General features: G+C 50.6%; 45 protein-coding genes. 20 read left to right on the forward strand and 25 right to left on the reverse strand.

Going from position 1 to position 52,291, the window contains the following annotated elements:
- Both FD09_RS13625 and FD09_RS13630 read left to right on the forward strand, forming a co-directional pair.
- Positions 1 to 2,691: transglycosylase domain-containing protein (locus FD09_RS13625; protein WP_338054236.1), on the forward strand; the 2,691-nt coding region annotated here is incomplete at its 5' end.
- A 142-nt stretch (positions 2,692 to 2,833) separates the two neighbouring features.
- Positions 2,834 to 3,706, forward strand: a complete 873-nt coding sequence (locus FD09_RS13630; protein WP_057822247.1) for a hypothetical protein — start codon at positions 2,834 to 2,836, stop codon at positions 3,704 to 3,706.
- A 97-nt stretch (positions 3,707 to 3,803) separates the two neighbouring features.
- Here FD09_RS13630 and pbp4 read toward each other — a convergent pair whose 3' ends face one another.
- Positions 3,804 to 5,798 (reverse strand): penicillin-binding protein PBP4(5), encoded by a 1,995-nt coding sequence (gene pbp4 / locus FD09_RS13635; RefSeq protein WP_057822248.1) that lies wholly within the window; start codon positions 5,796 to 5,798, stop codon positions 3,804 to 3,806.
- A gap of 85 nt (positions 5,799 to 5,883) precedes the next feature.
- Positions 5,884 to 6,129: a hypothetical protein gene (locus FD09_RS13640; RefSeq protein ID WP_057822249.1), complete on the reverse strand. Its 246-nt coding sequence runs from the start codon at positions 6,127 to 6,129 to the stop codon at positions 5,884 to 5,886.
- Between the two features lie 37 nt (positions 6,130 to 6,166).
- On the opposite strand from FD09_RS13640, the gene FD09_RS13645 reads away from it, so the two are divergent.
- Positions 6,167 to 6,529, forward strand: coding sequence for an MFS transporter (locus FD09_RS13645; RefSeq protein WP_235812300.1), 363 nt, complete (start codon positions 6,167 to 6,169; stop codon positions 6,527 to 6,529).
- A gap of 84 nt (positions 6,530 to 6,613) precedes the next feature.
- Positions 6,614 to 7,720: an SLC13 family permease gene (locus FD09_RS13650; protein ID WP_057822251.1), complete on the forward strand. Its 1,107-nt coding sequence runs from the start codon at positions 6,614 to 6,616 to the stop codon at positions 7,718 to 7,720.
- An 8-nt stretch (positions 7,721 to 7,728) separates the two neighbouring features.
- On the opposite strand, the gene FD09_RS13655 is transcribed toward FD09_RS13650, so the two are convergent.
- The 3 genes from FD09_RS13655 to FD09_RS13665 are packed head-to-tail and all read right to left on the reverse strand — an operon-like array spanning position 7,729 to position 10,239.
- A complete protein-coding gene (locus FD09_RS13655) occupies positions 7,729 to 9,006 on the reverse strand; it encodes a ferric reductase-like transmembrane domain-containing protein (RefSeq protein WP_057822252.1) in 1,278 nt (425 codons plus the stop codon).
- Positions 8,990 to 9,775 (reverse strand): FAD:protein FMN transferase, encoded by a 786-nt coding sequence (locus tag FD09_RS13660; protein WP_057822253.1) that lies wholly within the window; start codon positions 9,773 to 9,775, stop codon positions 8,990 to 8,992. Before FD09_RS13660 ends, FD09_RS13655 begins: the two co-directional genes overlap by 17 nt.
- Positions 9,772 to 10,239 (reverse strand): FMN-binding protein, encoded by a 468-nt coding sequence (locus tag FD09_RS13665; protein WP_057822254.1) that lies wholly within the window; start codon positions 10,237 to 10,239, stop codon positions 9,772 to 9,774. The genes FD09_RS13660 and FD09_RS13665 overlap by 4 nt, the downstream gene beginning before the upstream one ends.
- Positions 10,240 to 10,414: 175 nt before the next feature.
- Between FD09_RS13665 and FD09_RS13670 the strand changes: the two genes are divergently transcribed.
- Positions 10,415 to 10,783, forward strand: a complete 369-nt coding sequence (locus FD09_RS13670) for a type II toxin-antitoxin system RelE/ParE family toxin (protein ID WP_083487956.1) — start codon at positions 10,415 to 10,417, stop codon at positions 10,781 to 10,783.
- An 11-nt stretch (positions 10,784 to 10,794) separates the two neighbouring features.
- Positions 10,795 to 11,106, forward strand: a complete 312-nt coding sequence (locus FD09_RS13675) for a helix-turn-helix domain-containing protein (protein ID WP_057822255.1) — start codon at positions 10,795 to 10,797, stop codon at positions 11,104 to 11,106.
- A 6-nt stretch (positions 11,107 to 11,112) separates the two neighbouring features.
- Here FD09_RS13675 and FD09_RS13680 read toward each other — a convergent pair whose 3' ends face one another.
- On the reverse strand, positions 11,113 to 11,370 hold the full coding sequence (locus tag FD09_RS13680; protein WP_057822256.1) for a hypothetical protein: 258 nt from the start codon (positions 11,368 to 11,370) through the stop codon (positions 11,113 to 11,115).
- A 219-nt stretch (positions 11,371 to 11,589) separates the two neighbouring features.
- Here FD09_RS13680 and FD09_RS13685 point away from each other — a divergent pair, with 219 nt between their 5' ends.
- Both FD09_RS13685 and FD09_RS13690 read left to right on the forward strand, forming a co-directional pair.
- Entirely contained in the window at positions 11,590 to 11,937 is a 348-nt protein-coding gene (locus tag FD09_RS13685) for a hypothetical protein (protein ID WP_057822257.1), read from the forward strand.
- A gap of 74 nt (positions 11,938 to 12,011) precedes the next feature.
- Entirely contained in the window at positions 12,012 to 12,941 is a 930-nt protein-coding gene (locus tag FD09_RS13690; protein WP_057822258.1) for an MDR/zinc-dependent alcohol dehydrogenase-like family protein, read from the forward strand.
- 59 nt (positions 12,942 to 13,000) lie between these two features.
- Here the strand turns inward: FD09_RS13690 and FD09_RS13695 are convergent, their stop codons facing one another.
- From FD09_RS13695 to gnd, 3 genes are all read right to left on the reverse strand, one after another.
- On the reverse strand, positions 13,001 to 14,353 hold the full coding sequence (locus FD09_RS13695; protein ID WP_057822259.1) for a gluconate:H+ symporter: 1,353 nt from the start codon (positions 14,351 to 14,353) through the stop codon (positions 13,001 to 13,003).
- 232 nt (positions 14,354 to 14,585) lie between these two features.
- A complete protein-coding gene (gene gntK, locus FD09_RS16400) occupies positions 14,586 to 16,157 on the reverse strand; it encodes a gluconokinase (RefSeq protein ID WP_420806865.1) in 1,572 nt (523 codons plus the stop codon).
- Between the two features lie 3 nt (positions 16,158 to 16,160).
- Positions 16,161 to 17,063 carry a phosphogluconate dehydrogenase (NAD(+)-dependent, decarboxylating) gene (gene gnd, locus FD09_RS16405; protein WP_057822261.1) on the reverse strand — a complete coding sequence of 301 codons (903 nt, stop codon included), beginning with the start codon at positions 17,061 to 17,063 and terminating at the stop codon, positions 16,161 to 16,163.
- 176 nt (positions 17,064 to 17,239) lie between these two features.
- On the opposite strand from gnd, the gene FD09_RS13710 reads away from it, so the two are divergent.
- Positions 17,240 to 18,082 (forward strand): MurR/RpiR family transcriptional regulator, encoded by an 843-nt coding sequence (locus tag FD09_RS13710; protein ID WP_057822262.1) that lies wholly within the window; start codon positions 17,240 to 17,242, stop codon positions 18,080 to 18,082.
- A 745-nt stretch (positions 18,083 to 18,827) separates the two neighbouring features.
- Here FD09_RS13710 and FD09_RS13720 read toward each other — a convergent pair.
- From FD09_RS13720 to FD09_RS13740, 5 genes are all read right to left on the reverse strand, one after another.
- Positions 18,828 to 20,264, reverse strand: coding sequence for a TPM domain-containing protein (locus FD09_RS13720; protein ID WP_057822264.1), 1,437 nt, complete (start codon positions 20,262 to 20,264; stop codon positions 18,828 to 18,830).
- A gap of 168 nt (positions 20,265 to 20,432) precedes the next feature.
- Positions 20,433 to 21,950: a TPM domain-containing protein gene (locus tag FD09_RS13725; protein ID WP_057822265.1), complete on the reverse strand. Its 1,518-nt coding sequence runs from the start codon at positions 21,948 to 21,950 to the stop codon at positions 20,433 to 20,435.
- Between the two features lie 46 nt (positions 21,951 to 21,996).
- Complete coding sequence (locus tag FD09_RS13730; protein ID WP_057822266.1) at positions 21,997 to 22,320, reverse strand: hypothetical protein; 324 nt, start codon at positions 22,318 to 22,320, stop codon at positions 21,997 to 21,999.
- Between the two features lie 138 nt (positions 22,321 to 22,458).
- Complete coding sequence (locus FD09_RS13735) at positions 22,459 to 23,697, reverse strand: glycosyltransferase (protein WP_057822267.1); 1,239 nt, start codon at positions 23,695 to 23,697, stop codon at positions 22,459 to 22,461.
- Positions 23,694 to 25,670 (reverse strand): coiled-coil domain-containing protein, encoded by a 1,977-nt coding sequence (locus FD09_RS13740; protein WP_057822268.1) that lies wholly within the window; start codon positions 25,668 to 25,670, stop codon positions 23,694 to 23,696. The genes FD09_RS13735 and FD09_RS13740 overlap by 4 nt, the downstream gene beginning before the upstream one ends.
- A 649-nt stretch (positions 25,671 to 26,319) precedes the next feature.
- Between FD09_RS13740 and nagB the strand changes: the two genes are divergently transcribed.
- Positions 26,320 to 27,030 (forward strand): glucosamine-6-phosphate deaminase, encoded by a 711-nt coding sequence (gene nagB / locus FD09_RS13745; protein ID WP_057822269.1) that lies wholly within the window; start codon positions 26,320 to 26,322, stop codon positions 27,028 to 27,030.
- 127 nt (positions 27,031 to 27,157) lie between these two features.
- On the forward strand, positions 27,158 to 28,105 hold the full coding sequence (locus FD09_RS13750; RefSeq protein ID WP_057822270.1) for an aldo/keto reductase: 948 nt from the start codon (positions 27,158 to 27,160) through the stop codon (positions 28,103 to 28,105).
- Between the two features lie 72 nt (positions 28,106 to 28,177).
- On the opposite strand, the gene FD09_RS13755 is transcribed toward FD09_RS13750, so the two are convergent.
- From FD09_RS13755 to FD09_RS13785, 7 genes are all read right to left on the reverse strand, one after another.
- Positions 28,178 to 28,378 (reverse strand): hypothetical protein, encoded by a 201-nt coding sequence (locus tag FD09_RS13755; RefSeq protein ID WP_057822271.1) that lies wholly within the window; start codon positions 28,376 to 28,378, stop codon positions 28,178 to 28,180.
- Positions 28,379 to 28,486: 108 nt separating this feature from the next.
- Entirely contained in the window at positions 28,487 to 29,485 is a 999-nt protein-coding gene (locus FD09_RS13760) for an ABC transporter ATP-binding protein (RefSeq protein ID WP_057822272.1), read from the reverse strand.
- Positions 29,486 to 29,487: 2 nt separating this feature from the next.
- Complete coding sequence (locus tag FD09_RS13765) at positions 29,488 to 30,537, reverse strand: ABC transporter ATP-binding protein (protein WP_057822273.1); 1,050 nt, start codon at positions 30,535 to 30,537, stop codon at positions 29,488 to 29,490.
- A gap of 12 nt (positions 30,538 to 30,549) precedes the next feature.
- On the reverse strand, positions 30,550 to 31,560 hold the full coding sequence (locus FD09_RS13770) for an ABC transporter permease (RefSeq protein WP_057822274.1): 1,011 nt from the start codon (positions 31,558 to 31,560) through the stop codon (positions 30,550 to 30,552).
- A complete protein-coding gene (gene opp3b, locus FD09_RS13775; protein WP_057822275.1) occupies positions 31,560 to 32,486 on the reverse strand; it encodes an oligopeptide ABC transporter permease in 927 nt (308 codons plus the stop codon). The genes FD09_RS13770 and opp3b overlap by 1 nt, the downstream gene beginning before the upstream one ends.
- Before the next feature lie 172 nt (positions 32,487 to 32,658).
- Positions 32,659 to 34,308, reverse strand: a complete 1,650-nt coding sequence (locus tag FD09_RS13780) for a peptide ABC transporter substrate-binding protein (RefSeq protein ID WP_057822276.1) — start codon at positions 34,306 to 34,308, stop codon at positions 32,659 to 32,661.
- A 301-nt stretch (positions 34,309 to 34,609) separates the two neighbouring features.
- A complete protein-coding gene (locus FD09_RS13785) occupies positions 34,610 to 36,250 on the reverse strand; it encodes a peptide ABC transporter substrate-binding protein (protein ID WP_235812301.1) in 1,641 nt (546 codons plus the stop codon).
- Positions 36,251 to 36,465: 215 nt separating this feature from the next.
- Here FD09_RS13785 and FD09_RS13790 point away from each other — a divergent pair, with 215 nt between their 5' ends.
- From FD09_RS13790 to FD09_RS13805, 4 genes are all read left to right on the forward strand, one after another.
- Positions 36,466 to 37,590, forward strand: a complete 1,125-nt coding sequence (locus FD09_RS13790; protein WP_057822277.1) for an exonuclease SbcCD subunit D — start codon at positions 36,466 to 36,468, stop codon at positions 37,588 to 37,590.
- On the forward strand, positions 37,587 to 40,766 hold the full coding sequence (locus FD09_RS13795) for an AAA family ATPase (protein WP_057822278.1): 3,180 nt from the start codon (positions 37,587 to 37,589) through the stop codon (positions 40,764 to 40,766). Before FD09_RS13790 ends, FD09_RS13795 begins: the two co-directional genes overlap by 4 nt.
- Positions 40,763 to 41,665: an HNH endonuclease gene (locus tag FD09_RS13800; RefSeq protein ID WP_057822279.1), complete on the forward strand. Its 903-nt coding sequence runs from the start codon at positions 40,763 to 40,765 to the stop codon at positions 41,663 to 41,665. The genes FD09_RS13795 and FD09_RS13800 overlap by 4 nt, the downstream gene beginning before the upstream one ends.
- A 161-nt stretch (positions 41,666 to 41,826) precedes the next feature.
- A complete protein-coding gene (locus FD09_RS13805; protein WP_162261527.1) occupies positions 41,827 to 42,711 on the forward strand; it encodes a CPBP family intramembrane glutamic endopeptidase in 885 nt (294 codons plus the stop codon).
- Positions 42,712 to 42,762: 51 nt separating this feature from the next.
- Here the strand turns inward: FD09_RS13805 and FD09_RS13810 are convergent, their stop codons facing one another.
- Positions 42,763 to 43,041, reverse strand: coding sequence for a hypothetical protein (locus tag FD09_RS13810; protein WP_057822281.1), 279 nt, complete (start codon positions 43,039 to 43,041; stop codon positions 42,763 to 42,765).
- 332 nt (positions 43,042 to 43,373) lie between these two features.
- On the opposite strand from FD09_RS13810, the gene lepB reads away from it, so the two are divergent.
- Positions 43,374 to 43,955 carry a signal peptidase I gene (lepB, locus tag FD09_RS13815; protein WP_057822282.1) on the forward strand — a complete coding sequence of 194 codons (582 nt, stop codon included), beginning with the start codon at positions 43,374 to 43,376 and terminating at the stop codon, positions 43,953 to 43,955.
- Between the two features lie 262 nt (positions 43,956 to 44,217).
- On the opposite strand, the gene FD09_RS13820 is transcribed toward lepB, so the two are convergent.
- Both FD09_RS13820 and FD09_RS13825 read right to left on the reverse strand, forming a co-directional pair.
- Complete coding sequence (locus tag FD09_RS13820; protein ID WP_057822283.1) at positions 44,218 to 44,613, reverse strand: hypothetical protein; 396 nt, start codon at positions 44,611 to 44,613, stop codon at positions 44,218 to 44,220.
- Positions 44,614 to 44,624: 11 nt separating this feature from the next.
- The gene (locus FD09_RS13825; RefSeq protein ID WP_057822284.1) at positions 44,625 to 46,790 is read right to left on the reverse strand and encodes an ABC transporter ATP-binding protein/permease; all 2,166 of its coding nucleotides are present in this window, start codon (positions 46,788 to 46,790) and stop codon (positions 44,625 to 44,627) included.
- A gap of 293 nt (positions 46,791 to 47,083) precedes the next feature.
- On the opposite strand from FD09_RS13825, the gene FD09_RS13830 reads away from it, so the two are divergent.
- Positions 47,084 to 47,959, forward strand: a complete 876-nt coding sequence (locus FD09_RS13830) for an Rgg family transcriptional regulator (protein ID WP_057822285.1) — start codon at positions 47,084 to 47,086, stop codon at positions 47,957 to 47,959.
- Between the two features lie 59 nt (positions 47,960 to 48,018).
- On the opposite strand, the gene FD09_RS13835 is transcribed toward FD09_RS13830, so the two are convergent.
- Entirely contained in the window at positions 48,019 to 48,951 is a 933-nt protein-coding gene (locus FD09_RS13835) for a magnesium transporter CorA family protein (RefSeq protein ID WP_057822286.1), read from the reverse strand.
- Positions 48,952 to 49,427: 476 nt separating this feature from the next.
- Between FD09_RS13835 and FD09_RS13840 the strand changes: the two genes are divergently transcribed.
- From FD09_RS13840 to FD09_RS13850, 3 genes are all read left to right on the forward strand, one after another.
- A complete protein-coding gene (locus tag FD09_RS13840; RefSeq protein WP_057822287.1) occupies positions 49,428 to 50,396 on the forward strand; it encodes an ABC transporter substrate-binding protein in 969 nt (322 codons plus the stop codon).
- Between the two features lie 45 nt (positions 50,397 to 50,441).
- The gene (locus FD09_RS13845; RefSeq protein WP_057822291.1) at positions 50,442 to 51,416 is read left to right on the forward strand and encodes an ABC transporter substrate-binding protein; all 975 of its coding nucleotides are present in this window, start codon (positions 50,442 to 50,444) and stop codon (positions 51,414 to 51,416) included.
- 187 nt (positions 51,417 to 51,603) lie between these two features.
- Positions 51,604 to 52,291 (forward strand): RNA-guided endonuclease InsQ/TnpB family protein (locus FD09_RS13850; RefSeq protein WP_157053840.1); only part of this gene is annotated, 688 nt, incomplete at its 3' end.

Raw genomic sequence — 52,291 nt, forward strand, 5'->3', positions numbered from 1 at the left:
TCTAACAATTATGGGGCACTTCATTGGAAGATCTTTTTTGGTGTGCTTTTGGCACTGCTGATCATCGTGGTGACTGTGGTTGGCGTGGCTTGGGCCAAGTATGGCGGTCAGGTGAAGCAGGCGGTGACGGATGGATATACGATTGCGGCCACCGTGAAGAAGGAGGACTTTGCCCCGAAGCAGCCGACGGTGGTGAAGGATCGAAATGGTCAGGTGATTCGGACGCTGTCGCCCAATCAGCCGATTTATTTGGCGTATAAGGATATCAATCCGGGGATCGTCAAAGGGTTGGTGGCTGTGGAGGATCGCCGCTTTTATCAGCATCATGGGGTCGATCCCTATGCCGTGCTGCGTTCTGTATTCAGCTACGCCCGGGGTCGCCAGATTCAGGGCGGGTCCACTTTGACCCAGCAGTTGGTAAAGAACGATGTACTCCAGGACCAGAGCCAGTCACCGATGCGGAAGATTCGGGAAATGGTGATTGCCCAGGAGATCGAGAAGCGATTTACCAAGCAGAATATTCTGGAGTTCTATCTTAACGATACTTACTTTGGTCATGGTCAATTTGGAATCGGCAGTGCAGCCAAGTTTTATTTTAATAAGGATCAAAAACAACTGACACCAGCGGAAATCGCTCTGTTAGTGGGAATTCCTAATAATCCCACATTGTATGATCCGTTAGCCAATGCCACCGGTGCCCGTAATCGGCGCAATACGGTCCTGTATGTGTGGGAGCAGCAGGGACTGATTGGTAAAAAAGTATTCGATCAAGAATCGACCAAACCATTGGGCCTGAATATTACCAACACCAATCAAAACGCCAATATTACAGATAATTATGCCGTGTCTTATGCGTTGACCAATGCCACGGAGGCGTTGATGTCGGCCAGTGGGTTTACTTTTCAGTATGGTTTCAAGGATGCCAAGGCGCAACAAAATTACAATGCGCAATATAATAATCTGTATCAGCAAGACTATGCTCAGATTTTGAATGGCGGCTACGTGATCAATACCACCATTGACATGGGGATTCAGCAAAAGGTGGAGCAATTGGCCAACCAGTTGTATGCACCATACACTGCTAAAGATAGTCAGGGCCGGCTGCAGCCGCAATTGGCCAGTACCGTGGTGGATAATCAGACCGGTGACGTGATCGCCATTCTGGGGGGCCGCTCGACCCAAAACGACCAAGTCAATCGGGCCTTGTCTGCCCGGCCGTTTGGGTCCACAGCCAAGCCGATCGTGGCCTATGCCGAAGCGTTCAGTCGCGGTTATACGCCCATGAGCAACGTGGTGGACCGGGCGGTCACTAACGTCAACGGCCAGCCTTTGCAAAACTACTATGCCGGCTACCGGGGCAATATGACTGTTCGCCATGCCCTGGAGGATTCCGTGAATACGGTGGCCTATCAATTGGCCGCTCAGGATACTCAGAAGTCGTATTATGAGAAACTGGGGCAAATGCAGTTTTCCGCCATCACCCCGGCGGATCTGGCCAATGGTCCGGCAATGGCCTTGGGCAGTTTCCGGACCAATACCACTGAAATGGCAGGGGCTTATGCCACCTTTGCCCGCGGCGGCGAGTTCATTGCGCCCAGTAACTTGACGACCCTTTATGACAGCTACAATCGCCGGACTGTTTTCCAGAATGGACATGAAAAGAAGAGTGTCTTTTCGGCCAATGCCAGTTATATGATGATCAATACCATGCAAGGCGTCTTGAAGAATGGCCTGGGCAAGGCCGCCGCCTTGAACAATTATCCGTATACAGCGGGTAAAACGGGGACGACAGATAATTATCACGACATCAGTTTTGTCGGTCAAACACCGCGTTTCACCATCGCCAACTGGACGGGTTATGATACGAACAATAGCGGCAACAACGGTGAATTGACTGAATCGATGCAGATGCTGCCGATGCAGCTGTTTAAGTCTGAGGGCGAGTACTTGGTGGGGGCATTGAAGGAAGCCAAGACGGACTTCCCAATGCCCATTACGATCAAGAAAGTGGCCAATAACAACTTGGCAGCCTTACCGGAAAAGAAGAAGAAAACGGCCAATGACCGGATTGATGAAACACTGACGGCCTTAGCCAACCAGCGCAAACAGGCCAATGCAGCCCGGTTAGCCGACTTGGACTATCGGTTGATCTATCACCTTTCTAAAGCGGAAGAAATGCGGCGCGAGAAGGCCGTGACGAGCGCTGTCAACAGTTTTGCCAACCAGGGCGACCTGCCTAGCTTGAAGAAATACGATACCTATTTGCGCCAAATTCAGGATATTCGGTATAAGAATCAAAAAGTCCGCCGGCAATCCATCAAACGGGATTTTGACAACCAAATCAACCGGCTCGTGCAGAATTTGAACTTCCAGCAGGCCATGTTGCAAGAAGCGGATCAGGATGCCCAATTGGCCAAGTTTAATCAGCAAAAGGCCGCCATTGAGCAGCAGCGGGAAGCGGAGCGGCAATCGAAACTGGCCGATTTGCAGAACCAATATGATAGCCAACTGGCGGCGGTGCGCCAGGCCTATGCAACGAATGCCAGTGACAAGGAAACCCAGCGGCAGAAGCTGATATCGATTATGAATGAGATTCGAGCCTATGGTGGTAGTGCGCCGGATGTTAATTTGAATATTCCGGCTAGCAGTAGTAGTTCGTCGAGTAGTAGTGCCAGCAGCAGTAGTCATTAATATTGTGTCACGTGAAACACGCCCGATCCAGCCAGTCCTGATCAAGCGTGCTTTTTGGTTACTTTTGCCGGACTGATTGTTTTCCGAACGAAATATGATATGGTGATGGTGTGAGCAATCCGTCAATGGGAGGGAGATTCACGTGAAAAAATCAGTCGTATTATGGAGCATGGTCGCACTCAGCTTTATTGGTCTGGCAAGTGGCTGTCAGCCTCAGAATGATGCGTCCTCTGCGTCGAAGCAGAGCAGCTCATCAGTGGCGAAAAAGAAAAAAGAAGCGGTCCAACCGGCTTATCAAGAATTGGCCGATAAGAATCGGACCGCTTTAGCCGACAAGTATAAACAAGCGCCTCAAGTGACCTATGTGACTAATGAAGATGTTGTCTACTGGTTAGCGCCGACCATTAAAGAAATTATGAAGGACAGCACTGCCGATGATAATAAATCTTTCATCCAAGGCTATGTGACGGATTGGGAACAAGTCAATGACGCACAATTTAGTCCCACGACCAACCTTAAAGTGCGCGTGCAGAAAGTGCTTGCGGGTGACACCCAACTGACGGACAAAACGATTACGGTAAACTATACGGGTGGTTATGTACCATACAGCACCTATGACGCGATTACTGGCAAAGTCAATAAATTTGAATCCATCACGGATAAAAAAGGCGAGAACATTTCTCCGGAAACAACAGTATTGGCACAGTACAATGATTTGCCGACACCGAGCATTGGGACGACTGTGGTGATGCCGATTCACAATTACCAGTATAAGAAAGCATCGGCAGAATACCAGGATATGGTTAAAAAGGCCGGTCTTGATCAGACTTACTCAGTTATTTCAGAAATTTACACCACTTGGATGCTCAATCCGAAAACTGGGAAGCTGACAAACAATAATGCTGTCGTGACTGATAAGAAAGAAAACAGCGCTGATGTGGCAAAGGCCAACGCAATCAAGGTCCAAGCGGAATTGGAAAAGAAACTGGCCGAGGATAAATCATCGGATTCGTAGGTTTCGATTTTCTCTGCGGTTGAAGATGTGTGCACTGTTCCACGTGAAACGCCCCGTCGAGTGGTTATTCGGCGGGGCGTTTTTTCAATTCTTGAAATTAATACAACGAAGCCACATAAGGTTTCATGGCATTCACGACAGTATCGCTACCCGCGTCTTCCATCATCGCGACCATCAAATACGAATTGTTATCCGCATCCAAAGCCATGAGAAAACCGTTCGTCGGACCGTTGGTGTCCTGGGTGGCTTTCAATTCCGCCGTGCCTGTTTTGGCTGCAATGGTGTGGCCGCTGATTTGCAGGCTGTGCGCAGTACCGGCGGGATCGGAGACGACTTGCGTCAAGGCTGTTTTCACAGCGGCAGCGCTGTTTTCTTTCAGGACGGTTGTTTGCCCAGCTGTTTTGCTGAGCAGCAGGGTGGGCAACTGCATCTTCCCGCCATCGGCGATGGCGGAGTAGGCGACGGCTTGTTGCACCGGTGATAGCAGCAGTTGTCCCTGCCCGTAAGCTGTATCGGCCAGCAAGACTTCCCGGGATAACTTGCCGTCATTGGAGATTTGCGCTTTGGTCATGGTCAGTGGCAGATCGTCCTTTTGATTGACAAAAGGGGTCACGCCCTTCAAGAAGGCGGCACTGCCCATCTGCAGGGCGGTTTGGGCAAACCAGATGTTGTCGGAGTGAACCAGGGCCTGGGTCATATTTTCGGTGGCCACATTTTCCACTCGGGTGACTTGATAACTGCCCCAGGAGGAATCTTTTCGCCACTTGAGGCCAGCGATGGTGCGAGTGGTGTTCGGCGTGATCGTGCCATTATCTAGGGCGATACCGGCGGTGATCATTTTGAAGGTGGAACCGGGCGCGTAACCTTGGGCGAAGCGACTGACAAAGGGGTGATCGGCATTATTGGCATATTGGTTGTAGTCACTTTGACTAATACCGGCGACAAACTTGTTCGGATCGTAGCTGGGAGAACTCACCAGGGTGAGAATTTGACCGTTTTTCGGGTCCATCGTGACGACAGAACCTTTTTTGCCGTTCAGTTGCTGGTAGGCCTTGACCTGCTTGGCGCGGTCGATGGTCAGTTTGACGTTATGACCATCGGTGGCATCCCGCTGAATCAAGGAGTGCGCTTCAATGCCGTTATTATTGATGGTCAAATCACCGCCGGCCTGGCCTTGTAATTCTTTGTTGTAGTAACGCTCCAGACCGGTCTTGCCGATTTCATCGCCGACTGCCAACTCAGGGTGTTTCTTGAGATCTTCTGCAGTGACTGCGCCGACATAGCCAATTAACTGAGCACTGGCCTCACCGATGGGATAACTGCGCCGGGTAACGGCTTGATAGGCCACACCGGTGAGAGCGGTTTGGTTAGTGACCGTTTTGATGGGGACGAAATTATCGTCCGTGACCCAGGATTGATTCAGTAGCTTCTCTAAATCGGCCACACTGACGCCAAATGTGGTGCTGATCTTGTTCAAGTTATCTGTCCGGGTCTGACCAGTACCTAATTTACCCCGTACCATACCAGCTTCATTGGCCCCGCCGTTTTCAGCTAAAGGGTCACCGTTTCGATCGAGAATTTCCCCGCGCTTTGGGGTAATGCGGGAGAGTTGAACGGTGGATTTGCCAGTCATCTGAGGAAACAGCATGGCCGGTGACCAAACCACGCGCCAGTGGTTATTGACCAACCGGATCGCAGTTTCGTAGTTGGGCATATTAAGTTCACCGAGTGCGGTCTGCATGACGACGTTGAAGTGCAGCCGATAATTGGTATCCGACTTTTTGGTCACAGTCACACCGTTGATTTTGATCTGACTGGCCCCGACGCGGGTGAACACTGCTTCGTTACGGGCAATGACTTGGTTAGGCGTGTACTTGTAATCTTTGCCCGTCAAATGGGTGGTGTCGATGCTTTTTATCATTTGGGTATAGTTTCGTTTTTGGAAGGCACTGGTGTAGGCTTTGGCGGTGGTTTTCACAGCCGCCAGTTCGGCCTGTTGCTGGTGCCAGCGATAATAGAAGAAGCCCCCGCCAGCGATGCCAATCACAGCGATCAGGCCGATGAGACTCATGATGATGGTCTTTTTCTTCATTTGATTTCCCTCTTTTCGTGCATGTGCATAGTGTACCTGACTGAGTGGTGACGTCAAAGAGCGGGAAATGTATCATTCCACTAAATTACGAATCAGCATTTTCGCGACCATACTGGTGACCGCGGTCTTGCAGGCCTATTTGTCGATTGAATTGCGCAATTGTCTCGGGATCATCGTTCCAGATGTCAGGATATTTGATTTCGTGTGGTGTGAATTGAATGGTGCCATCAGATAATTGTTCGGGGTCAAAGACTGAATTTGGTTTCACGCCGAATTCTGACGGAATCGGAATAATGATGGACTTACCTTGTCGCCGTGATCGTACTGTCATCGGGGCACCTTCTTTCAATAGTTAAGCCAATTATGTGATGCATACAAGGCATCGTCAATGGAAAGGGATATATACTTACATCGGGTTCAGTATCATGACCATGCTAAACTCGTTTCCCTTAGTAGCTACTGGGTATGCCCTGGTTTCCTTTGGCAGTGTGTGGTCGCAGGCTAACTTTTTCACGATTATTCAGGCCCAAACACCAGACCAATACAAGGGCATGGTGACGACGGCATCGACGACTTTGACCCGGATCGCCGGGCCGGTGTTGGCGCTGTTGAGCGGTTTTTTGACGAAAATTGATGTGCATATTATTTTCTGGGCGGCGATTGGTTGCATGGTCGGGTCGATTTTGGTCATGGTCAAGAGCGGCTTGTTCAAAATGGTTAAACCGGCCTAACGGGCAAGAACGGTTGTACACTGGCTAAAATAAGTGCAAAATAGTAAAGTTCGGTTTATTTTTCTTTGGTGAAGGGAAATATTAATGGGAGTTTTAAAACGTATCGCTAGCGACCGGGTGCTGCAAATCACCGCTGTGATCGCTTGTTTTAGTCTGTTCCTGGCACGCCCGCGGTTGGCCGATATTCATTTTTCGACACTGTGGTCTGTGCTGGGCATGTTGACGTTGATCCAAGTTTTCGAGTATTTGCATGTGTTGGACATGGCGGCTTATCATTTGACCAGTCATGCCAAGGATAGCCGGCAGTTGACCTGGCTATTCATGGCTTTGGCGTTTTTCAGCGGCATGTTTTTAACCAATGATATTACGGTGCTGACTTTGGTGCCCTTGTATCTGCGGATTGCCCGGAAGCACACCTTGCCCCAGGTGCTGCCAGTGTCTTTGATCGGCATGACTGCGAATTTGGGCAGTGCGGCGACGCCCTTTGGTAATCCGCACAACATCTTTTTAGTATCCCATTTTGTGGTGGCACCGTTAACGTTTTTCCGCTGGTCGATTCCGTTAGCATTGGTGAGCATTCTATTTCTGTTTGCACTGTCGATGTTTGTTCGACCTCATCCAGTGCCCACAATTCCCGTGATGGATATCCGCATTGCACCGCGGCCCTTTATCTTTGCACTAAGTGTGGCATTACTGATCTTTTTGGGCGTATTCAAAATTGTCCCGCCTTATGTGGGAACTATTGCGGCGATCCTGTTGGCGTTGGGTGTTGAACCCCACATCATGGGACATGTTGACTACGCTTTGGTGCTGACGTTTGTCCTATTCTTCATCGTTGTCAGCAATATTTCCCAAGTCAACCTGATTTCCACAGTCTTGAGCAACTTAGAGGGCGACCATTTGTCAGTCTATCTCAGTGCGCTGGGGGTGAGCCAATTCATTAGCAATGTGCCCACGACGATTCTCTTAGCCCGTTTCACGGGCCATGCGCAGGCCCTGATTTATGGGTCGAATCTAGGTGGGTTGGGCACACTGGTGGCGTCTATGGCCAATTTGTTAACCTTCAAACAGTATTGTGCAGAGAGCAACGGCAATCCCCGACGTTTCCTAGTGGGCTTTTTATCAGTGAATAGTTTTGCCCTGGTGGTTATGGGTTCGATCGGTTGGGTGCTACTTAATTTGGTGGTTTAGATCCATGCTTACCAGGTGAAAGCCTCGTAATAAATTTGACCCCGGGGTACGCCATTGGCGGTTAATACTTTAATCCAATGACGGGCCATGCCGGCCGGACCGCCGATCACGACGGCGAGACCGCGGCGTTCAGCGGGTAGTTGATGCAAAATATCATCGTCTGAAAAACGACCGACTTGCCGATATGCGGTAAAGGACGGTCGTTTTTGCCAGGCCGCAAACAATTCGGGATACAGCAGATTGGCCGCAGTGTGCCCGTTGTAGAAAAAAGTGGTTGCTTGGGTCGTTTGTTGCGCAATCAGGGATAGTAACGGAACGACTCCTGTCCCACCGGCAATCACCACTAGCTGTTGGGGCTGCTGCTCGGTGACAAAATTTAAGTAACGACCAAATCCGCCGACCACAGCAACCCGTTGGGGCGGGACAATTTCTGCCAGGCGGCGAGTGAAGTCACCATCACCGCGGATGGCAAAGCGCAGCTGGTGGTGGTCTTGGCGAGGATCATTCACAATGGAAAAAGGGTGGCCCTCACGCATGCCGGGAATATCTGGAAAGGTCAAGAAGACAAAATCGCCGGCTTGCAAGGTGAGACGGTTTCTGGCAGGCAACTGGATCGTGAGTTCCTGCAAATTTGGCGCCAAAGTACGGTTCGCTACCAACTGAGCGGCCGTTTTTGGCTGGATTTTGAACCATAAATAACTGGCCGCCACAAAAATTGAGGCAGTCATGAAAACAATCATAAACGGCGTAATAGCGTGGATGTAAGAAATGAGGAGCACATGGATAAAAATAAATCCAGTGGCCACCAAATTTAGGCGATGCACCCAAATAGTCAGTTCTTGATGAAAGACCTTTTCTAGCCATGTCTTAATCTGCGCCAACACCGGCAGGCGACTGGTCAGCCAGCCGGCTAAAAAGATCAATGAATACAGCATGACAGCCAGAAAAAGATTGAAGGCCCAGTCGCCTAGCCGCTCGGTCCAACCATTCGAAGTTGTCCCAGTTTTATGCAAATAGGCCAATCCAATGGCGGCGATACTGAGAATGCCGTGGAGCATATACATTTCAGGCAGCCCAATTAAGCGATCCAGCCAGCGCGGACGCGTACTCAGGTAGATCGCCGCAAGCATCCAGCTATAGGCGATAGTGCCATACAGGATCGCCAAGCGTTCATCATTATAGATGGCCGGCAAACCGGTGGCGATAGTTTGGATGAAGGGCAGCGGGATGAGAAAAAAGATGCCCAACCAAGCCAGTCCTAAAGCGTAATTATGTCGTTTGAGCATCTCGAATCACTCCGTTCGCAAAGACGTGCAGGCGGTGGTCAGCAGTGACATAGAGGCCGTTCAAGGTATTGTCTTTGATTTGCTGATTGAATTTTTCTTCCCCCGCCGCCAGACCGGCAGTGGCCCAGACATCAGCATCGCTCAAATGGTGGGTCAGAATAGTGACTTGAATCAGGTCACTGGGGCCTTGGTGGACAATGTGCTCACCGCGCTTGCTGGTACCCGAAGTGGCCACGGCGCCGTTGGCAATATCGTAACTGGCAATGAGGGATAGATGGTCACGGGGGTCTTCAATTCCCACCGGCCACTTGAAGTCACCGTCCTCCTGAGCCAGCAATTGCATATCGCCGCCGCCGTTCAAAGAGGCCGCGACAACCCGGTCATCATGGAGCAGCGGGGCTAAGTAATGGCGGGCGGCCCGCTCGATGGCCCAACCCTTGATGTAGCCAGTGGGATCGAAAGGACCGTTGAAGAAAGGATCAAAGGCCCCCGCGGTGTAATGCGCGGCACTCATTGTCGCCGCATAGATCTGTTGAAATTCGGCATCTTGAATCAAAATGCGCTGATTGCCCCGCTGAAATTGGCGGAGTTGGGAATAGGACTTAAATGGGGAGTATTTGTCATCGACCTGCACTAACTCTTGATCAATGGCACTGGCCGCTTTCTTCAACAGCTGCCAGCCCGCCGTGGCATCAGTCACGGCTAAAGTAATCGTAAAGGGAATGTTCATCTGGTGTAGTACCTGATGGACCATAATCGGTTCCGTCATGAACTCGTCTCACTTTCCTGGGCTTGGTTAATCGCGTTTTGGAGAGAATCTTTGAAGCCGTCGCTGGTTTCCGTGGCGCCAGACACCTGTTGAATTTTGGCACTCTGGGCCGCCAGGGCTTCCTTTTGCAAAATGGGCAGTGCCTGCGCGTTAATTCGTTCAGATCGTTGCTCTCCATTGGGAAAGACTACCACATTAATCTTAGAAATCTTGCCACCGGCGACAGTCATTTGTAATTGCACCGGTCCGTGTTCGGTTTCTACCGACTTGCCGGTGTAAGTACCGTCTTTGAACTTGCTGCTGGTGGATGTGCTGCTGCTGGCGCTGTTGGTCGTATGACTACTTGCTGCCGTGGAGTTGGTCGTTGGACTCGTTTGTTTTTTAAAAAAGAGTAAATATGCGTCGATCACCATCGCTAGAGCAATGGCGAGACTCAGTAGAAGGGTGACAATACGCCGATACATGGAAGCCACCTCCGTTTTCTTGATGGCTGTATTATATCGGTTAAATGCGAATTTTTTGTTATTTTTGAGTTAATTGAGAAAGAACGTCCCGCGGACCTGTGGTCGGTTGTGAATGATTGACGGATACTACTCGATAGTATACTATTGAGTAGTATCCAGGAAGGCGGAAAGAAGATTGGCGACACGCTACCAGTTCATTCGATCTCGAAAGTTTCAAGAACACTGGTCAAATCTTGGTTTATCTGATGATGAGTATAAAGATTTAACGACCACATTAACTGATTATTTTCGTAACCCCCCTGCCAACAATTTTGGCCGACCATTTCCGGGGAATGTGATTGAAGGAACAGGTGGTGCAGTCAAGTACCGGTATGCTATCGAAGCGAGTAACGAAGGGAAAAGCAGTAGTTATCGTGTGATTTATCTGATCATTGCGAAGGATGCAGTATACTTTATCGATGTGTATGGTAAGCACACGCAAGAAACACTCAGCCGACGCGATAAGAATGCGATTCGAAAACTTTCTCGGGAGTTACGACAATAGGAGGAAGCAATATGGTCGAAAATACTAAAAAAACAGATATTGAACAGAGTGTAGACCAAATCATTGCGTACCTGCATGGTGACGCGAGTCAGGTTAAAGTGGATACAGTAGTACTCGAGGATCCGCCACAATACACGCCGGATGAGATCAAAAAAATACGGCATAAAGCAGGCGCAACACAACGGGTACTGGCTGAAATGCTGGCGGTTTCTCCCCGTACTGTGGAGGCTTGGGAAGTTGGCCGCACGAATCCGACAGGCAGTGCGCGGCGGTTATTACAACTTGTCGACAAGGATCCTAAGTTGTTACAACCATTGGGTTAATTGCAATCAGTCCAAAGGGTCGTCAATGTTAAGTTCAATCCGAAGATGATGACTGTCCACAAAGACAAACCGGGAGCCATATTGTGGGAAAACACCAATTTCACCATTGTCGTAAACACGGATATAAGCATTGACTTCGTCCCGCAGCTTTGTGGTAAAGAGCAATTCATTGTTATTATCTGCCTGAATGTAGGGAATCGAGCGTGTATCGTAATCGACAGTCACACCTTTGATCGAGAGCGTCTTGTATTGGGGTTTGGCCATTGTTCCAACCGCCTTTCAAATTCTTTTTTCTTGTACGTTGAGTATCAGAACGGAACAGGGGATTCCGCAGGATTGAACACATTATAAGGGACTTTCGCTTAGCAACTCAACACCTGGGAATCAATTGAAAAGTGTTGCCAATTTTGAGTACCTATTGCGCTCGCCGAGCCAAATCACTAACATGAATGGTAAACATTGTTCTCAGAAAGGATTATGACCATGCCGATTACGACCACGACTATTGCCGCTACGAAAGATTCGCTACAGGAAAAACTGGCTGACTACTTACAGGAAAACTACGCCGATAAAAAATTTGCCCGGGTGACCGATCGGGTGGAACAAGTGATTGAACTGCTCAGTGCTAATGGTGTGAAAGCCGAAATTGCAGAGATCATGGGCTATTATCCCGAAGAGAGTGAGATGCAGCTGAACGCCATTCACATCAGCACCACCAACCGCCTCACGTTGGTATTGACCGTGGTGTACCCGGTTTCCACCGGTGATGCGGATGAAACCATCACGTTGCCGCTTACGGTGACGGCACCAGTGGCTGAAACCGAAGCATAACTGAAAATATCAGTATTCTGATTATGACCGCACCGCCATCCCTGATAAGTTTTAGGGCATGGAGGTGCGTTTTTATGACAAGCGAAGCAATTATCCAAACTGATTTTTCGGGGATTGACGGACTGCAGATTGCTGCTAATCCGGTGAATCAAGTCCATGGATTGAGCACACTCATTCAAGCGGCTTATGTGCCTGTCTTGCCTTGGGACGTGTTAAGTGAAAACGGCGACTTGCCTGCGGGAGAACAACGGTCGCTTCCCCAAGTGATTGGGTTAGGCGGCAGTGGCTGGGTGCACCGGGCCAGTATGTTGGCACCGCAAGTGCATGCCGGTCAGAGAGTCTTGGCGCTGACTATCACTGGGAGTGCGGCCACGCAATTCAGTGCACCGGTGCCGTTCTACATTTTTCCCGTACCAGATCAAGTGAGTTTAGCCGCGGCGGCGACATTGGTCGGTGGCGGCGATGAGGCATGGCAATTACTGCATCAAATCCCCGAAGATCCGGCTGTCCGAGTGTTGGTGGCAGGTGCGTCCGGCGGTGTAGGCCTTTATCTTTTACAGCTATTGATGCAACGGCGACAATTTCCAGATGTCATTAGCAGTCCCCGCAGCCAGCAGTGGCTGCAAAGCAGGTTTCCGGAACTGCAAGTGTATACCAGTGACGGTTTGCCGGCGGACGCGCAGTATGATGTCGTCGTTGACTTAGCCAGTCGGACGCAGTTGTTGCAGCAGTTAGAGCCCCATTATTCCCACGGTCAGTTGATCGTTGCCGGACTGCCGGGGTATCAGCCTTTGGATAGTACGATCACTGCCCATTTTGAGAACGGGTTGGTATCGCCAGGTGTCTATCGCCGGTTGTTGGGGATGCTGGCAGAGGGTGTTATCCAGGCGGATATTGATTCGATTTATCCGTATCCGCAAGTCCAGATCGCGCAGAAGCAACTGCATGCCGCACCTTCCCGGGGCAGGATATTGCTGCAGTTTGAAAATGATTTTGATAAATGACAAAAATGACTCTGCCCAATTTTTTGAAGGCAGGGTCATTATTATTTCAAGAAATTGATTCAGACGACCAAGTTGAGTAATAGCACACCGCCCAACCCAACGACTGAAATGATTGATTCCAACAGTGTCCACGTCAACAACGTTTGCTTAATCGTTAAGTCGAAATACTCCCGGAACATCCAGAAACCGGCATCGTTCACGTGGCTGGCGGCTAATGAACCAGCCCCAATGGCCAGGACCATGAGGGCGGGATTAACCCCCGCACTTTGCATCAACGGCAACACTAGCCCGGAAGCGGTCATGGCGGCCACGGTGGCGGAGCCCAGGGCGATTCGCAACACCACCGCAATCAGCCAGCCAAGAATCAGCGGTGAAATATTGCTGCCCATGAAGAGATTCTTCACGGAATCACCCACCCCGCCATCAATCAGGACTTGTTTGAAGGCACCGCCCCCACCGATGACGAGGAGCAGCATGGCGATGGATTTCACGGCTTCTTCCAGTGTGTTCATGATTTGCTTGGACGCAATCCGGCGGTGCCAGCCCATTGCCCACATGGCAAACAGGAGAGAAATGAGCATTGCAATGCTGGGTGCGCCGATAAAGGCAATCACATTATCCATCAGCCCGGGCACTTTGGGGACTTTGCCGCCGTGGACCACGAGTTGATACACCGTGGCGATGGCCATCAGGATGACTGGGAAAAGTGAAGTTAACACAGATAGGCCGAAACTGGGTGTTTCATCCAATTTGAATTTTTTTGGTGTGCCTAAGGCGGAAAGATTACCGCGTCGCTTGAACGCGTCTGGTGCGAGTTTTTTAGCCAGCCGGGTAAACAATGGGCCTGCAATATAAACCGCCGGAATGGCAATGATAATCCCATAGGCCAGGACCATTCCAGCTTGTGCGCCCAAGGCGGTGGCAATTGCGGTCGGCGCTGGATGAGGCGGCAGGAAACCGTGGGTGACGGACAAAGCGGCCGCCATTGGAATTCCCAAGGTCAAAATCGGTACGCCGGCTTCCGCGGCAATGGCGAAGATAATCGGTACCAACAAGACGATTCCAACTTCAAAGAAGAGGGCAATCCCGATGATGAAGGATGCCAGTACCACTGCGATTTGGATACGTTTCTTACCGAATGCATTGATTAAGGTGTGGGCGATGCGGTAGGCACCGCCGGCATCGGCGACTAACCGACCGAGCATCGCACCGAAACCAAAGACCAGCGCCAGTTCCCCTAACTGGCCGCCGATCCCGTTTTGGATACTGGTCGCAATTTTTGCCGGCGGCATGCCTAACCCCAAGGCAACGGCGACGGCGGTGATGATTAATGCGACGTAGGTGTTCATTTTGAATTTGATGATTAACAGGAGCAACAGAGCGATCCCGATCACCAGTACCAATAACTCCATTTATACTCACTCCTCTGGCCGTGCCAATGCTGCGCAAGCTGCGGCTGAATGGCGCTGGAACGTGGTGACGGCGCTTTGAGCCCGCTGAGAAGCGCGGTCTCAAAGTCGCCTAACAGCATATAAACTTGGCCAGGACCGGGCCAAGTTTATTGCTGTTTCCACCACTGAGCGCCATTCAGCCTCCGCTTGCTCCGCATTGGCACTAGTTTTGCGTTCTAACCTCATTGCTTTTCTAATCCTCAGCCGCAATATGCGCGTTCGGGTCCGGGTGGGCGCGTTGGAAGTCGGCGATGGCGGCGTATTCGGTGCCCAGTTCCCGAGTTAGGCGGATCCAGATGGGCAGCAGTTCCCGGTATACCCGGAAGTTATCTGGATTCGGATGATGGGTGCGGGTGACGCCGACCATGTCTTTGACCGCACTCAGGTCATCGATTAAGCCTAAGCTGTCCATACCCAGGACGGCAGCACCCAGGGCAGAACTTTCAAAACTTTCCGGAATGTTGACATCTTGCTCAAAAATGTCGGCCAACATCTGCCGCCACAGCGCACTGCGGGCAAAACCGCCAGTCGCTTGGATGGCCTGTGGTTTGCCGGTGATCCCCTCGATCATCAGCATCACCATGTACAGGTTATAAACGATTCCCTCCAAAGCGGCCCGGACCATGTGGGCGCGGGTATGCTGGCGGGTCAAGCCGAAGAAGCTGCCCCGAGCGTTGGCGTCCCAGATCGGCGCCCGTTCCCCGCCCAGATAGGGATGAAATAATAATCCGTCGGCCCCGGCCGGAATTTTCGCTGCGATATCGGTGAGCAATTCATAGGAATCGATCTGGAGCTGCTCAGCGGTCAGCTTTTCTGGTGCAAAAAGCTGATCCCGGACCCAGCGGAAGACGATCCCGCCGTTATTCACCGGCCCGCCGACTACCCAGCGGTCCTTGGCCAGATAATAGGTAAACAGCCGCCCTTGCGGATCGACTACGGGTTTGTCCGTGACGACCCGCACGGCGCCAGAAGTCCCAATGGTGACGGCCAGTACCCCGGGGTCGATGGCGTTAACGCCCAGATTACTCAGGGTCCCGTCACTAGCACCGATAATGAACGGCGTGTTTGGATCAATCCCGATTACATCGGCGTAAGCGGATTTCATTCCCCTTAGTTGATAGGTGGTATCGACTAATTCTGGTAACTGTGCGCGCTGCACATGGGTCAAGCTGAGTGCCTGCTCGTCCCAGTCCATCGTGTGGATGTTAAACAAGCCAGTGGCATTGGCCAGGGAGTCGTCTTCGACATACCGGCCAAATAGGCGGAACAAGATATAGTCTTTAATACCGACAAAGTGCGTGGTTTGGGCCACCAGATCCGAGTGTTCCGCATTGAGCCAGAGTAATTTCACCATGGGCGACATGGGATGGGTGGGCACGCCAGTGTTTTTAAAAAGGGCCATGCCGAGATCGTTGTCTTTCAACTGTTCGGCATACTTGGCGGCGCGGTTATCGGCCCAGGTAATCACCCGAGTCAGCGGCGCATTATCCTTATCCATCAGAATTAAGCTGTGCATGGCGGCGGAGAAAGAAACTCCCTGCAGTTCACTGGGCCGCACATGGCCCCGCCGTAAGACCTCGGTCAGTCCTGTGATGGTGGCATCAAAAATTTCCGCTGGATCTTCCTCAGCCATATCAGGCGTATCTTGATATAGCGGATACGGATTATTGGCGCTGGCCACTGCCTGTCCGTGAAGATCAAATAAGACGACCTTGGTACTGGTGGTGCCCAGATCGACGCCAATCATATATTGAGTCATATTCATTCCTCATTTCTGTTGACTATCCACGGCATGACCGCCAAACTGATTGCGCAGGGCAGCGACGACCTTCCCCGTCATGGCATCCGGTTTTTCTGAGCGATAGCGGGCCAACAGAGCGCTGCTGATGACGGGGGTGGGGACATGGAGCCGGATAGCCTCTTCGACCGTCCAGGCCCCTTCACCGGAGCTGTGCATGACGCCCTTAATTGCGGCTAGGCCTGGATCGGCGGCAAAAGCGTTTTGGGCCAATTCCATCAACCAGCCGCGAATCACGGAGCCGTGATTCCACATCTTTGCCACTGCCGCATTATCATAGTCAAACGGACCAGCATCTAGAACTTCGAAGCCTTCGCCAATGGCCTGCATCATGCCGTATTCAATACCGTTATGGACCATCTTCAGATAATGGCCGCTGCCGGCGGGACCGGTATAGAGGTAGCCGTCTGGTGCGGCAATGGCTTGGAAGAGCGGCTCAATCCGGCTGAACAACGCTTGTTCCCCGCCGATCATGAAGTTGCCGTTGCGGCGAGCACCGGCCATCCCGCCGGAAGTGCCGACATCGAAGAAATGGATGCCCTGTTCACTCAGTTGTTCACCATGGCGGATCGAATCCTTGTAAAAAGAATTGCCGCCATCGATCACGATGTCGTCAACGGTTAATAAATTTGTCAGTTGATCAATGGTGCTTTGGGTGGGCTTCCCAGCAGGCACCATCACCCAGACTAACCGCGGTAAGCTGAGCGCATTCACGAGTCCAGCCACACTGGTCACCGTTTTAGCGCCGCTGGCTGTTGCTTCCGTCAGGGCCGCTTCGTTTAAGTCGAAGGCCACCACCTCGATATCGTGGTCGCGCATATTGCGGACCAGATTTTGTCCCATTTTCCCTAATCCAATCATTCCGACTTGCATATTTTTACATTCTCCTTTGCTTTTCTGAACCGCTTACCTTTATGCCCGTATTGTATGAAAATAATTTTCCAAAATCAAGTGTTGAGATTGTAAATAATTTCAGTGGGTCTTTATTTGTGCTAAACTGTGGGAAAGAAAGGCAGAATGGATACACACCGTGTTTGGAGGCGCTGAGGATGCACAATTTTGCGTTACAGTTGCAGAGTTATAAACCGCATTTGAGCGGGCAAGAACAAAAACTGGCCGATTACCTGATGGCGAATCAGGAAACCGCCAGTCAATTGTCGATTCTCGAATTAAGTGAACGGACCGGGGTCTCCACGGCGACGATCTCGCGGTTTGCTAAAACGTTAGGGTACGATAACTTTCAAGCACTGCGGTTGGCTCTCGTGCCTCGCCACCCGGCGCAGGATCAGTCGCTATTCGCAGAATTAAGTCCCGCCGATGATACGGTGACGCTGGCAAAAAAAATCTTTAACGCCAACAACGAGGCACTGCAGGCAACGGCGGCAAATTTGAGTGAAGCGACTCTGGACGCCGCTGTGGGTTTAATCATGCGGGCCCGTTACTTAGGTTTCTACGGTCTAGGCGCCAGCAACATTGTCGCTTTGGACGGATATCATAAATTCTTGCGCACCGCCATTCCGGTGGTGTACGCCATGGATTATCACATGCAACTGATGAGTATTACCCATTTGAAAAAAGAGGACGCCGCCATCCTGGTGTCCCATTCCGGTGAAGACCGTAATGCGTTGGCCTTGGCAGCAATTGCCCAGAAGAACCAAGTGCCGTTGATCGTGATCACTGGAGCGCCGGGTTCGCGGCTAGCTAAGCAGGCAGACGTGACACTAGTGGCGGTGGCGGCTGAATCTGCCTATCGGCCTGAAGCATTGCACGCCTTGATTGCAGAGATGTCTTTGATGGATACATTGTTCATGATTACGGCGTTACGGACGGACAGCCGAACAAAATCCACCTTTCAAAAAGTGCGGAAAGTGATCGATGAGACTCGCAAGTAGTTGACGGTAAACGGCTGTTGTCAATTTCAATAACTGCTGTTATTGAAACGTCAAAATGACAGTCATTTTTGGGTAAAAAAACAGCGTCGTCATCCAAAAAGGATCACGGCGCTGTCTTTGCGCGGAAAGCTGCTGCCTAGCGAGTTCGTTTCGATACCACGGCTTTCCCGAGAAGGGGGGTCATCTCTCCAGTCGAAGGAACATAAGAGCAGGTACTGCTAGGTAGGGCGGCCACCGCTTCTCTGTGGAGAGTGTGGTCTTAAACTACGGTGGCCGCGTGGGGGTAAGGCGAAGGTTTTGCTGCTAAGTGGGACAATTGAAACGTTGTTCCGTGGGATTTTTCCGGTAAGTATCCTCTTGTGGGGAAATGTCGGGAGAGGGCGGTTTTGTGTATACGGGTTGCATACGGTTTGGGCTTGGAAGCCTAAGAAATACAGGTTGGTTCGATCACCCGACGTAAACGGGCTCCGCGCCCCAGGCCCCTCGCGCTAAGCCCATCCTGGTCAAAATCCCCAAGACCAGGGGATTTATGCCCAGGCTGTTCTTAGCGGTCGGGGCCTGAGCGGGGCGCTCCGCCCTCTCGACAAAAGCGCCTCGTAGTAGTGGGGCTACTACGAGGCTAGGGGTTTGGGAGGATTTGGGATAAATTGCTCCTCGGAACAATGTTATTGTATCAAATAAAGTGGGCTTTTGAATTCCATAATTCCACTTGCAATTTGCAAAATTTGGTGGGAAGGTGGGAATTTTACCAGCCACCCGAGAATCCGCCGCCCCCGGAGGAGCCGCCGCCGAAGCCGCCGCCAAAACTCCCGCCGCCACCGGAACCGCCGGTGCCGCCAGACGAACCGCCGCCCCAAAATCCGCCAAAGGGACCAGAATCGTCGTGGTGGTGATCATTATTTGACATTAACATCGCCAAAATGGCGTAGAACTCCAAATCGCTAGCCCGATCCAGGCGGTTTAAATTACCGGCAGACAATCCGCCCAGGCGCGACAGAAACATATCGCGATCCGGTACTTTTTCGGGATGCTCATAGGCTAATCGTTGGAATCGTTTCTCCACATTCAGGCGGGTCGCACTTTCTTTGATCACATTTGTCAGGCGACGGGCAACCACATCGCTGGGTTTATCCAAGTCGACCGCATCAGCCACGGCCTTAGTGATCTCGCTCGCAGAGACTTGCAAGTCTGGATTGGCCTGCATATATTGATCCACTGCTTGCGCGATCATATGCTGGTTGTTCGCCCGCTGCTGTTCAAGTTGAGCCAAGTGCTCCTGAATGGCCGTTAATAAATTGGCCATTGTAAAGTGGGGAATAAGCGGAGCCAAGTCCATGTCAGTGATGATGTTGTCATAGTCGATGGCTTGGCGATCCCCGGGTCGCCGCCCAGGGGCCGCGATATTCAGATAATTCAAGACCACGTTTTGATCGGCGTACTCCAGAATCTCGTCGTCATCAGCCCGGGAACTCAACCCGCTGTTCCGAATGGCCCGCCAGGTATCAGCACCATGGAAGTAAGGCGCCAAGACATTGTTGTAACGATTGGCAGTGAGGGCCAAGAAATGCCGCTTGCGGCGCCATTGTTTGAATAGGTAGTAAAGAATCCCCAACACGATCGGCACGATGACCAGAGCGATGGCGCCGATCATGACCGCCCGCCAGAATCGACTCTTAGCGGCATCTTCTTTGCGCCGGGCTGCAATTTGGGCGGGGGTGTCTAACGTCGATGTTTGCAGCTTCTTTGTGATCCGGTCAGAGATTTTGGTAATGGCCGCATCAAAGTCACCGGCCTTCAGATCCCGGGTGACGTCACTGGTGATGAGCTCATCCTTGATACTGTCGGTGATTACCGGCTCCAGACCGTAACCGACTTCCAGATGATATTTGTGGTCATCCGTGGCGATTAGGAAGAGCAGCCCATTATCCCAGCCCTTGGTCCCAATCCCCCATTTCTGGAAGAGGTCCGCGGCCTGGTCCTCAATGTCAGTATCCTCTGGAATATGTTTTTCGGTGATTACCGCAAACTGGGGTTTACCGTTGAGTTTGGCTAATTTATTGTTTGAAATGTCATTAATATGGTCCTTCGTCGTCGTACTCAATACACCGGCGTTATCCTGCACGTAAATTTGATCGGCCGCGTGGACCGGTTGGGTCAAAGCAATGCCGGTGATTAAGCACAATAAGAAAGTTATCAGTAACCAAGGGCCAAATCTGCGCCTGCGGTGCGTCCTGATCATCATATCTATCACTCTCGCGTTCTCCTTGTCATTATTAATTCCACCGTACCACGGAAAAAGCATTGCGGCGTCGGGCGCGGGACTGACTCTGGGCGCCATTGACGGAGATATTTACCAACCGCCGGAGAAACCACCCCCGCCGGAAGCACCGCCGCCAAAGCCACCACCAAAACCGCCGCCAAAGCCGCCGTTGTCGTCATTACTGTCATCACCAAATCCGCCAAATCCGCCAGCGTACGATGGACGCACACCGCCGCCAGACCGTCGTCCCCGGTGACTCTTAGCCACTTTCACCAACATGGTGAGCAGTTCCCAGAAATGGGCCTCATCGCGTTCGTTGAGTTTGCGTAAATCGCCTTTGGTGGCGTTATCGATTACTGCCAAAAAATCGGTGGTCGTATAAGGCTTTAGCTTCTTAGAATCTGCTTTGACCAGCTGATCAAAACGGTTATGCGCACCGGCCCAAAGTACCGCTTTTTCAATATGACGACCCACTTTCCGTTTCATCCGACTAGAGGGTATGCGCCAATCGATCTCCGCATCAACTTTTTGCTCGATCATTGCCAAATCCGCATGTGCTTTTGGATGATCACGCAAATATTGGGCGGCAGCTTGATCCACGATTTCTTTGTTGCGCTGCCACTGGGGCACAAGCTGGTCGAGCTGGTGCTGAACAGCTGTCAAGACATCCTGTTTGCGGAATTTTGGCATAAACGGAGATAAGTCCATTTCGGCGACAATCGATTTGAAGATTTTTAAGTAATTTTGCGTGGGTCCTAGTGTTTTAGTGACCATTCTTTTGCGTAAGGCAGAAGACGCTCTGAGACGCAAAAAGTAAGTGGCCACCTCATGATCGACATACCAGTAGACTGCCGCGTCGGATACCCATGGGCGAATTTTGGCGTGATGCCAAACCTTGGTCAGAAGGGGTGTTTGAAAGGTAGGTTGCAACGTATAACTGTAGCGATTTTTGGTCAAGCGCATGAAGCGCCGGTAGAGCCAGTAATTGCGGGCAAAGTAATACCCAATCGCAAGCAGGATTACACCAATGATGGTTAACCAGCGTTTGATGCGCGCATATTTTTGTTCCTGGCGACGCTGGATCACGATGGCGGGAGTATCTAGTTTTGCATGCGCCAGTATCGTCGCCACGTGATCAGAAATATCCCGAATAGCCCCGTCGTAATCACCAGCGCGCATTTTGGTCACGATCTCTGGCGTGACAATTTCGTCCTGGGTACTATCCGTGATCACAGATTCCAGGCCATACCCCACTTCCAACCGATATTCTCGATTTCCCACGGCCACCAACAGCAGAATTCCGTTATCCCACCCGGCGTGGCCGATGCCCCATTTGTTAAACAGACTAGCTGCCTGCGAATTAATTGTCGACATGGATGGAATATGGCTTTCAGTAATCACCGCATATTGCGGCTGACCGTTCACTTTCGCCAGTTGATTATTCGTGATGTCATTAATGTAGTCAATGGTGTCGTCGTCCAGTACCCCCGCGTTATCCTGGACATAAATGGCGGCGTCCGCCTGGGCGGGGTGCATGAACGCCAGCCCGATGGTGATGAAAAAGAATAACCCCAGTAATGGCCGCCAACAGCCGCTTTTCTTCCCCATGTGTATTTCCCCTTACCCCTGGGCTGACTAAGTCAGTACCAGCGGGTCAGACAAATTCGTCGTAGATAATTTCTACCAATTGTTTCCGGCGGGCAATATTGAGTCCGCTGACGGGTTGATCTAGAATCTTGTGGTATTCATCCAAGACGTCATCGCGCAGCGGCGTCGAGTTGTGTAAGTCCTCAATCACAGCTTCCGCATCAGGCGAGTCAGCCAAGTTCACAAACAGCTCCATTTTGTTTAACACATCATGGAGTAAATCAGTCAGGACGGCATTGGGTTTCCCCGTCACGTCGGTCATGACCACGACCGGGGCCGTAAGTGGCTGGTGATCAATTTGAATCATTTTTAACATATCAAAGACTGTCATCGAATTCTCTTCTTTCTGGTCAGCAGGAACAAGTTTAACAGGACCAATCCATTATTCTGATCCTTGTATCATTTGCCTTCATTCTATCAAAAAACGCCGCCAATTGGTTAGAATTAGCGACGGAGAAATGAGAAAGCGTCACAAAACGCCATGGGTGGTCTTGGCCCAGTGGTTGTCGTGGCGTAAATACTGCCAGATGGCGCCCAGGGAAATAGGCAATATCAGCAAGGCGGTGACGGGCAAGGACCAGAATAAGCCCCACGCCGTTCGCCAGCTGCCTTGGCTCATACGGGTATAGAGGATGATGTAAAAGAGATACTCTAGCAGCAATAAGAAAAAGATGAAGATCACTGCACTGTTGGGCGTGCCCGTCGCGGCCCAGTTGGCAACTTGCCAGGCGATAGCGCCTAGACTGAGCAGGACCATCAACGGCCCGGTGAGGGGCAGCCAAGTAAACAAGGTCATTTCTAACCGGGCGATCAGGGACAAGCGGTCGGCATGGCGGATATCTTGACCAAAACGGTGAGCGACCTGTAAGCCGCCAGTGGCCCAGCGGATCCGTTGGCGCAAATACGTTTGGATGGCTAACGTCGGTTCTTGTTTGACCCGCGCGGTCATCAGATAAGCAGTACGGAATCCAGCCAGCAACAAGCGGGTGGAGATTTCGAAGTCTTCCAGCAAGGTATTGCCCCATTGGATCTGATGCAGAGCAGACAGCCGGAAGAACTGGCCATTGCCGCTGCCAGCCACATTGCCCAGATGACTGCGGAGGTTTTGGACTAACGCATTCAGGACGGCAAACTCAAAGTCCTGGACCCGGGCCAGCCAGTGATCAGTACCCAGCACGCGGACGCCGGTTTGAACCATGGCGAGAGTGGGATCATTGGCAAAATAGTCAGCTACGGTGCGCAGGTCGTGGCGGCTTATTTGCCCATCGGCATCCAGTACGCCCACCACTGTGTCGGCTGGGCCATGCTTGGCCCAGCGGCGGACTGCAATCAGTGCGGTGTTCAAAGCCGCGCCCTTGCCATGGCCGCCGACATCTTGCCGCCGATAAAGCACATGGATGGTGGGATAGCGTTTGGCAGCCTGAGTCAACAGATCATTGGTATGGTCTTGACTGCCGTCCTCGATCACCACCAAATGCAGCTGACCATACGCCAAAGGCCATTGCAGGCGGGTGAAGCGGTCCACCGCGGCCTGGACAATGGCCTCTTCATCATGCATGGGCATGAGTAAAAAGATCTCTTTGGGTAACCGCGGCCGGGGCGTCACCGGGGGTGCGGGCACTTTGACCAGTAATAAGACCACATTCATGATCATGCCCCACATTGCGATGACCCAGAAGAGAACGACGAAAATCAGTAATGCAGTCATTGGGCCTCTTGATCCGTGGCAGTCAGCGTCAAAGCCTGGGGCAAGGTGTCCGCATCAGCCGTGGCCACATAATCGACGGCCAAGTCACGATCAGCAATTTTACTCAAGGCCTGTTGATCGGTCGGAGTGGCCACTAACATTTGGTTCCAGCGGTGCTGCTTCAATTGCTTTTGCACAGCATCTGGCGCGCTAGTCACATGGGGGAAATAGGGCAATTGCTGGGAGGCAAAATCAGGAGCCAGTTGTTGGAAAATGGTGTCTTCCGGCCGGCCAATCACCATCAATTCCGGATGCTGCTTCCAGAAGGCATTCAACCACCAATAAGCCAAGTCATCCAGATCGTTGAAGACGGTGTAAAGCAGGCCGTTGGTATCCAACATCTGAATGTTGTCGACCTGTTTATCCACATAATGGAAGCTCAATACTAAGGTGCCTTCGATCCGGTAATAGTCAATTTGTTGAACATTACCGTCTTCACTGTAGGTCAGGGTGCGACTGAGCTGGCCGTGTTCATTGAACTCAGAACGCTTGGACAACTTGTTTTCTGAGTAATAATCGATCCGAGCAATGTGATCGGCATCCTGATAAACCACATGCATCAGGCGTTTGTTGCCATCGTAAATATCCCGCGCGGAACGGTCCTTATTCCACTCACTGCGCCAGTGATCGTTGTCGGGAATGGTCATTTGTTGGGCCGTGTTGGGTGCACTCTTCTGTAATTCCGTGAAGAGGTTAAAGACGGTCGGTGTATGCAGTTGATTCTTCACCGCCCAGTCCTGGACATGGTTAGCCAGGTGCGGATCGTAGGCATAACTAATAAAGATGGCTGGCTGCTGAGCGTGGTCTTCTAAATACCGGAAGATCGCTACCATGTCACTGGATTCATCCCGGGAAAAGTCGGGGGTTAAAACGCCATACTGATGATCTTTTTGTAATTGAAACAGCCGAATTAGGTGATCGGTATTAAACACGTGTTGAATATCATCTTGAATCGCGGCTAGGGCCTTTTGCTGCGCGGCATACTGGGTCTGGATATCCTGTTGCTGCTGGGTGGCTTCTTTTTGCCGAGTCTTTAAGGCATTCAACTGGGCGTGGCGTTCCCGCTTGGCTTGTTCCAGGCGCTGTACGACTTGGCGGCTGTCTTTGGTGTTAGCGTCCATCTTGTGATTGGTTTCGTTCAACGAATCTTGCGTGTTGGTCAACTCGTCATTGAGACGCGCCCCCTTTTCTTGGAACGCGGTGGCCTCTTTGATCAGTTGATCATGTTGCTGACGCAGAGAAAAGACTTGGTCCTTGTTCTTCTCAATGAGTTGAACGACAGCGACTAGGTCGGCTTCATCCTTGATTTCTTTGGCTAATTCGGCGTTTTTGGCTTCGTTTTGTTCTTGCGCCTGCTTGTTTTGAGCAATGGCGTCGTCGTTTTCACTGATGCTCTTCTTGATGTTGGCCACTTGTTGTTCCAAGTTGGCGATTTGTTTTTGCAAGGTATCTTTTTCGTGGCTCAACTGGTCTTGTTGGGCCGTTAAATCGGCATCGTTGGTGCCGGTGAGTTGTTTTTGTTCAGCTTCAATGGCGGCCAGTTGTTTGTTGATCCGTTTTTCATTGGCACTGATTTCCCGCAACTGCTGCTTGATGGCATCCCGGCGGGCAAACATCTTCGTCTGCAATTGTTCCCGCAGGCTCTGATATTGTTTTGCCAAATCCTTCATTTGCTGCTTCAACGGCGCGATGCCAGTGGTGTCTGCCGAATCGTCAGTGACGGGCGCAGCGACCGGTGTTGCGGGGGCCGCCGGTGCCGTGTTCACAGGCAAATCAGCCGCTTGCGGCGCCTCGGTGGGTGCAGGCGCAACAGCAGTTGCTGTCGATGTATCGGTCGAATGGGTATCTGAATCGTCGGATTCTTGTTGGTTACTGGATAACAGTGTGGTCAAAGCAGAATGCTCAGACTTATCCTTACTTTTGAATAATCTCATGGTTAGCCCCCCGTGGCAGAAGATGGTTTCTCTTATATTGTACTAGAAATAGTTAAGATTTGGGAAAAGAATTGAGAGGGCGCAGCCGACCGTTTAGGGGAGGCTGAGTCCACCCCCGCCGTGCCAATGCTGCGCAATCTCCGGTGGCAGGGGGCTGGAACGCTGTGACGGCGCTTGAAGCCCGCAAAGTGCGCGGTCTTCAAGACGCCTAACCACATCCGTGCGCAAAAACCGCGCGCGGTGTGGTTTCCACAGCTGAGCCCCCCTGCCACCTCCGATTGCTCCGCATTGGCACTACCTATAGCGTCCATCAAATGCTTCGGTATCAGCTGAATACTCATTTATTTCTGCATCGCCGCCCACTCCGGTTGCCACAGCGTATACATATTCCCATTCCGAAACGCCCCACGAATAAACTGGGCCGCCCGCACTGGTTCGCCAAAATAGGAAAACACCCAATCCCTCCCCGTGAAAAATATTTTTGTTGTCAGCGTATCACGAATGGTCATCTGTGACGTTGGAATGACTGGATTAGTCGCAAAAAAACGCTGCAAACACGATAAGTGGCGTGCTTGACAGCACACAGTGAGGTGTTAAAATTGGACTAGACCAGTAAGAATGGATACGAACGATGAAAAGGGGATTGATCATGAATATTATCACTGTTAAGGATGCCCAAGAGGGTGGCCACAAGGCGTTTGAAATTTTTAAGGATGAACTCGCAAATAATGCGCAAGTTTTCGGCTTAGCCACAGGCAGCACACCGATCACGCTTTACGAAGACTTAGTGGCTTCTGATTTGGACTTCTCCCACAAGATTTCGATCAACTTGGATGAATATGTTGGCCTGGCACCGGATAATCCGCAATCCTACCACTACTTTATGCAACAACACTTGTTTAATAAAAAGCCGTTTGCGGTCAGCTATTTACCAGACGGCTTAGCCAAAGATGCCGATGCAGAAACAGCTCGTTATGATGAAGTCATTGCCGGCAATCCAATCGATTTGCAAATCTTGGGTATCGGCCGTAATGGTCACATCGGTTTCAACGAACCTGGTTCACCATTAGCTGGTAAGACCCACAAAGTACCGTTGACCCAATCGACGATTGATGCCAATGCTCGCTTCTTCGAAAACGGAGAAGACGTACCACGCTTTGCATACTCCATGGGGATCGGCTCCATCTTGACCGCTAAGCACATTCTGCTAATGGCATACGGCGAAAACAAAGCCGACGCCATCAAGGCCATGATCGAAGGCCCAGTCACTACCCATGTGCCCGCTAGCGCCTTACAAAACCACAACAACGTTACCGTCATCGTCGACGAAGCTGCTGCCAGCAAACTGAGCAACAAGTAACTAATTTCACGTAGAAGACGAAAAGAGCTGGGGCAAATTTTGCCTCAGCTCTTTTCGTCTTCTTGACAGTCCGCGGATAATAAGAGACGTAAACAAGTCTCGATCTAAGTCAATTGGAGGAATACATATGGCAGAGCAAGTTAAAATTGGTAAAAGCGATGTCGTTTCGACACCGTTGGGTCTCGGCACAAACAAAGTCGGCGGACACAACCTGTTCCCTGACTTAGTCGACGCTCAAGGCGCAGAAGTTGTGCGGACCGCCCTGGATCACGGCATTGAAATGCTCGATACTGCGTACATGTATGGATTGGGCCGCTCTGAAGAGATCATTGGTCAAGTGATCAAAGACTATGACCGGCACAAAATTGTGTTGGCCACTAAAGCCGCCCACGATCCAGCGCAAAAATTGGCCCCGAATAACCGTCCAGAGTTCTTAAAAAAGTCCGTGGATGATGCTTTAAAGCGTCTGCAAACTGACTATATTGACGTCTTTTACATTCATTTTCCAGACAAGGACACCCTCAAGTATGAAGCTGTCGGAGCACTGGAAGAGGAAAAGAAAGCCGGCAAGATTCGGGCCATTGGCGTTTCTAACTTCTCGCTCGATCAGGTCAAGGAGGCTAACCAAGACGGGTATGTCGATATCGTCGAGGGCAAGTACAGCCTTGTTCAGCGCGAGGCAGAACAGGGATTATGGCCGTATCTGCAGGATAATCACATCTCTTTTGTCCCTTATGAGCCACTGGCATTGGGCTTGCTGACGGGTAAGTACAAGGACGCTAAGGGATTTGGCGACGGTGATTGGCAGTTTGATCACGATCCGATCAACTTCGGCACCCGCTTCCAGGCCAATCAAGCCTCTGTCGAAAAGATCCGGCCGATCGCGGAGAAACATCATACACAATTAGCGGATGTTTTCTTGGCGTGGTATCTGGCCAATCCCAATATCAGCGTGGTGATTCCTGGTGCCCGCAAACCAGAACAGGTTGTTCAAAATGTGCAGGCGTTGGATCTGCAATTGAGTCAAGACGAATACCAGCTGATCGATCAAACATTTCAAAATTTAGACAAGTAAGCTGAATAAAAAAGCTAACGGATATTCCTGAATTCAGGAGTATCCGTTAGCTTTTTTGACAGTGGAACAATATTAACGTCGTTTGGCCTCAGCCCGCTGATGCCGTACATTCAGTACCATACTAATTGCCAGAAGCACCGCACCCACCGCGAACAATCCTTGGGCCAGCAGACTCAAGAAAGACCGTTGGCCGGTAAGATTCAACACAATGACACCACTGCAAGTGATTAACAACCAGACCAGATTGCCAATTTGAGTATTCTTCTTCGCCATAATACAAGGCTCTCCTTAGTCCGTTTCAGACAGGACAAAAACTCGGCATCACAAGTTATCTATAGTATATTCCCGGTTGAAGGAACGCAGCAATTATTTTTGATAGAATTACTGCACCCCGATCGGTTCGGATTGTTCTTTCAAGTGGCTCTTCACCGCGGCCGCCTTGTACTGCGAAATCTCGTCTTCTGCCGCAAAAACGAAGTGGTCTGGATAGACCTCCGTCATCTTCCGCGGCCGTTCATCTTCCGCGCGACTGGCGTCGTAAGGAATCGGTACCCGTTTTCGTTCAATATCTGGATCCGGAATGGGGATCGCGGACAGTAAACTCTGGGTGTACGGATGCAGTGGATGGTTGTACACTTCGTCCGCGCTGGCCAGTTCCACCAGACGGCCATAATGCATGACGGCAATCCGGTCAGAAATGTATTTCACCATGGACAAATCATGGGCGATGAACAAGAAGGTCAAGTCTTGTTTCTCCTGAATGTCCTTCAATAGATTGACCACTTGGGCCTGAATCGACACATCCAGTGCGGAAATTGGCTCGTCCGCAATGATGAATTCCGGTTCCACCGCCAGTGCTCGGGCAATCCCGATCCGTTGGCGCTGACCACCGGAGAATTCATGGGGATACCGGGTGGCGTGGTCTTTGTTTAAGCCAACTTCTTCTAGCAGCTCGTTAACCCGCTTGTCCCGGTCGGCATCGTTTTTGGCCAAATGGTGAATGTCGATTCCTTCGGCAATAATATCTTTGACCTTCATCCGGGGATTCAGGGAAGCATAAGGATCCTGGAAAATCATTTGGACTTTGCGCCGGAAGGCCAGCATCTTCTTGGAGCCATTGCGCAGCTTGGCGATATTGTCACCTTCGAAGAGCACATCGCCGCTGGTGGGTTGATAAAGCCGAATAATGGAGCGGCCTGTGGTGGTTTTACCCGAACCGGACTCGCCCACTAACCCCAAGGTTTCGCCTTTGTAAATGTTGAACGAAATGTCCTGAATGGCTTTGACTTCATCTTTTTTACCCTGGTTGAAGGTCTGGACTAAGTGTTCGACTTTGACCAGGATCTCCCGTTCAGGGGCAGTGGTTTTTTCATCACTCATGGCTAGGCCTCCTTTGTGGCGTATTTACTGTTCCAAATTTCGCGTCGTCGCTTAATTTCAGGCGGCAGTTCTACTTTTGGCGCACCGGGATACAGGAGCCAAGTGGCCGCTGCGTGAGTTGGCGAGACTTGGAAGAAAGGCGGTTGCTGTTCCAAATCAATTTGCATGGCAAACGGATTCCGCGGGGCAAAGGCATCGCCCTTGGGCGGGTCCAGCAGATCCGGCGGCGTACCGGGAATGGCATACAATCGGTCTGTGTCGGTTTCCAATGTCGGCATGGCTTCCAATAAGCCCCAGGTATAAGGATGTTGGGCATTGTAGAAAATCTCGTCCACCGTGCCGTATTCAATGATCTTACCGGCATACATCACGGCCACCCGATCGGCAATTCCCGCCACCACACCGAGGTCATGGGTGATGAAAATGATCGAGGTATCGATTTTTTGCTGGATTTCTTTGAGCAAGTGAATGATTTGCGCTTGAATGGTCACGTCCAGTGCGGTGGTCGGTTCATCCGCCAACAGAATCTGGGGATGATTGATGATTGCGATGGCAATAACGATCCGCTGCCGCTGGCCGCCAGAGAATTGATGGGGGTAGTCCTTCAACCGTTCTTCAGCATCCTGAATACCCACCAATTTCAATACCCGAACCGCTTCGGCCAGGGCCTTTTTCTTAGAAATCTTGGTATGCAGCAGCAACGGTTCAGCGACCTGCTTGCCAATCGGCATGGTTGGATCCAGGCTGGTCATCGGGTCCTGGAAGATCATGGCCACGTCGTTACCGCGCATGGCGTTGAGTTGGCGCTTGGTTTTTTTCAAAATGTCCGCACCGTTATACATAATTTCACCGGTGACAATTTTTGAATTGTTGGCCAGCAGGCCCATGATGGAGCGGACAGTAACGGACTTACCGGAACCAGATTCGCCCACAATGGCTAAAGTTTCGCCGCGTTTCAAATCAAAGCTGACATCCCGAATCGCGTGGACGGGGCCGGCAAAAGTCTTGAAGTCGATTTGTAAATCTTTCACGGACAAAATCGTATCTGTCATATGGCACCCCTCCTATCGATTGTTGCTGCGGGGATCAAAGGCATCCCGCAGTCCGTCGGCTAACAAGTTGAACGCCAGCATCAATACCACGATGATGATGGCTGGAAAGACCAGTTCACTGGGATAGATCTGCAGCACTTTTTGTCCATCTGAGAGCAGGGTCCCCAGACTGGCTGTTGGCGCCGGCAAACCAATCCCGATGTAACTCAGGAAGGCTTCAAAGAAGATTGCCGTGGGAATTGTGAACATGGTCTGAATGATGATCGTAGAGCTCAAATTCGGGATCAGGTGCTTGAAGGCAATCTTACTGCCGCTTTCACCCAATGTCCGGGCGGCCAAGATGAATTCTTGATCCTTCAGTTGCAGCGTTTGTGCCCGTACCAACCGGGCCATGGTCACCCAACCGGTCATGGCAATGGCTAAAATGATGGAAGTCAAACCGGGTTTGAAGACCAGCAGCATCAAAATCACGACGACCAAGTTCGGTACGGACGAAATGATTTCGATGACCCGTTGCATGATGGTATCGGTGAGGCCGCCTTTCCAACCAGAGATAATGCCGTAAAAGACACCGATCGTGAGGTCAAAGAAGGTGGCCAAGAAGGCGATGAATAAAGAAACCCGCGTCCCCACCAAGATCCGAGACAGCATATCGCGGCCTAAGTAGTCTGTCCCCAACAGGAAGTAAGTGCCCTTGGGGACGTGGTTGGTGGCGTAAAGATCCACACCCTTGCGCACGCCGTTCACAAACGGGATATCCAGGCCACCCCATTTTGGCGGAAGATGTTGATATGCTAGGTGTTGGGCGTTGGGATCGGCCGGGGAGAACCAGATCGTCACGATGGCGACCACCGCGATGACGACTAGGACCCAAAACGAGATCAACGCCGCTTTATTTTGCTTTAATCGGCGAATGGCATCCTGTGTGAAAGTGAGGGATGGGGCCGCAATCTTTTCTTGTTCTGCGGTGTTCACTTGCACATGCTTGAAGGCATCCGCACCGAGTTTAATATTGTCAGCCATTAGTTACCCTCCCCACTCAGACGAATACGCGGATCGATGATGCCGTACAGCACATCGACCACCAGAATGACGACTGTTAACATGACGGAATACAGGATCGTCAACCCCATGATGACGGGGTAGTCGTTGGTCGTGATGGACTGGACGAATTGTTGACCAATCCCAGGAATGGCAAAGACGTTTTCTACAACTAGGGAACCCAGCATTAAGTCTACTGCCATCGGGCCAATAATGGTGACGATGGGAATCATGGAATTACGCATGGCGTGCTTGGCAACCACTTGCCACTGGGATTCGCCCTTGGACTTGGCTAACTCAATGTAGTCGGAGTTCAAGACGTCCACCATTTCCGTCCGCATAAACCGGGCGGTGTTGGCCAGCGGCGCCATGGCTAAAGCCAAGGTCGGCAAGATACTGGAAGAGAAGCCATCCCACAAAGCGATGGGGAAGAGATTCATCTTATAGGCCAGCCAGAATTGCAGTAAGGCGGCAAAGACGAAGTTGGGAATGGACCGGCCGATGATGGCAAAGATCGTCGCCACTGCGTCCACCCAAGTGTTTTTACGAATCGCGGCGATGGCACCGAGCAAGATACCCAGCAGGGTGCCGACGATCATGGCTTGGACCCCTAATTGCAGAGATGGCCCAATCCGAGTGGAAATCAGATAGGAAACGGTTTGCCCGGCAAATTGATAGGATTCACCGAAGTTACCGTGGACGATACCGACCATGTAGTTCACATATTGCTGCCACAGGGGTAAATCCAGGCCGTATTGTTTGGCCAAAATCGCCTGTTGGGCGGCCGGAATTTTCGGGTTATTAAACGGCGTTCCAGGCAGCAGCTTCATTAAGAAGAACGTGATACTGGCCACCAAAAACAGTGTCAGCAAAAGGAAGCCGATCCTTTTTAAAATGTACTTGACCATTGTGTCGCTCCTTTATATTCGTTGGCAAGACGCGGATTGCAGACATTAGCAAGGAACACAACGAGGGGCCGGGAGCCACCTTGGCTCGCAGCCCCTCATGTGTTGGGCAAAATCAGGTAGTGGTACGTCCTGCTATTTTGCCGGTAATTTGTGATGAATGCAAGGCCCGTGCTTACTTCTTGACGGTAGCACCAACAAAGTCGTATGCGCCGCCTGGGGTCGTCTTCAGGCCAGAGATCTTACCCTGTTTCACTAAGTGAGCTTGCACCCGTTGATAGATCGGGATAACCCCTTGTTCCTTGGTCAACAGTTCTTGTGCTTGCAGCAGTACGTCCCAACGCTTTTCAGCATTATTGGCGTAAGTCGTCTTACTTTCGTCAATCAGTTTGTCGTATTCTGCATTGGACCACTTGCCGCGGTTGTAACTGTTATTGGAAGTGAACAGATCCAGGAAGGTGATCGGGTCAGGGAAGTCGGCACTCCAGCCGCCCATGACCATATCGAATTGACCAGCGGTACTCCGGGCTAACCGTGTCTTGAACGGCACTGTGGAGATGGAGACCTTCAAACCAGGTAAGTTCTTTTCGAAGGTGTTTTGCAGATATTCGCCAGTCTTCTTGGAGTTCTCACCATCGTCGGTCAGTAATTCAATGTTCAGATCCTTCAAGCCAGCTTCTTTCAAACCTTCTGTCCAAAGCTTAGTGGCTTCCTTCGGGTTGTACTTGGTGTATTGAGAACCAGTCTTGGCTGCTTCTGCAGAGAAGTCCTTCTTAGTAGCAGGATCAGTGGCCAAGCCGCTTGGTGTTAAGTTCGGCGCCACAATGGAACCATCCTGTAAGACTTTCTTGATGTATTCTTCCCGGTTGATCGTCATGGAAATTGCTTGACGAATCTTAGTGTTCTTGAAGGCCGGAATCTTCTTCTCGTTCATTTCCAAGTAGAAGGTGGAAGCCTGCTTAACCCCTTGGTAACTTGGATCAGACTTCGCTTGGGCAGCTTGATCGCCAGTCAAGGAAGCATCATCCAGCTTGCCGGACTTGAACAGGTTATAGGCCGTGGAGGGATCTTTGATGGCTGTCACATTGATTTGATCAATGTGGACGTTCTTCTTATCCCAGTAGGAATCGTTCTTGGTTTCTTTCCAGGAGTTGTTGGTCCCGTTCCAACCAACCAGTTTGTATGGGCCGCTGAAGACTAAATATTTCGATTGCGTACCATATTTCGAACCGTATTGATCCACTGCTTTTTCACTTTGTGGGAAGAACGCGGGGTTGACCAGCATGGTTTCAAAGTAAGGAATGGCATGTTCCAAAGTCACTTCAACAGTCGACTTGTTCACTGCCTTGATGCCCAAAGTGCTGGCTTTTTTCTTGCCAGCCATGATGGCATCGGCATTTTCAATACCCGAATAAAGATAAGCGTATTGAGATTTGGTAGCCGGGTCAACAGTGCGGCGCCAGCCAAAGACAAAGTCGTTGGCGGTGATGGCGTCGCCGTTGCTCCATTTGGCATTGCGGATTTTAAATGTATAGGTTTTACCAGAATTGGTGGGTTTAACGACTGCCGTGGCCAAGTCCGGTTGTAAGTCGCTCCCGTCGTAACGATAAAGGCCGGCCATGGTATCAGTGGCGGCTTGGCCAGAAATTGCGTCTGTGATCAGAGATGGGTCCATGGTGGAAATAATGTCGCCTTCCATTCGGGACCAGGTGGTTTTGGCGCCGGTGCTGCCGGTGCTGCTGGATTTGTTTCCGCTACAGGCGGAGAGCAAAGCGACAGCAACGGTGGCTGCGGCGGCAATTTTAACGCCGTAAGTCTTTTTCATGATAATGACCTCCTCGATAATTAATGTCATTTTACCCTAATCAGAAACTAATGCAAGAGATTTTTTTGAAGTTAATGTCAAAGCACCCACGTTATTCTCATATAAAAAAGCGTCAGACGGGGATTTGTGCGGGCAAAAAAATAAATAGGGAGTCAGACGAAAATCTGGGTTACCGGCCGTGCCACCGAAGCTTGCGCAGCATTGGCACTGGTTTCTCGGGGATTCAGACTTTTGTGCTGACACTCTATCTATTTGTTGACTTGGTGAGGAACTCTCTTACGTTGTCCTCATAAGTAGTGTATTACTTGATCGTTGCGCCGACGAAGTTGTAGGCGCCGCCGGGGCCGGTTTTTAGGTTTTGCATTTTGGGGTTGACGAGGTGGGCTTGGACCATTTGGTACAAGGGGATGACGCCCATTTCTTTGGTCAGAATGTGTTGGGCATCCAGCAGGTCCTGCCAGCGTTTGTTGGTGTCTAACACATCGGTGGTCTTGCTGGCTTCAATCAGTTTGTCAAACTTGGTGTTGGACCATTTGCCCAGGTTGTAGGTGGCCCCGGTAGTGAAGAGGTCGAGGAAGTTGACAGGGTCGGGGAATGTAGCCGCCCAACCACCCAGGGAAATATCGAAATCACCGCCCAAGGTACGACTGAGCCGGGTCTTGAAGGGAACACTGGTGATATTGACGTGCAATCCGGGCAGTTTTTCTAGGGTGTTTTGGAAGTATTCTGCGGATTTTTTAGAATTATCCGTATCGTCGATTAATAATGTGAGCGTCAAGTCCTTTAATCCGGCTTCTTTCATACCGGCGCTCCAAAGCGTCTTGGCTTCTTTCGGTGAATAAGTCGTGTACTGGGTATATCCCTTGGCCGCTGCTTTGGCGAAATCTTGTTTCGTGGCTGGAATATCCGCCATGTTCGTCGGGGTGACACCGGTGGCGTTGAGCGATCCGTCTTGCAGTACCTTTTTGATAAACTCTGGCCGGTTGATCATCATTGAGAAGGATTGGCGAATCTTGGCGTTCTTCAACGCGGGGACCTTCTTCACATTCAAGTACATGAAGTAGCTGCTGGCTTGTTTGATACCTTTGTAATCTTTATTGGTCTTGGCCTGCGCTGCCTGGTCACCGCTAAGGGTAGCATCGTCCAGCTTGCCAGATTGGAAGAGGTTCATGGCCGTGGCGGAGTCTTTAATCGCCGTGACACTGATTTGATCAATGTGGACGTTTTTGGCGTTCCAGTAATTCTTGGCTTTATTTTCTTTCCAGGCGGTACCAGTGCCGTTCCAGTCGCCGAGGACGAAAGCACCGTTGCCCATAATGTCTTTGGATGTGGAGCCATACTTGGCACCAGCGGCCTTGACTGTTTTCTCATTTTGCGGGAAGAAGGGCGGATTAACCAACATGGTTGGGAAATACGGAATCGGTTGGGCCAAGGTGACCTGCAGAGTGTGGGCATCTAGGGCCTTGACGCCCAAGGCGGAGGCCTTCTTTTTGCCGGCGATAATATCATTGGCATTCTTGATGCCGGCATACTCATAGGCAGATTCAGACTTAGTGGCCGGGTCTACTGTTCGCTGCCAGGCATAGACGAAATCCTTCGCTGTCACGGGTGTGCCGTCGTGCCACTTGGCATTGCGTAATTTGAATGTGTAGGTTTTACCATTATTGGTCGGTTTGACGATCTTAGTGGCCATGGCCGGGACCAGCTTCTTGCCGCTGTAAGAATAGAGACCATCCATGGTATCTTTCAGGGCCTGGTAAGAAATCGTGTCCGTGGCTCGGGATGGATCCATAGTGGTGATGTTATCCTTTTCCATCCGGGACCAGGTGACCTTGGCGGTACTCGATTGAGTACTTGATGTGGATTTGCTGTTGCAGGCGGTCAGTAGAACGGCCGTGGCCGCCACCGTCATGACCAACGTTTGCTTCATTGCTTTTCTCATAATTACACCCTCTTCGATAATGATTAATGCATACTCTAATCAAGTTGGATAATAAAGTAAAGGGCGTTTATTAAATGAGAACCGAAAATGTTTTACAAATCATTTTGATTTAGAACGAATGCACGTTCGTTTTTGCTTGGGGGACTTGGTATAATATGGCTAGCAATCAATTTCACGGAATACGGTGCTCAAAATAGAGGAAAGCAGGGAACCTAATGCGCTTTTTACACACCGCCGATTGGCATATCGGCAAACGGTTGAATGGATTTGATTTATTAGAAGAACAAGAACACGCTTTTCGCCAGATTCGGCAAATTGCCCAGGCCGAAAAGGTGGACGCCGTCGTGCTGGCTGGCGATGTGTATGATCGGGCGCTGGCCAATGAAGAGTCTGTGGCCACTGTCGACCACATGATTCAGACGTTGAACCTGACCGATCATTTACCGTTGCTGGTGATTAGCGGCAATCATGATAGTCCGGTCCGGTTGGGCACGGGGGCACCGTGGTTTAGTGCGACCCAATACTATTTGCATACCCAGCTGGCGCAGGCACTGGACGAGCCCGTTGTTTTGGGCGATACGCAATTCTTCCTATTACCTTTTTGGCAGCCGTTTGCGGCCCGGGAATATTTCCAAGACGACAGCTTGGCGGATGTGCCCAAGGGAATGGCGGCCATCGTCCAGGCCATGCAGGCCCAGTTTGCACCGGACAAGAAGCATGTTTTAGTGGCCCATTTCTTTGCCGCTGGTTCCAGCCAGACGGATTCCGAGACGACCAGCACGGTAGGGGGCTTAGACGCAGTGCCCGTCGATTTATTAACACCCTTCGATTATGTGGCCCTGGGGCATTTGCACAGCCATCACGCGTTGAATGAGGAAAGAATCAAATACAGCGGTTCGCCGGTGAAGTTTTCCACTTCGGAAGCCAGCGATGAAAAAGGGGTTTGGATCGTGGATACGACCGCTGCGACGGTGACGTGGCGAGCCATCACGCCGCTCCATGATTTGCAGGTGGTGACGGCCAGCTTTGCGGACCTGACCCAACCGGACTTTTTACCGGTCAGCGCCCAAAATGATTTCTTGGCCATTCAGTTGACCGACACCCAGGTGATCCCGAATGTGATGCAGATTCTGCGGCAACAGTATCCGCATATTCTCAGTATCAGCCGGGCTCATGGGCGGGACCGCGCCGATGACACGCCCACCTGGCAAAGCCAACGGAAGTTAGATCCGTTGACTTTGGCGACGGATTTTTATACCGATATGAAAGACGATGCCCCGACGAAACGGCAACAGCAGTGGCTGGCTCAAACCTGGCAAGAGATGGAGGACGCACAATGATTCCGGAAACCCTGACATTAGAGAATTTTGGGCCGTATGTCCAAGAAACGTTGGATTTTCGCCGATTCGCTGAAGTGCCGTTGTTTTTGATTAGCGGTAAGACCGGCAGCGGTAAATCGACCATGTTTGACGCCATGCGTTTCGCTCTTTACGGTGACGGCGGTAGTGACCAAGGCGAGCGGGACGGTTCTTCTCTGCGCAGCAACTTTGCTGGCGCCAGCGATCCTACGGTGGTAACTTTCACCTTTACCCAGGGGGAAAAACGCTACGTCGTGAAACGTCAACCCAAACAGGTCCTGAAAAAAAAGCGGGGCAAGGGTAATAAAATTGTCAACGCTGATGCTGTATTGAGTATTTACGAAGACGGTAAAGAAGTGAATGAGTTCACCAAGACCCGTGATGTGGATACTCGATTGCAGGCGCTGCTTGGTCTCACCGCGGAGCAGTTTACCCAAATCGTACTGCTGCCCCAGGGCGAGTTTCGCCGCTTTTTGAATGCAGATAGTAACGAAAAGGAAGCGGTGCTGCGTCAGTTGTTTGGTACCGGTAAATACCAGCGGTGGGGCGACATTATTCACCGGCATGCAGCCGCGGCCCAGGGCAATGTGGTGAAACTGGAACAGCAGTTGAGTCAGACACTGAGCGGCTTGCCTTGGCCAGCAGAGATGAGCAATCAAGTGACGCCATTTTTGACCAATCCATTGGTGTATTTCAACCAATTGTTCGCGGCCCTCACTGAATTGGTGGCTGCCCAAGCGGCCCAAGTCACGAGCGACCAAACCCAGCAGCAGACGGCACAAAAAGCGCTGACCGCGGCCCAAAATCAATGGCATGCTGGCCAAGAGTTGACGAAGCAACAGCAGGAAGCGGCGCAGCTATTGCAGCAGCAAGCGGCTTTGGACGAACAAAAAGACGATATGGCGGCGTTGGCCAGCCATATTCAGCAGCTGGAATTTGCCCAGACCCTGCAATCTGTCCAGCAGCAACAGATAGATGGGCAGACCCATTTAGCCCAAGCCCAAAGTGGGGAAAAGGCGGCGCAGACACAATTGCAGACTGCTGATGGTGAACTCACAGCGATCAATGCGCAGCTCACCAAGCTCAATGACGCCCAGAAAACGATTGACCAGGCCAAGCGCCAGGCGGATCAGCTGACGGGACTATTGCCGCAGTTTGCCAAAGTGGCCCAGGCAAAAGCAGCGGCGGACCAGGCTGAACGAGCCGCCAAACAAGCGGCTGCGGCTGTGACTGAGCAAAAAACAGCCTTGACGGTCCAGCAAGAAGAATTGGCGAAAGAAAAGGCCGCTGCTGAACAGCTGCCGACTTTAACAGAAGCCAAGGCTGAATTGATTCAACAGGCCGGTGTGTTGGCTGCCAGTCAGGAGCACTTAACCCGGGTGCAGCAGCAGTTAAGTGCCTGGCAGGCTAGTCAGGCTAAACGGCATCAGGCCCACCAGGCCTTGACGGCGGCTCAAGCTGACGAAGAACAAGCCGCTGCGGCTTATCGGCAGACGAAGAGCGACTGGGCGGCGGGACAAATTGCCCGGCTCAGCCAGGATTTGGTACCCGGCACTCCTTGCCCAGTATGCGGCAGCCCGGATCATCCGCACCCCGCGCCGGTGGACGTGGCGGTGCTGGTCAGCGATGCCCAGCTCAAAAAAGCCGAGACCCGGTGGCAAAAGCAAAGCCGGCAAAGCACTCAGTGGGCGACTCAGGTACAGGAGTACACAACCCAGGTGGAAACTGCAGCCGAGCAGTTGCAAAACGCATGGGCGGCTTTTACCAGTGTGCCAGCTCCTGCTGAAGAGGCCTGGACGACGGCCCTAGCCACTGCTCAACAGCATCTCACTGCCCAGCAAGTCGCATTGCGTACCCAGCAGCAGGCCAATGCTGCAGCGTTAAAAACGGCACAAACGGCGCAAAACCAAGTCACTCAGTTACAGAACGGTGTGACACAACTCACCACAGCCGTGGAAACTGCCCAAACCGCAGCCCAAACTGCTAACCAACAAGCCATCGCCGCTAAAACCACCTGGCAGGACGCCCAGGAACAATTGCCTGCAGAATATCCCAATGAAACGGCGCTAAAGCAGGTCATTGCGCAATTAACGGCGCAAATTGACGCTCACACTCAAGCGCTGGCCGCTGCCCAACAGAATAAAGAGACGGCGCAAAACCAAGTGACCCGCCTGACCGCTCAAATTGGCCAACTCCAGCAGGAACAGTCCGATTGGCAGCAGCGCTTAGCCACGTACCAACAAAAAATCACGGCGGCGCTGGCTGCTCACCAGCCAGCCGTGAGCCAGGGCGAATTGGCTGAATTATTAACCGAACTACCGCAACTCGTCACTTTACGTCATCAGTTAACGGACTACCAGAACAGTCAAACGACGGTGACGGCTCAGCTCGCCCAGGTGCAAAAAAATATTGCCGGCCGGCCCCAACCGGATGTGGCCGCACTGCAAGCGGCGGTCACCACGGCCCAGCAAACAGCCGATGCTGCCAGCCAGGCCCTGTATGCCGCCCAAACTGCTCAACAGCAAAGCATGGCAGCCAAAGACCAAATGAAGAAAATGCAGGCGGCTCAAACGGAGCAGCTGCAGGTGGCAGCGGAATGGAATAGCCTGGACGAAACAGTGAATGGGAAGGGTACAATCAAGCTCAGCCTGGAACGATATGTACTCCGGGCGTACCTCAAAGAAGTATTGACCGTAGCCAACCAGCGTCTGGCCCATCTCACTGGCGGCCGGTACGAATTACAACTGCATCGAGAGAATGGGGCGTACGCCACCAACACCGGTCTGGAACTGGATGTCTACGATGACAACGTGGGCGCCACCCGCAGTGTGCATACATTGTCTGGCGGGGAAAGCTTCCTCACCGCCCTTAGTCTGGCTCTGGCGCTGGGCGAAGTGGTGCAAAACGAAAGCGGCGGCATTCAAATTAACGCCCTCTTTGTGGATGAAGGCTTTGGTTCACTGGATGAAGATGCGCTGAACAGCGCCATTGACGCGTTGCAATCCATTGAAGGCAGACAGCGTCTGATCGGCATCATTTCCCATGTCCGTGAACTGCGCCAACAAATTCCCGACCAGTTATGGGTGGAAACAGAGGGCGACGGTCGCAGCCGGCTGCATTATCCCACATCCGCAGAAATCGAGGCGAAGGCCCTATGAAACTTGTTTGTGCCCACTGTACCTTGCGCTGGCCTGTGGCGGATTACATCACCGACGCAGCCGTTCAAAGCGTATGCGTCCTTTGTCGCCGCCACGGGGTCGCGGCGGCGGACTTCGCCAACTCGGCGGCTCAGTTATTTGCGCAAAGTACAGCCCTGACTTATCAAGGTGCAGCGAAAACAACTGGGACACCCTGGCAATTCACTAAAACCGCCCGACGCCAAGCGGAGGGGATCGTGGACAGCTACATGGCGGCCCCGCCAGCGGTCCTAGAAAATATCACCCCAGAGATATTTGGTAATCGCCTGTGGCGGATGCTGCAAACCGAGCATGAAACTTGGCCTCAGGGCGACCTGCGAGTCGTTTTAGCTAGCTGGGGTTATCCTGTGGAGACTTTATTCAATCAAAACACACTGGATTTGACCACCCGCCAATATATTCGGGAAAAGTACCGCCACATCTGCCAATATTGCGGCCGTTACGGCAACAGTGTGGACCACATGGACCCTGTCAGCCACAGCGGCAATAACAATATCGCCAACCTGACGCTGGCCTGCGCAGAATGCAACCAGCTAAAGGGCGACATGCCCTATGCCGATTTCATGCGGATCGATCAGACCACCGCACCGCTGAAAGCCGACTTGCGTCGATTGGAAAAGACACAAAAAGCGCTCAAACAGCACCTGCTGGATTTGCAAGGCCAATTAGCCGCACTGACCCACCAAGCTGCCGATCCGACGGCCCCGGGAGCAGATGCTTTGCGGCAAAAGATTAAGGAGAACCAGGATTTGGTGGATCAATCCCGAGCGGATAGCATGAAGATCAGCCAACTGCGTGGCCGGTATGTGCAAAGCCAGTGGACGGTGGCGCAGTATCGGGAAGAGACGCGTGGTTGGTAATTGATAGTCAGGTGCAACATTAAAATGCCTCTGTAAAAACAAACGCAATATTGTTTTTACAGAGGCGTTTTTTGCTGCAGTGGCGCAAGTCAATTGTACTGAGTCTGGAGAGTGGTAGTATAAAAAGAGTTGAGAGCATTACTTTATTAGCTTTCATGTGATTGATCGAAATTCGTGGAGGGAGTTTTAACGACAAATTGAATAAAATTATTCATTCAGAATGGCTTTACTTTACATATATTGGGATGGCTTTGATAATTTACCGACTGACTTTTGCCACAATTGCGACAACTCACGTTACGATGTATCTTGTCGCGGAAGTTATCGCCACCATTGTATTGGTGGGACTGCTAATGCTCAATCAGAATAATCGCGGTGCATTGCGCCACGCACCGAAAAAGAAAAGCCTCACTGCAATCTCTGCAAAACAATTTCTAGGCTGGCTTGCGGTGATTACTTTTCTGCAGTTTCTCTTCGACCCTTATATGTTTGGCATTTTGAGCCGCCTGTACAAAATGCTTGGGCCATCCCAAGTACAAGACGTGAGTCAATATTTTGCTTTGCCAAACCTGACAGATACTGGCAATTTGCTAATTACATGTATAATTGCCCCGATTTTCGAAGAGATATTGTTTCGGGGCTTATTATTAAATGCCATGGTGCGATATGGTGAATACTTTTCCGTTGTTTCGTCCAGTATTGCATTCGGCGTTGCCCATGGGAGCTTTATTCAGGGCACATTCGCTTTTCTTTGCGGAGTCCTGTTTGGGACCGTGTACCTGCAATATGGGCTAAAAGCCACGATACCCTTACATATGTTAACGAATATATTGTTCGGTACGTTATTGGACAATGTGTTCTACGCGTCAGGTATTTTGAATAATCAAATTATCCTCGTTCTGGTTGTTGCTTTTTGTATTACTTTTGCAATTGGCATTCTATACCGCTGGTTTACGCGACAAGCTAAAGTGGCAGTTAATTATAAAACTATGGCTTGGCTGCTGCTGTCTCCGTCATGGTGGTTGTACGTTGTATTTTCCATGTAGTGTTTGCAAACCGGTTTCTGGCAAGCATATTGTCACAATGAGCCACTGAGGCTATTTTTGATGACTGGCGTGTTTAAACAACCGCCAATAAATCACCTGGGCAATGATAAATATGGCGATACCCGCGGGCCAGATTATTTTGGCAGTCAAGTCCCACTTACCGTTGGTTGCCACTAACACCAGCAGTATAGTGGCGATAAATTGATACAGTGTCTGCCAGACGAATTCTTTTGTGGTTGCTGCACGTTTGTTGATGACCGCCAGCTTGCCAGTTAGTCCAAGCAACAGCTCAATTCCAATAAAGATGACCAAGGCCCCGATACTAATCAACGAATTTGCTCCTCCCTTTTTGTTTGTCGTGTCGTTTTTGAAGTATCCATATTATCACCTGATATTTACCCTTTTTGCAATCAATTGTTAAAGTGCATAAGTAAGAGATTTCTCAGGCACAGTCTGTATGCCCTTACAGCACAATGCAGTATAATATGCGCATGGAGAGACAGAGCGGGATGGGGGTGAACGCGATGAGCGGAAGGCCACATGGGCACCGGATTCTACACATTGTCCTGATTGTAATCGCTGCAATTATTGTGTTGACTGGAATTCTCACCTACATTGCATTTCATAGTTAGTCAGCCCGAGTCATGGAGGAAATCACACCGATGAAGAGACAACCAAAAGCAGCGCAAAAGAAAAACGACGAAAGCTTTGCCCGGTGGTTATGGCAAACGTTGGCCCTGACGATTGTCTTTATTGGGGTGGTCTTCACGCTGTTCACCTTCATACTGTCCAACAATCAAGTGTCCGGGATATCGATGCAACCCACCTTTGAATCCGGTGACCGGTTGATTGCCCTGCGCCACACTCAAGTCCACCGTGGCGACATCGTTGTTTTAAAAGCACCGGATCGCGCCAATACCTTGTACATTAAACGGGTGATTGGTATGCCGGGTGATACATTGGCCTCCAAAGACGATGTGATGTACATCAACGGCAAAGAATATGCCCAACCATTTTTGGACGATTACAAGGCACAGTTGCCCACGGGGATCCTTTACACTGATGACTTCTCGCTGCAGTCGCGCCAACTGGGGGATAAAGTCTCTGCAGGAAGCTATTTCGTAATGGGCGATCACCGCAATTCTTCCAGAGACAGCCGCGTGTTTGGCTACGTCAAAAAGTCCGCCATTGTGGGTGTGGTCAAATGGCGTTATTGGCCGATCAACCAGATGCGGGGATTTTGACAACTCAGGCACGAAATTAGCGACTAAGTCCAGTATTACCACAGGCGGTGCTCTCTATTTGGGGCATCGCTTTTGGATTCGTAATGACTTTCGGTTGTTAAAGAGAAATAGTCCCTGTGCCCAAAAAGCCCTTGGCGATGACTGTCAAAGGCTTTTTGGGTTATGAGGAAGCTGTAGATTCGGCTATGATCGGCATTGATTTTAACTTGGAAACTGTCGGTGATCCGATGTGGAAACTAAGACAAAGGGTGCCGGCCAATTGTTATTCCAGTGCTATTTTTTTGGTTCGATCATTCGTGAATTCCAATATTGCTTGTGGGTTATCGGATCGTGGCATTATGGTGCCATTGGGGCGCTTGATCTGGCCAGACGATAGTGTTTGATAACGCAGTTTGATACCTCTGTTCGTCATCTTGCTCCACGGAATTACTTTTTTAGTGTAGATCGCATAGCTATCCGAATCAGATACTTCGGTGCTAAAGTACATCCCGTCGTTTTTTGGCGTGATAGTGATGGTGGTCCCATTGTGCGTCGATGTCACCGAGACTTTGGCGTCGTCAAGCGCCGCTGGATTAACTTGAGAATTACCGCGTATCCAGAAGAATCCGGCGGTGACTAAAATTGCAGCGACAAGTAAAAATATGACTCTTTTTTTCATTGATTTCGCTCCTATTTCAAACTGTCGATCAGTTTCTTTTTCTTCACTGCTGAAACACCCCAAAGCGTGGAAATGGCGATGGTGATGAGCAGGACGCCAATGATGATGAGCTGATTGGACAAGGTGTAGAGATTGTCAAAGTATCTACCGTAAGCTGTGCGATCCAATACGAACCGCTTCAGTACAAAGGTGACGACCATTGCACCGGCATAGATCGCGACGAATTGATTGAATATTTCTAGCGCAATAATTTTCTTGACGTCTTTTTTCTGATAGCCAAGGCTGAATAAAATACCCAATTCTTTCCGGCGCTGGGCAATCGATTGTTTGTTCAAGAAGACAAAAATCAGCGTGAGCAAAGCCGCCACAATCGCAATTCCCGCGACCAACGAAAGCACTAACTGACGATAGGTGACAGCAAATTCACCGTGGGTCAATGCATAGCGAGATTGTTGTTGATAATAAGGAAATAGGCGGCGCACCGCTTTTGAAATTTTAGGAACATCTTCCTTGCGATTGGCAACAATTAACATACCGGGTTTCCCCAGACCGACACTTTTTCGATATGATGCGTACGATCCAATAATATTGGCGACATACTTCTTAGTCGCCTCGTTTTCCGTCATGAACTCCTTATCTTCGTTGTATGATTTACGCGAGCGCAGCATGGCCAGATCGGTTAGGTCCTGATACTTGGTATAGAGTCCAAACGCTCGTTCAGAGCCAATTCGGACACCGGGTGCTAAGCTGTTTTGGTAATCAGTTCGATAAACGCCAGAGATTCGATATTGCTTTTTCTGAAACTGGTTATGAGAATCTTTGACATGAAGTTTTACCAGCGACGTCTGGTTTCCGGTAAGCGATAAATATTTGTGATAAAAATCGGGAACCAAAATTTCGTTATTTTTCTCGGGGTAGCGCCCACCCACAACTTCCAAGCGTCGCGGGTTATAGTATTTTGTGTTTTCCGGCGACAAAAACATGCTTTGAAAGGTTAATTGAATCTTTTCTGGCGCAGTGCTGTAACTTCGAAACTTCTTAAATTCTTCTGGTAAGTCCTGCTTTTGCAATGCCTCCTGTAGTTCGTTGCGGTCAGGATCCAGGATGAGGTTGCCAGAACTGAACAGGACAACTTTGGCCACACTGTTCACTTGGCTAACGGCCTGAACATCGTCTTTTGAGAAGTATATTCGATGGCCATCCGTAGAAGATTGCACTCCCCGTTGGTTTAGCTTCTTCTGGTAATCAACGGTAAATTTTTCAGTATCAATATAGACGACATTCTCGCCCAATCCTTTAAATACATCAGTGAAACTATCCACGGAGGCTTGTTTGTACCCGGAAAGAATAAGGATAAACACTGACAGAATGAGCATCAGCGGAATACTGGTCAGCACCAGCGCCTTCCAGTTATTAAACAAGTCCAGCCGGATATAATTACCCAGTGTGGCCCAGGGGGTATGGCTGTTCCTCATCCGGGCGGCACTTCTTGTCGCAGAGCTTGGGGCTGATGGATTTGATACCTGTCTTTCGGTGATCAGTTGGCCGTGTTGCAGACGGAGGATGTTGTCCGAGAATGGTAGGATGCGTTCATCATGGGTAATGATGTAAATACTGATGCCGCTAGTTTTAATTTTCTCCAGATAATGCATCAATTCCGCGGTGTTATTGGCATCCAGGTTTCCTGTCGGTTCGTCCATCAGCAACACTTCAGGTTTGTTGAGGAGTGCGCGGGCGATGGCTACCCGTTGTTTTTGACCACCACTAATATCCCGTACCTTGGTTTGCACAATATCCGTCAATCCCAGTAGTTGAATTAATGGCGCCGCGCGCTTGCTATACGAGTCAGCGTAATCTCGATTTGAGAAGGTCAAGTTTTCTGCCACCGTAAAGTTCTCGAGTAGTTTAAAGTCTTGGTAAACCATCTGAATTTTTCGGCTGCGCAAGTAATCCCACTCTTGGTCTGAATAGGCATGGGCTTCCCGGCCGTTAATGAGATAGCGGCCTTCATACTTTTGGTCAATCCCAAAGAGAATATTCAGCAAGGTCGATTTCCCAGCACCGCTATCACCAATAATTGACGTAATTTGAGATTTGGCATCAAAGCGTTGACTAATTTGCTTCAGCACAACTTTTGATCCATATTTTTTAGTCAGTTTTTCAAACTTCAGCTCCACTTAAATCCTCCTTTAGTACGCAGCCGCTGCGCTTGTCCGCTGGCTAGATGGTCCAGATCGATATCACTCAAACAGCCCAGGATACAAATTTCCGTACCTAGGCTGCATAAAAGGTGGCACATCGAACCAGGGATCATGACGCGTACTGGCGGTCTTCTCATACGTGTATTTATTCGGGCACGGTGGCCCAGCGGCTGTTTCGTTATTGCTCATCTTTACACGCTTAATTCTAGCAGTGTACAATAAGCGCATACATTAATGTATGCTATTTTGACATAGAAGAGGGATAAAGCTTGAAGCAATCGGCGCTGTTGCGGAAAATAAGGCTTGATAAACAGGTCACCCAGAAGCAATTGACCCAAGGAATTTGTTCGAGAAGTTCCTTGGCCACTTTTGAGTCAAGCAAGACAGCGAATTGCCTGTCTTCTGAATTCTTACTCCTGTTTCTCGACCGGTTAAATGTGCCAGTTGATGAGTTTGTCTTCCATATGCAGATGAATAGTGAAAAGAACGCCTGCCTTGATCAGCTGTCTAGTTATATCAAGCAACGGCCTATGGGGGAGGAGTTGCGGCTGCTCGCGGAACGTTGTTATGAAAAATATGACCAATCCGGCGATGTTTTTTGGCTGTGCTACGGATTCAAGGCGTCCGAAATGTATCAGCAGCAACACCGGGATCCTTTTTGCTATCAAGAATTCAAAGCGGAAATGGCCGCTGACCTGCAGGTGTTGCAAGATTATTTGATTAGCGTGCAAAACTGGGGCAGTTTTGAGTTTCGCGTATTTGGCAATATCATTCAGTACTTGCCAACGACTTACATCACCACCATATTCGAATCATTGCCTGAAAAAATCGATCTGGCGTATCCACCAAACCGAACGCTTTTTTTGAACCTAATTGTGAATATGGAGATTCACTTTATTGAAATAGGCGATTTCATAGCCATCCGAAAGATCCTTCATGAATCGTCACCCTATTTTTCCTACAAAAATCTCCACTTCAAAATTATCAGTCGGTTTATTGGCGACTTGTTGGTCGAGTTAGAGACAGACCAGCATACCATCAAGCGGTATCGATATCTGAAAATATACCAAGAAATGGGATTTGATGGGTATTACGAAACCCTGATGAACTTCCGCCAGCGGCAGCTTAAACACCATAGTGACTGAAGTTAGAGCTGCCGCCAGGTGACCGCGATCGAATGTACGGGGTTATTGTCAAAGTGAAGTCAACGTTTCCGCTTGTCGTACAGGATATACCAAATCCCCAGTACAATAATGCCCAGTAGTGACCAAATAATCGTCCAAAACCACGCGTCGTGCCGATCGGCGTAAGGCAAGGCGACATTCATCCCGTAGAAACCAGTGATCACTGGCGGAATCATCAGCACAATGCTCCATACGGTCAAGAAACGCATGGTGTCGTTCAAATTATTGTTGAGGACATTGCTGAAGCCGCTGGTGACCCGGTCGATGATGTCGGCGGCAATCTGGGCCATTTCGCGACCCTGTTGAATTTCCACCAGGACATCATTGAGCCGATCGGTTTCGGTGGCGTCCAGATCCAGTGGGTCTGTGGATGAATTGGTGGCCAGACGGAACCGTTCGACGGCAATGAGATTGTTGTTTTCGGCCGTGGTTAAATACACCGTTTGCTGGGACAGCTGGGTCAACGCTTCAACTTGATCGTTTGAAGGCCGCCGGTGCCATGTTTCTAATTTATCGCGGTGATCGTTGATGGCGTCAATGACGTCGAAATAGTCGGTGGCCAGGCTGAAGAGTAAATCGAACAAGACTAAGAAAATGGACCGATCCAACTGCGCTGCATTTTGAATCACGTCTTTCAACTCGTCGGTGACTTGATTGCCCGCTGGATTTTGGATAAAACTGATCAGTCGTTCGTCGTTAAAGACAAAGGTGATCGGCAGGGTGATGAAGCCGCCGTCCACCGCCGCTTGTTTATTGGCAAACCGAAAAACCAGCAGCCAATATTTGTTTCCGGCGTCATATTCCAGGCGGGCCCGTTCCCGGACATCTTCTAAATAAGGAATGAACTTCTTAGGCAAACCGCAGTCGGTGTGCAATTTTTGGTAGTCACTGGGTGTCGGTGCCGTGACGGCGATCCACTCCTGCTGGTGGGGTAATGTGTGTTTTTCGATCATGACGGGGAAACCTCCAAAAAAATTTCTATGGTTCCATTATACCGATACCACGCGGATTGCGGAGAATTGTTCTGGCGGGTTCGTGAAAAAGTTGGTGAAGAGGGGTTGACAGTGAATAGTGGGGCAGTGTAAGCTATGAAGCATATTAAATATATGAGTTTTTCCTCATTTAGGAGTGTGTTACTATGCAAGACACGATAACAACACAACTCAATAACCGATTTTATTACGGCTATTTTAGATAGCTGGTTTGTACCCATCAGGGATGCAAACCTAGCGTTTGTATCTATGATGGCCGTACGAGTTTTCGTGCACTGCCACATGGATCGAGATAATCGATGTGGCCGGTGCTAAAAAGAGAAATTTTTTGGGCCGTTTCCATCGATTGTCAAAGTCGATGGAAACGGCATTTTTTATGCCTTCGGCCGTGCCGCCAGGGAAAAGCTGATTGTTGGAAAAGAAAATGGAGGTTCGGCATGAAAAAACGATATTGGTATCTAGGGCTCGTGAGTATGGCGTTACTGTTGGTATTAGGCGCATGCGGTAAGGCCCAAGGCACGAGCGATAAAAAAATCAAAATTGGCATTTTGCAATTAATGAACCAAACGGCACTGGATGATGCCCGTAAAGGATTCATCGCTGAGCTGGCCAAGGAAGGTTACAAGGACGGCAAAAACATCACCATTCATTATGTGAACGCCCAAAACGATCAGGCCAATCTCAAGAGCATGAGCGAACAATTGGCGAAGGATAAGAATACGGTGAACCTGGCCATTGCGACCCCGGCTGCCCAAGCCTTACTGCAAGCAGACAAGGATACGCCGCAACTGTTCACCGCCATCACTGATCCGGTGGCCGCCAAACTAGTGAAAAGCATGAAGAACCCTGGCAGCAACGTCACGGGCACCAGCGATCTAGTGCCAGTTTCTGGACAAATCAAGCTGCTGCACGAACTGTTCCCCAAGGCCAAGACCATCGGCTTGTTGTACAACGCGGCTGAACCGAACTCGCTAGTCCAAGTGAAGATGGCCAAAGCCGCCATCGCCAAGCTGGGGTTGAAGAGCACGGCGACCACCGTAGCCAGCACCAACGATGTGTCCCAGGCAATGACCGCCTTGGCGGGCAAAGCTGATGCCATCTATGTTCCGGCCGACAATGTCGTGGCCGCGTCCATGGCCACTGTCGGTAAGATTTCTGCAGAACAAAAGGTGCCGGTTATTCCGGCTGCCAGCACCATGGTCCCGGCCGGTGGTGTCGCTACCAATGGGATTGATTACAAAAAGCTCGGTGCTCAAACTGCCCAGATGGCCATTAAGATCATCAAGGGCAAGAAGGCCAAAGATTTACCTGTTGAACTGCCAAAAGACATCAGCTTGGTTGTGAACCAGAAGCTGGCAAAGACATTCGACATTGATCCAGACAAAATTGTGAACGACGCAAAATAAAAACAAAACGGACCCGGATAAGAGTCCCTGGGAGGATTTTTGATGATGAAAAAGCATAAGCGTTTATGGTTAGTCTTTACGTTGGCGTTGGCCCTATTGGTCAGTGCATGCGGCAATAAGCAGAGCAATGCCAGTGGGAAAGACGCCAAAGTCAAAGTCGGCATTTTACAATTGATGGATCAAAGTGCGCTGGATCAGGCCCGTAAAGGATTCATCGCCGAACTGAAAAAGGAAGGCTACACCGAGGGCAAGAACTTGACCATTGATTACGTCAATGCCCAAAACGACCAATCGAACTTGAAGAGCATGAGTGAGAAGCTGGCTAAGGATAAAAACACTGTCAATGTGGCCATTGCGACACCAGCCGCCCAGGCGTTGATGCAAGCGGATAAAGATACGCCGCAGCTGTTCACGGCCATCACCGATCCCGTTTCCGCCGGTTTGACCACCAGCATGAAGAAGCCCAGCGGTAACGTCACTGGAACCAGTGATATGGTGCCAGTAGCGGGTCAAATCAAGCTGCTGCATCAATTGTTCCCGAAGGCGAAAAAGATCGGCCTGCTCTACAATGCGGCTGAGCCCAATTCGGTTTACGCCATTAAGCTTGCCCAGGCGGCGATTAAGAAATTAGGCCTGCAGGCGGTTTCGAAGACTGTGGCCACCACAGCGGATGTTCAACAAACCGCCACGGCCCTGGCCAGCCAAGTCGACGCCATCTACATTCCGGCGGATAATGTCTTAACAGCCGCCATGGCCACTGTCGGCAAGGTGTCTGAAGATAAGAAAGTCCCCGTCATCCCCGCCACTGGCCCCATGGTCCAACTTGGCGGCGTGGCCACCAACGGGATCGACTACACGAAACTGGGCGCCCAAACCGCCCAGATGGCTGTGAAGATCATCAAGGGTAAAAAAGTTGCCGACATGCCAGTGGAAACACCCAAGGATGTGAGCCTGGTCGTGAACCAAAAGTTGGCGAAACTGTTCAAAGTGGACCCCGCTAAAGTCGCTGGCGATAAGTAAAAAATAGGAGGTTGGGAATGATTGTCGATTTAGTAGTCAAACATCATTATCAGTGATCAAATACGATTATTAACGTCACTTGCGCTGATCCGTTGCCGGTTCCTGGGAGAGACAAAAAAGGTTGAGCACAGAAGGAGACAAACGTACATTCGATCCGGTATCCTTGAATTATGAGGAGGTGAATCGAATGCCCATCAAAACTCACAAGCTTCGTATCTACCCCAACGCGGAAATGAAGACTATCATCACTGAATTAATGGATTACAACCGCTTCTGCTGGAATCGTGGTTTAGAAACTTGGTATGACATGTACAACACATCTCTACTTCTGGTAGACAAGAAAATGCGGCCCAGTGAACGCAAAGTCCGTGATGAACTGGTGGAAAACAAAGCGCGCTGGCAGCGCCGGCTATCTGCGCGGGTGCTTCAAACTGCGATTCATCGTCTGCACCAAGCCTGGCAAAACTTCTTTAATCCCAACATGCCGGATGCTCACAAGCCCAAGTTCCACAGTAAGCGGGACCCCAAGCAAAGTTTTACGACTGATCGGGCCAAAGTGGCGGGGAAATTTCTCAAGCTGGATCGACCCCAGAAGACCATGCATCACTTCACCAAGATCAAAATGGCTGAAGCACTGCGTTTTACTGGCCAGATCAAAACCGTGACGATAACCAAGCGCGGCAACAAGTTCTATGCCAGTATCAACGTATTGGTTGAGGATGCGCCCAGACCGACTTTTTCTGAGAGTTGGGATATTGGCGGAATTGATCTCAATGTCGGCCATATTAACTGGAATGGCGGTGTGGTGAACACTTTCACCGCGCGGGTGGCCGCTCTTCATCAGCGGATAAAGGTGTATCAAAAACAACTGAATC

Source organism: Schleiferilactobacillus perolens DSM 12744 (genome assembly GCF_001435585.1).
Lineage (GTDB): Bacteria > Bacillota > Bacilli > Lactobacillales > Lactobacillaceae > Schleiferilactobacillus > Schleiferilactobacillus perolens.

What these genes read in the sequence shown, in the direction of transcription:
- FD09_RS13845 (WP_057822291.1), top strand. Translation starts at nt 50,442, where the DNA reads ATGAAAAAGCATAAGCGTTTATGGTTAGTCTTTACGTTGGCGTTGGCC.
- FD09_RS13690 (WP_057822258.1), top strand. Translation starts at nt 12,012, where the DNA reads ATGACAAGCGAAGCAATTATCCAAACTGATTTTTCGGGGATTGACGGA.
- FD09_RS13800 (WP_057822279.1), top strand. Translation starts at nt 40,763, where the DNA reads ATGAAACTTGTTTGTGCCCACTGTACCTTGCGCTGGCCTGTGGCGGAT.
- gnd (WP_057822261.1), bottom strand. Translation starts at nt 17,063, where the DNA reads ATGCAAGTCGGAATGATTGGATTAGGGAAAATGGGACAAAATCTGGTC.
- FD09_RS13735 (WP_057822267.1), bottom strand. Translation starts at nt 23,697, where the DNA reads ATGACTGCATTACTGATTTTCGTCGTTCTCTTCTGGGTCATCGCAATG.
- FD09_RS13840 (WP_057822287.1), top strand. Translation starts at nt 49,428, where the DNA reads ATGAAAAAACGATATTGGTATCTAGGGCTCGTGAGTATGGCGTTACTG.
- pbp4 (WP_057822248.1), bottom strand. Translation starts at nt 5,798, where the DNA reads ATGAAGAAAAAGACCATCATCATGAGTCTCATCGGCCTGATCGCTGTG.
- FD09_RS13755 (WP_057822271.1), bottom strand. Translation starts at nt 28,378, where the DNA reads ATGGCGAAGAAGAATACTCAAATTGGCAATCTGGTCTGGTTGTTAATC.
- FD09_RS13770 (WP_057822274.1), bottom strand. Translation starts at nt 31,560, where the DNA reads ATGGCTGACAATATTAAACTCGGTGCGGATGCCTTCAAGCATGTGCAA.
- FD09_RS13725 (WP_057822265.1), bottom strand. Translation starts at nt 21,950, where the DNA reads ATGGGGAAGAAAAGCGGCTGTTGGCGGCCATTACTGGGGTTATTCTTT.
- FD09_RS13750 (WP_057822270.1), top strand. Translation starts at nt 27,158, where the DNA reads ATGGCAGAGCAAGTTAAAATTGGTAAAAGCGATGTCGTTTCGACACCG.
- gntK (WP_420806865.1), bottom strand. Translation starts at nt 16,157, where the DNA reads ATGAATATGACTCAATATATGATTGGCGTCGATCTGGGCACCACCAGT.
- FD09_RS13655 (WP_057822252.1), bottom strand. Translation starts at nt 9,006, where the DNA reads ATGCTCAAACGACATAATTACGCTTTAGGACTGGCTTGGTTGGGCATC.
- FD09_RS13640 (WP_057822249.1), bottom strand. Translation starts at nt 6,129, where the DNA reads ATGACAGTACGATCACGGCGACAAGGTAAGTCCATCATTATTCCGATT.
- FD09_RS13780 (WP_057822276.1), bottom strand. Translation starts at nt 34,308, where the DNA reads ATGAAAAAGACTTACGGCGTTAAAATTGCCGCCGCAGCCACCGTTGCT.
- lepB (WP_057822282.1), top strand. Translation starts at nt 43,374, where the DNA reads ATGAAGAGACAACCAAAAGCAGCGCAAAAGAAAAACGACGAAAGCTTT.
- FD09_RS13645 (WP_235812300.1), top strand. Translation starts at nt 6,167, where the DNA reads ATGCATACAAGGCATCGTCAATGGAAAGGGATATATACTTACATCGGG.
- FD09_RS13695 (WP_057822259.1), bottom strand. Translation starts at nt 14,353, where the DNA reads ATGGAGTTATTGGTACTGGTGATCGGGATCGCTCTGTTGCTCCTGTTA.
- FD09_RS13675 (WP_057822255.1), top strand. Translation starts at nt 10,795, where the DNA reads ATGGTCGAAAATACTAAAAAAACAGATATTGAACAGAGTGTAGACCAA.
- FD09_RS13835 (WP_057822286.1), bottom strand. Translation starts at nt 48,951, where the DNA reads ATGATCGAAAAACACACATTACCCCACCAGCAGGAGTGGATCGCCGTC.
- FD09_RS13680 (WP_057822256.1), bottom strand. Translation starts at nt 11,370, where the DNA reads ATGGCCAAACCCCAATACAAGACGCTCTCGATCAAAGGTGTGACTGTC.
- FD09_RS13795 (WP_057822278.1), top strand. Translation starts at nt 37,587, where the DNA reads ATGATTCCGGAAACCCTGACATTAGAGAATTTTGGGCCGTATGTCCAA.
- FD09_RS13760 (WP_057822272.1), bottom strand. Translation starts at nt 29,485, where the DNA reads ATGAGTGATGAAAAAACCACTGCCCCTGAACGGGAGATCCTGGTCAAA.
- FD09_RS13660 (WP_057822253.1), bottom strand. Translation starts at nt 9,775, where the DNA reads ATGACGGAACCGATTATGGTCCATCAGGTACTACACCAGATGAACATT.
- FD09_RS13765 (WP_057822273.1), bottom strand. Translation starts at nt 30,537, where the DNA reads ATGACAGATACGATTTTGTCCGTGAAAGATTTACAAATCGACTTCAAG.
- FD09_RS13710 (WP_057822262.1), top strand. Translation starts at nt 17,240, where the DNA reads ATGCACAATTTTGCGTTACAGTTGCAGAGTTATAAACCGCATTTGAGC.
- FD09_RS13685 (WP_057822257.1), top strand. Translation starts at nt 11,590, where the DNA reads ATGCCGATTACGACCACGACTATTGCCGCTACGAAAGATTCGCTACAG.
- FD09_RS13740 (WP_057822268.1), bottom strand. Translation starts at nt 25,670, where the DNA reads ATGAGATTATTCAAAAGTAAGGATAAGTCTGAGCATTCTGCTTTGACC.
- nagB (WP_057822269.1), top strand. Translation starts at nt 26,320, where the DNA reads ATGAATATTATCACTGTTAAGGATGCCCAAGAGGGTGGCCACAAGGCG.
- FD09_RS13650 (WP_057822251.1), top strand. Translation starts at nt 6,614, where the DNA reads ATGGGAGTTTTAAAACGTATCGCTAGCGACCGGGTGCTGCAAATCACC.
- FD09_RS13820 (WP_057822283.1), bottom strand. Translation starts at nt 44,613, where the DNA reads ATGAAAAAAAGAGTCATATTTTTACTTGTCGCTGCAATTTTAGTCACC.
- opp3b (WP_057822275.1), bottom strand. Translation starts at nt 32,486, where the DNA reads ATGGTCAAGTACATTTTAAAAAGGATCGGCTTCCTTTTGCTGACACTG.
- FD09_RS13785 (WP_235812301.1), bottom strand. Translation starts at nt 36,250, where the DNA reads ATGAGAAAAGCAATGAAGCAAACGTTGGTCATGACGGTGGCGGCCACG.
- FD09_RS13790 (WP_057822277.1), top strand. Translation starts at nt 36,466, where the DNA reads ATGCGCTTTTTACACACCGCCGATTGGCATATCGGCAAACGGTTGAAT.
- FD09_RS13730 (WP_057822266.1), bottom strand. Translation starts at nt 22,320, where the DNA reads ATGACAGTCTTTGATATGTTAAAAATGATTCAAATTGATCACCAGCCA.
- FD09_RS13665 (WP_057822254.1), bottom strand. Translation starts at nt 10,239, where the DNA reads ATGTATCGGCGTATTGTCACCCTTCTACTGAGTCTCGCCATTGCTCTA.